Source organism: Dyella sp. CR10 (assembly GCF_055814425.1).
In genome coordinates, this window is the sequence record NZ_CP185986.1 from 2,608,002 (window position 1) to 2,664,414 (window position 56,413).

At 67.5% G+C, this 56,413-nt stretch carries 49 protein-coding genes and 1 tRNA gene (2 of these 50 only partly in view); 18 read left to right on the forward strand and 32 right to left on the reverse strand.

Annotated elements, in window-relative coordinates; all coding sequences use genetic code 11:
• The 7 genes in view from ispF to ACNR9O_RS11815 are tightly spaced (at most 19 nt apart) and all read right to left on the reverse strand, a layout consistent with a single transcriptional unit that may run on beyond the window.
• Positions 1-422 carry the 5' portion of a 2-C-methyl-D-erythritol 2,4-cyclodiphosphate synthase gene (ispF, locus tag ACNR9O_RS11785; protein ID WP_473700774.1) on the reverse strand. 52 nt of this gene lie to the left of the window's left edge, so 422 of the gene's 474 nt are visible here — the first part of the coding sequence; it begins with the start codon at positions 420-422; the stop codon falls past the left edge of the window.
• Between the two features lie 16 nt (positions 423-438).
• Positions 439-1,128 carry a 2-C-methyl-D-erythritol 4-phosphate cytidylyltransferase gene (gene ispD, locus ACNR9O_RS11790; protein ID WP_473680312.1) on the reverse strand — a complete coding sequence of 230 codons (690 nt, stop codon included), beginning with the start codon at positions 1,126-1,128 and terminating at the stop codon, positions 439-441.
• 1 nt (position 1,129) lies between these two features.
• Positions 1,130-1,465, reverse strand: a complete 336-nt coding sequence (gene ftsB / locus ACNR9O_RS11795; RefSeq protein WP_473680310.1) for a cell division protein FtsB — start codon at positions 1,463-1,465, stop codon at positions 1,130-1,132.
• Positions 1,466-1,484: 19 nt separating this feature from the next.
• A complete protein-coding gene (gene eno / locus ACNR9O_RS11800; protein WP_473680307.1) occupies positions 1,485-2,798 on the reverse strand; it encodes a phosphopyruvate hydratase in 1,314 nt (437 codons plus the stop codon).
• A 19-nt stretch (positions 2,799-2,817) separates the two neighbouring features.
• On the reverse strand, positions 2,818-3,033 hold the full coding sequence (locus tag ACNR9O_RS11805) for a hypothetical protein (RefSeq protein WP_473680305.1): 216 nt from the start codon (positions 3,031-3,033) through the stop codon (positions 2,818-2,820).
• Positions 3,034-3,046: 13 nt separating this feature from the next.
• Positions 3,047-3,880, reverse strand: coding sequence for a 3-deoxy-8-phosphooctulonate synthase (gene kdsA / locus ACNR9O_RS11810; protein WP_473680303.1), 834 nt, complete (start codon positions 3,878-3,880; stop codon positions 3,047-3,049).
• Complete coding sequence (locus tag ACNR9O_RS11815; protein WP_473680301.1) at positions 3,877-5,547, reverse strand: CTP synthase; 1,671 nt, start codon at positions 5,545-5,547, stop codon at positions 3,877-3,879. The genes kdsA and ACNR9O_RS11815 overlap by 4 nt, the downstream gene beginning before the upstream one ends.
• 133 nt (positions 5,548-5,680) lie before the next feature.
• Between ACNR9O_RS11815 and ACNR9O_RS11820 the strand changes: the two genes are divergently transcribed.
• The 3 genes from ACNR9O_RS11820 (at position 5,681) to ACNR9O_RS11830 (ending at position 10,147) form a co-directional block, all read left to right on the forward strand.
• A complete protein-coding gene (locus ACNR9O_RS11820) occupies positions 5,681-7,480 on the forward strand; it encodes an aminopeptidase P family protein (protein WP_473680299.1) in 1,800 nt (599 codons plus the stop codon).
• Between the two features lie 80 nt (positions 7,481-7,560).
• Positions 7,561-9,450 carry a DNA topoisomerase IV subunit B gene (gene parE / locus ACNR9O_RS11825; RefSeq protein WP_473680296.1) on the forward strand — a complete coding sequence of 630 codons (1,890 nt, stop codon included), beginning with the start codon at positions 7,561-7,563 and terminating at the stop codon, positions 9,448-9,450.
• 178 nt (positions 9,451-9,628) lie between these two features.
• Entirely contained in the window at positions 9,629-10,147 is a 519-nt protein-coding gene (locus tag ACNR9O_RS11830) for a 3-hydroxyanthranilate 3,4-dioxygenase (RefSeq protein ID WP_473680294.1), read from the forward strand.
• A gap of 18 nt (positions 10,148-10,165) precedes the next feature.
• Here the strand turns inward: ACNR9O_RS11830 and ACNR9O_RS11835 are convergent, their stop codons facing one another.
• Positions 10,166-10,732: an NUDIX hydrolase gene (locus ACNR9O_RS11835; protein WP_473680292.1), complete on the reverse strand. Its 567-nt coding sequence runs from the start codon at positions 10,730-10,732 to the stop codon at positions 10,166-10,168.
• 157 nt (positions 10,733-10,889) lie between these two features.
• Between ACNR9O_RS11835 and ACNR9O_RS11840 the strand changes: the two genes are divergently transcribed.
• The gene (locus ACNR9O_RS11840; RefSeq protein WP_473680290.1) at positions 10,890-12,368 is read left to right on the forward strand and encodes an amino acid permease; all 1,479 of its coding nucleotides are present in this window, start codon (positions 10,890-10,892) and stop codon (positions 12,366-12,368) included.
• Positions 12,369-12,454: 86 nt separating this feature from the next.
• Entirely contained in the window at positions 12,455-13,897 is a 1,443-nt protein-coding gene (locus ACNR9O_RS11845) for an amino acid permease (protein WP_473680288.1), read from the forward strand.
• A 464-nt stretch (positions 13,898-14,361) separates the two neighbouring features.
• Here ACNR9O_RS11845 and ACNR9O_RS11850 read toward each other — a convergent pair whose 3' ends face one another.
• The gene (locus ACNR9O_RS11850; protein WP_473680286.1) at positions 14,362-14,694 is read right to left on the reverse strand and encodes a high-potential iron-sulfur protein; all 333 of its coding nucleotides are present in this window, start codon (positions 14,692-14,694) and stop codon (positions 14,362-14,364) included.
• A gap of 181 nt (positions 14,695-14,875) precedes the next feature.
• Here ACNR9O_RS11850 and ACNR9O_RS11855 point away from each other — a divergent pair, with 181 nt between their 5' ends.
• The 4 genes from ACNR9O_RS11855 (at position 14,876) to ACNR9O_RS11870 (ending at position 17,984) form a co-directional block, all read left to right on the forward strand.
• Positions 14,876-15,523, forward strand: a complete 648-nt coding sequence (locus ACNR9O_RS11855) for a methylthioribulose 1-phosphate dehydratase (RefSeq protein WP_473680284.1) — start codon at positions 14,876-14,878, stop codon at positions 15,521-15,523.
• Positions 15,520-16,089 carry a 1,2-dihydroxy-3-keto-5-methylthiopentene dioxygenase gene (locus ACNR9O_RS11860; RefSeq protein ID WP_473680282.1) on the forward strand — a complete coding sequence of 190 codons (570 nt, stop codon included), beginning with the start codon at positions 15,520-15,522 and terminating at the stop codon, positions 16,087-16,089. The genes ACNR9O_RS11855 and ACNR9O_RS11860 overlap by 4 nt, the downstream gene beginning before the upstream one ends.
• 155 nt (positions 16,090-16,244) lie before the next feature.
• The gene (gene mtnC, locus ACNR9O_RS11865; protein ID WP_473680280.1) at positions 16,245-16,931 is read left to right on the forward strand and encodes an acireductone synthase; all 687 of its coding nucleotides are present in this window, start codon (positions 16,245-16,247) and stop codon (positions 16,929-16,931) included.
• A 21-nt stretch (positions 16,932-16,952) separates the two neighbouring features.
• On the forward strand, positions 16,953-17,984 hold the full coding sequence (locus tag ACNR9O_RS11870) for a C13 family peptidase (RefSeq protein ID WP_473680278.1): 1,032 nt from the start codon (positions 16,953-16,955) through the stop codon (positions 17,982-17,984).
• A gap of 18 nt (positions 17,985-18,002) precedes the next feature.
• Here ACNR9O_RS11870 and ACNR9O_RS11875 read toward each other — a convergent pair whose 3' ends face one another.
• From ACNR9O_RS11875 to ACNR9O_RS11920, 10 genes are all read right to left on the reverse strand, one after another.
• Positions 18,003-24,317 carry an autotransporter outer membrane beta-barrel domain-containing protein gene (locus ACNR9O_RS11875; protein WP_473680276.1) on the reverse strand — a complete coding sequence of 2,105 codons (6,315 nt, stop codon included), beginning with the start codon at positions 24,315-24,317 and terminating at the stop codon, positions 18,003-18,005.
• 242 nt (positions 24,318-24,559) lie between these two features.
• On the reverse strand, positions 24,560-25,192 hold the full coding sequence (gene hisIE, locus ACNR9O_RS11880) for a bifunctional phosphoribosyl-AMP cyclohydrolase/phosphoribosyl-ATP diphosphatase HisIE (RefSeq protein ID WP_473680274.1): 633 nt from the start codon (positions 25,190-25,192) through the stop codon (positions 24,560-24,562).
• A gap of 13 nt (positions 25,193-25,205) precedes the next feature.
• Positions 25,206-25,976 carry an imidazole glycerol phosphate synthase subunit HisF gene (gene hisF, locus ACNR9O_RS11885; RefSeq protein WP_473680271.1) on the reverse strand — a complete coding sequence of 257 codons (771 nt, stop codon included), beginning with the start codon at positions 25,974-25,976 and terminating at the stop codon, positions 25,206-25,208.
• Positions 25,970-26,698, reverse strand: a complete 729-nt coding sequence (gene hisA / locus ACNR9O_RS11890; protein WP_473680269.1) for a 1-(5-phosphoribosyl)-5-[(5-phosphoribosylamino)methylideneamino]imidazole-4-carboxamide isomerase — start codon at positions 26,696-26,698, stop codon at positions 25,970-25,972. Before hisA ends, hisF begins: the two co-directional genes overlap by 7 nt.
• Positions 26,695-27,285 (reverse strand): imidazole glycerol phosphate synthase subunit HisH, encoded by a 591-nt coding sequence (gene hisH / locus ACNR9O_RS11895; RefSeq protein ID WP_473680267.1) that lies wholly within the window; start codon positions 27,283-27,285, stop codon positions 26,695-26,697. The genes hisA and hisH overlap by 4 nt, the downstream gene beginning before the upstream one ends.
• A 1-nt stretch (position 27,286) precedes the next feature.
• The gene (gene hisB, locus ACNR9O_RS11900; RefSeq protein WP_473680265.1) at positions 27,287-28,351 is read right to left on the reverse strand and encodes a bifunctional histidinol-phosphatase/imidazoleglycerol-phosphate dehydratase HisB; all 1,065 of its coding nucleotides are present in this window, start codon (positions 28,349-28,351) and stop codon (positions 27,287-27,289) included.
• A complete protein-coding gene (hisC, locus tag ACNR9O_RS11905) occupies positions 28,348-29,409 on the reverse strand; it encodes a histidinol-phosphate transaminase (RefSeq protein WP_473680263.1) in 1,062 nt (353 codons plus the stop codon). The genes hisB and hisC overlap by 4 nt, the downstream gene beginning before the upstream one ends.
• Positions 29,406-30,713: a histidinol dehydrogenase gene (gene hisD / locus ACNR9O_RS11910; RefSeq protein ID WP_473680261.1), complete on the reverse strand. Its 1,308-nt coding sequence runs from the start codon at positions 30,711-30,713 to the stop codon at positions 29,406-29,408. The genes hisC and hisD overlap by 4 nt, the downstream gene beginning before the upstream one ends.
• Complete coding sequence (gene hisG, locus ACNR9O_RS11915) at positions 30,710-31,603, reverse strand: ATP phosphoribosyltransferase (protein WP_473680259.1); 894 nt, start codon at positions 31,601-31,603, stop codon at positions 30,710-30,712. The genes hisD and hisG overlap by 4 nt, the downstream gene beginning before the upstream one ends.
• On the reverse strand, positions 31,600-31,932 hold the full coding sequence (locus ACNR9O_RS11920; protein ID WP_473680257.1) for a YerC/YecD family TrpR-related protein: 333 nt from the start codon (positions 31,930-31,932) through the stop codon (positions 31,600-31,602). The genes hisG and ACNR9O_RS11920 overlap by 4 nt, the downstream gene beginning before the upstream one ends.
• A gap of 150 nt (positions 31,933-32,082) precedes the next feature.
• Here ACNR9O_RS11920 and ACNR9O_RS11925 point away from each other — a divergent pair, with 150 nt between their 5' ends.
• Positions 32,083-32,700: a DUF998 domain-containing protein gene (locus ACNR9O_RS11925; protein ID WP_473680255.1), complete on the forward strand. Its 618-nt coding sequence runs from the start codon at positions 32,083-32,085 to the stop codon at positions 32,698-32,700.
• Positions 32,701-32,798: 98 nt separating this feature from the next.
• On the opposite strand, the gene ACNR9O_RS11930 is transcribed toward ACNR9O_RS11925, so the two are convergent.
• From ACNR9O_RS11930 to hisS, 3 genes are read right to left on the reverse strand one after another with little or no spacing between them, the layout of a single operon-like run.
• On the reverse strand, positions 32,799-34,688 hold the full coding sequence (locus ACNR9O_RS11930; protein ID WP_473680252.1) for an HAL/PAL/TAL family ammonia-lyase: 1,890 nt from the start codon (positions 34,686-34,688) through the stop codon (positions 32,799-32,801).
• 28 nt (positions 34,689-34,716) lie between these two features.
• Complete coding sequence (locus ACNR9O_RS11935) at positions 34,717-35,052, reverse strand: hypothetical protein (protein WP_473680250.1); 336 nt, start codon at positions 35,050-35,052, stop codon at positions 34,717-34,719.
• Positions 35,049-36,422, reverse strand: coding sequence for a histidine--tRNA ligase (gene hisS, locus ACNR9O_RS11940; RefSeq protein ID WP_473680248.1), 1,374 nt, complete (start codon positions 36,420-36,422; stop codon positions 35,049-35,051). Before hisS ends, ACNR9O_RS11935 begins: the two co-directional genes overlap by 4 nt.
• A gap of 167 nt (positions 36,423-36,589) precedes the next feature.
• Between hisS and ACNR9O_RS11945 the strand changes: the two genes are divergently transcribed.
• Positions 36,590-36,666: transfer RNA gene (locus ACNR9O_RS11945), tRNA-Pro, on the forward strand.
• Between the two features lie 113 nt (positions 36,667-36,779).
• Complete coding sequence (locus tag ACNR9O_RS11950) at positions 36,780-37,565, forward strand: DUF4349 domain-containing protein (RefSeq protein ID WP_473680246.1); 786 nt, start codon at positions 36,780-36,782, stop codon at positions 37,563-37,565.
• Between the two features lie 3 nt (positions 37,566-37,568).
• Here the strand turns inward: ACNR9O_RS11950 and ACNR9O_RS11955 are convergent, their stop codons facing one another.
• From ACNR9O_RS11955 to ACNR9O_RS11990, 8 genes are all read right to left on the reverse strand, one after another.
• Complete coding sequence (locus ACNR9O_RS11955; protein WP_473680244.1) at positions 37,569-38,378, reverse strand: ferritin-like domain-containing protein; 810 nt, start codon at positions 38,376-38,378, stop codon at positions 37,569-37,571.
• Positions 38,379-38,433: 55 nt separating this feature from the next.
• On the reverse strand, positions 38,434-39,909 hold the full coding sequence (purF, locus tag ACNR9O_RS11960) for an amidophosphoribosyltransferase (protein ID WP_473680242.1): 1,476 nt from the start codon (positions 39,907-39,909) through the stop codon (positions 38,434-38,436).
• Between the two features lie 19 nt (positions 39,910-39,928).
• Complete coding sequence (locus ACNR9O_RS11965; protein ID WP_473680240.1) at positions 39,929-40,609, reverse strand: CvpA family protein; 681 nt, start codon at positions 40,607-40,609, stop codon at positions 39,929-39,931.
• Positions 40,610-40,626: 17 nt separating this feature from the next.
• Positions 40,627-41,688, reverse strand: coding sequence for an SPOR domain-containing protein (locus ACNR9O_RS11970; protein ID WP_473680238.1), 1,062 nt, complete (start codon positions 41,686-41,688; stop codon positions 40,627-40,629).
• 134 nt (positions 41,689-41,822) lie between these two features.
• A complete protein-coding gene (folC, locus tag ACNR9O_RS11975) occupies positions 41,823-43,094 on the reverse strand; it encodes a bifunctional tetrahydrofolate synthase/dihydrofolate synthase (RefSeq protein WP_473680236.1) in 1,272 nt (423 codons plus the stop codon).
• A gap of 19 nt (positions 43,095-43,113) precedes the next feature.
• Positions 43,114-43,710 carry a GNAT family N-acetyltransferase gene (locus ACNR9O_RS11980; RefSeq protein ID WP_473680234.1) on the reverse strand — a complete coding sequence of 199 codons (597 nt, stop codon included), beginning with the start codon at positions 43,708-43,710 and terminating at the stop codon, positions 43,114-43,116.
• Between the two features lie 2 nt (positions 43,711-43,712).
• Positions 43,713-44,117, reverse strand: a complete 405-nt coding sequence (locus tag ACNR9O_RS11985; RefSeq protein WP_473680232.1) for a ketosteroid isomerase-related protein — start codon at positions 44,115-44,117, stop codon at positions 43,713-43,715.
• 71 nt (positions 44,118-44,188) lie between these two features.
• Positions 44,189-46,150: an acetyl-CoA hydrolase/transferase C-terminal domain-containing protein gene (locus tag ACNR9O_RS11990; RefSeq protein ID WP_473680230.1), complete on the reverse strand. Its 1,962-nt coding sequence runs from the start codon at positions 46,148-46,150 to the stop codon at positions 44,189-44,191.
• A 102-nt stretch (positions 46,151-46,252) separates the two neighbouring features.
• Here ACNR9O_RS11990 and ACNR9O_RS11995 point away from each other — a divergent pair, with 102 nt between their 5' ends.
• From ACNR9O_RS11995 to ACNR9O_RS12010, 4 genes are all read left to right on the forward strand, one after another.
• Complete coding sequence (locus ACNR9O_RS11995) at positions 46,253-47,707, forward strand: phospholipase D-like domain-containing protein (protein WP_473700775.1); 1,455 nt, start codon at positions 46,253-46,255, stop codon at positions 47,705-47,707.
• Positions 47,708-47,804: 97 nt separating this feature from the next.
• Positions 47,805-49,154, forward strand: coding sequence for an exodeoxyribonuclease VII large subunit (gene xseA / locus ACNR9O_RS12000; protein ID WP_473680227.1), 1,350 nt, complete (start codon positions 47,805-47,807; stop codon positions 49,152-49,154).
• A 174-nt stretch (positions 49,155-49,328) separates the two neighbouring features.
• Positions 49,329-50,972: an acetolactate synthase large subunit gene (locus ACNR9O_RS12005; RefSeq protein ID WP_473680225.1), complete on the forward strand. Its 1,644-nt coding sequence runs from the start codon at positions 49,329-49,331 to the stop codon at positions 50,970-50,972.
• A 14-nt stretch (positions 50,973-50,986) separates the two neighbouring features.
• Positions 50,987-52,417 carry an aldehyde dehydrogenase family protein gene (locus ACNR9O_RS12010; RefSeq protein WP_473680223.1) on the forward strand — a complete coding sequence of 477 codons (1,431 nt, stop codon included), beginning with the start codon at positions 50,987-50,989 and terminating at the stop codon, positions 52,415-52,417.
• Between the two features lie 92 nt (positions 52,418-52,509).
• Here ACNR9O_RS12010 and ACNR9O_RS12015 read toward each other — a convergent pair whose 3' ends face one another.
• The gene (locus ACNR9O_RS12015; RefSeq protein WP_473680221.1) at positions 52,510-53,442 is read right to left on the reverse strand and encodes an AraC family transcriptional regulator; all 933 of its coding nucleotides are present in this window, start codon (positions 53,440-53,442) and stop codon (positions 52,510-52,512) included.
• Between the two features lie 183 nt (positions 53,443-53,625).
• On the opposite strand from ACNR9O_RS12015, the gene ACNR9O_RS12020 reads away from it, so the two are divergent.
• Positions 53,626-54,687 (forward strand): NAD(P)-dependent alcohol dehydrogenase, encoded by a 1,062-nt coding sequence (locus tag ACNR9O_RS12020; protein ID WP_473680219.1) that lies wholly within the window; start codon positions 53,626-53,628, stop codon positions 54,685-54,687.
• Positions 54,688-54,743: 56 nt separating this feature from the next.
• Here the strand turns inward: ACNR9O_RS12020 and ACNR9O_RS12025 are convergent, their stop codons facing one another.
• The gene (locus ACNR9O_RS12025) at positions 54,744-56,165 is read right to left on the reverse strand and encodes a sugar porter family MFS transporter (protein WP_473680217.1); all 1,422 of its coding nucleotides are present in this window, start codon (positions 56,163-56,165) and stop codon (positions 54,744-54,746) included.
• 190 nt (positions 56,166-56,355) lie between these two features.
• Between ACNR9O_RS12025 and ACNR9O_RS12030 the strand changes: the two genes are divergently transcribed.
• A protein-coding gene (locus ACNR9O_RS12030) for a YdcF family protein (RefSeq protein ID WP_473680215.1) crosses the window boundary here: on the forward strand, positions 56,356-56,413 show its 5' portion. It continues 695 nt past the right edge of the window; 58 of the gene's 753 nt are visible here — the first part of the coding sequence; its start codon is at positions 56,356-56,358; its stop codon lies off the right edge, out of view.

The window sequence follows — 56,413 nt, forward strand, 5'->3', positions numbered from 1 at the left end:
CCTGTGAAGCCCAGCTTCTCGGTGGTAGTCGCCTTCACGCTGACACGATCGATATCGCAACGCAGTTCCTCCGCGAGCACTTCGCGCATCGCCAACGCATGCGGCCCGACCTTGGGTGCTTCGCAGATCACCGTCACATCCGCATTGCCAAGCGCGTAGCCGCGTTCGCGCATCAACGCCTGCGCATGGCGCAAGAAAAGGCGACTGTCGGCGTTGCGCCACTGTTCCTGCGAAGGCGGGAAATGCCGGCCGATATCGCCCAGCGCCAACGCGCCGAAAATGGCATCGCACAGGGCGTGAATCACCACATCGCCGTCCGAATGCGCCTGCACGCCACGATTGTGCGGTACGCGCACGCCACCGAGCATGACGTGATCGCCTTCTCCGAAGATATGGACATCGAAACCCTGGCCGATCCGCATCATGCGCTGCCTTTCCTCACGCCGTCTTGCCCAGCAGGAATTCGGCCAGCGCGAAGTCGGCGGCCGTCGTCACCTTGATATTGTCCTCGGCGCCTTCGACGAGCAATGGGCGGAATCCGACATGCTCCATGGCCATGGCTTCGTCGCTCGGCTTAAGGCCGCTTTGCGACGCCGCGCGCAAGGCTGTGGCCAGGTCATCGCGCCGGAACATCTGCGGCGTGAAGGCGCGCCAACGCTCCTCGCGCGGCTCGGTGACCCGGCTGCGCCCTTGCGCATCCGCACGCTTGAGCGTGTCGCGCAATGGCGCCCCCAGCAAACCGCCGTCGACAGCGCCGGCTTGCACGATCAGACGTTCGATGTCCGCCGCACGCACGCACGGCCGTGCCGCATCATGGACCAGAACGAATTCGCCCGCGTCCACCGACGCGGGCAATGCCTCGAGACCTGCCAGCACGGAATCGCAGCGCTCGGCGCCGCCGATAGCGGTGAGCAGCGGTTTGCCCGCGATACTCCGCCAACCGGGCCACCGCTCGTCGCCCGCCCCCAGCACGACCATCAGTCCGGCAATGCGCGGATGCATCGCCAGCCGCTCGAGCGTGTGCTCGATCAAAGGCCGACCGGCCAGTGGCAGGTATTGCTTGGGGATGTCCCCGCCCACCCGCGCGCCACGCCCGGCGGCCGGCACCACGCACCACAGTGTCGCCATGTCAGTGTCCGCTGCTGGCGGCGGGCGCCGGCGGCGCCGCCGGCGCGGAGGAAGCGGCGCCGGGCTGCTCGACCACCTGGTAGAAGGTCTCGCCGGGCTTGATCAGCCCCAGCTCGCCACGTGCACGCGCCTCGACCGCCTGTTCGCCGTGCTTGAGGTCGTCGACGTCCGCGCCCAGCGCCTGATTGCGTTGAAGCAGGCGCTGATTGTCGTCGGTCTGTTTCTTGACCGCAGCGCGCAGGGTTTCGACCTCGTGCACGCCACCGCTGCCGGTCCACAGTTTGACCTGCAGACCGATCAGCGCAAGCAGAAGGATGAGGGCGATCCAGCGCAGCATGGAACGTTCGCGCGACCGCTCAGCCCGGGAGGCTGCTCAGGCTCGGAAAGGCCTGGCGGCCGGCGTAGCGGGCGGCGGCGCCGAGCTGCTCCTCGATGCGCAGCAGCTGGTTGTACTTCGCCACGCGGTCGGTGCGGCACAGCGAGCCGGTCTTGATCTGCGTCGCGGTGGTCGCCACGGCGATATCGGCGATGGTGGTGTCTTCCGTTTCGCCCGAACGGTGCGACACGATCGCGGCGTACTTGGCCGCATCGGCCATCGCGATCGCCTCCAGCGTCTCCGACAGCGTGCCGATCTGGTTCACCTTGATCAGGATCGCGTTGGCGATCTTCTTGTCGATGCCCTCGCGGAAGATCGCCGGATTGGTCACGAACAGGTCGTCGCCGACCAGCTGGACCTTGTCGCCGATGGTGTCTGTGAGCAGCTTCCAGCCGTCCCAGTCGCCTTCGGCCATGCCGTCCTCGATGGTGACAATCGGGTACTGCTTCGCCCAGCTGGCCAGCAGGTCGACGAACTGCGCGGGCGTATAGACCTTGCCCTCGCCTTCCAGGTCGTATTTGCCATCCTTGAAGAACTCGGAGCTGGCCACGTCCAGGCCCAGCAGGATGTCGCTGCCGATCTTGTAGCCGGACTTGTTCACCGCTTCGAGGATGGTATCCAGTGCCTCGATGTTCGAACGCAGATTCGGCGCGAAGCCGCCCTCGTCACCCACCGCGGTGTTCAGGCCCTTGCCCTTCAGCACGCCCTTGAGCGCATGGAAGATCTCGGTGCCGGCGCGCAGCGCCTCGGCGAAGCTCGGCAGGCCCACCGGCAGCACCATGAATTCCTGCACGTCGACGTTGTTATCGGCATGAGCGCCGCCGTTGATGATGTTCATCATCGGCACCGGCAGCGCGCCCGGCTTGCCGGTGGTGCCGTTGATCGTGGCCAGGTACTGCCACAGCGGCTGGCGGTTCTGCGCTGCCACCGCATGGGCCGCGGCCATTGAAACGCCGAGGATGGCGTTGGCGCCCAGCTTGCCCTTGTTCGGGGTGCCGTCCAGAGCGATCAGCTTGGCATCGAGACCCTTCTGGTCCGCCGCATCGAAACTCTTGAGCGCACCGGCGATCGCGCCATTGACGTTGGCCACCGCGTTCTTCACGCCCTTGCCCAGATAGCGCGACTTGTCGCCGTCGCGCAGCTCCACCGCTTCGCGAGTACCGGTGGATGCGCCGCTGGGTACGGCCGCGCGGCCGAAACCGCCGCCAGCCAGGGTCACTTCCGCCTCGAGCGTGGGGTTGCCGCGGGAATCGAGGATCTCGCGGGCGTGGATACGGGTGATCTGCGTCGTCATTAAGTAATGCCCTTATGGGTCAGTGCTTGAAGATCCAAAACATCAAGGCCGCAATGCCCGCCAGCAGCACCGCGACAACCATGCGGTAGAACTTCTGGAAGCGCTTGGTCACGCTCAGTGCCTGATCCTGCCTGGCAATGGCCGCCGTGCTGTTCTTGCGGTACAGCTCCAGGTACTCGCGCTGGATGTCACGAATTTCCGTCAGCAGTTGCACCAGCGGTTCATCCGTGGACATGCGCGCTTCCAGGTCAGACGGTACTTTCGAGGAACCCGTGCCGCTTGGTGACCTGATCCAGCTCCATCAGGGTCTCCAGCAGCGCTTCCATCTTGCCGAGCGGCCAGGCGTTGGGGCCATCACTAAGCGCCTTGGCGGGATCCGGATGGGTCTCGGCGAACAGGCCCGCCACGCCCACCGCGATGGCAGCGCGCGCCAGCACCGGCACGAACTCGCGCTGGCCGCCGGAACTGGTGCCCTGCCCGCCCGGCAGCTGCACCGAATGCGTCGCATCGAACACCACCGGGCAGCCGGTATCGCGCATCACCGCGAGCGAGCGCATGTCCGACACCAGGTTGTTGTAGCCGAAGCTGGCCCCGCGTTCGCACACGAGAATGTCGTCGTTGCCCACGGCCTTGGCCTTGTCGACCACGTTCTTCATGTCCCACGGGGCCAGGAACTGGCCCTTCTTGATGTTCACCGGCTTGCCCACGCGGGCCACGGCCTGGATGAAATCGGTCTGACGGCACAGGAACGCCGGCGTCTGCAGCACGTCGACCACGGACGCCACTTCGGCGAACGGGGTGTATTCGTGCACGTCGGTGAGCACCGGCACGCCGACCTGGCGCTTCACCTCGCCAAGGATGCGCAGGCCTTCTTCCATGCCCAGGCCGCGGAAGCTGCTGCCCGAGGAACGGTTGGCCTTGTCGAAGCTGGACTTGAAGATGAAATTGACACCGAGCCTGCCGGTGATTTCCTTCAGCTTGCCGGCGGTGTCCACCTGCAACTGCTCGGACTCCACGACGCAGGGACCGGCGATCAGGAACAGCGGCTGGTCCTGGCCGACCTCGAATCCGCAAAGCTTCATGCCACGTGCTCCTTGGCCAGACGCTCGCCCTCGCGCACCGCCTTGTATTCGCGTGCGGCGTGTACGAAACCGATGAACAGCGGATGGCCGTCGCGCGGCGTGGAGGTGAATTCCGGATGCGCCTGGCAGCCGAGGAACCACGGATGCTTCTGCGCCGGCAGCTCGACGATCTCCACCAGCAGATCGTCCATCGACTTGCCCGAGATCACCAGGCCCAGGTCCTCGAAGGACTGGCGGTAGCGGTTGTTGAACTCGTAGCGGTGGCGATGGCGCTCGCGCACCACGTCCTGGCCATACAGTTCGCGCGCCAGCGTACCAGCCTTCAGGCGGCACTCCTGCGCGCCCAGGCGCATGGTGCCGCCAAGGTCCGAACGCTCGTTGCGCGTCTCGACCTCACCGGCGGCGGTGGTCCACTCGGTGATCAGCGCGATCACCGGATCGGGCGTGTTGCGGTCGTTCTCGCTGGAGTCGGCGTCGCTCAGGCCGGCTACGTGGCGGGCAAAGTCCACCACCGCGGCGTGCATGCCATAGCAGATGCCGAAGTACGGCACGCCGTGCTCGCGCGCGTACTTGGCGGCGAGCACCTTGCCTTCGAAGCCACGCTTGCCGAAACCACCCGGCACCAGGATGGCGTCAACGCCGCCCAGCACCTTCGCCGCCCCTTCCGCCTCGACCTGCTCGGAGTCGATCCACTGCAGGTTGACCCGCGTCTGCTGCTTGATGCCGCCGTGGCGCAGCGCTTCGCCCAGCGACTTGTAGGCATCCTTGTGCTCGACGTACTTGCCGACGATGGCGACGCTGATCTCATCCTTCGGATGTTCGACCGCATCCACCGTGCGTTGCCACGCGGACAGGTCGGCCGGACCGGCCTCGAGGCCGAGCCGCTTGACCACGATGTCGTCCAGCCCCTGCTTATGCAGCCATAGCGGCTGCTTGTAGATGATGTCCACGTCCGCCGCGCTGATCACGGCGTTCTCGGGCACGTTGGTGAACAGCGCGATCTTGCGGCGCTCGCCGTCGGGCAGCGGCTGCTCGCAACGGCACAGCAGCACGTCCGGCTGGATGCCGATCGAACGCAGTTCCTTCACCGAATGCTGGGTCGGCTTGGTTTTGATCTCGCCGGCAGCCTTGATGTACGGCACCAGGGTCAGGTGCATGAACAGGCACTTTTCCGGGCCGTGCTCGATGCGCAGCTGGCGGATCGCCTCCAGGAACGGCAGAGACTCGATGTCGCCCACGGTACCGCCGATCTCCACCAGCGCCACGTCGAAGCCGCGAGTGGCCTCGTGGATGCAGTGCTTGATCTCGTCGGTGATGTGGGGGATCACCTGCACGGTGGCGCCCAGGTAGTCGCCTCGGCGCTCCTTGCGGATCACCGACTCGTAGATCTTGCCGGTGGTGATGGAGTTCTTGCCGGTGAGGCGGGTGTGCACGAAGCGCTCGTAGTGGCCCAGGTCCAGGTCGGTCTCGGCGCCGTCGTCGGTGACGTACACCTCGCCATGCTGGAAGGGGCTCATCGTGCCCGGATCCACGTTGATGTACGGATCGAGCTTCATCATGGTGACCGAGAGGCCACGCGCTTCCAGAATGGAAGCCAGCGACGCCGCGGCGATGCCCTTGCCAAGCGAGGACACCACACCGCCGGTGACGAAAATCAGGGGGGTCATGGGATGCAGCCGTGCTGGAAATCGGCATTTTAGCGGAGGTCGCTGCGGGCCGCGAGCGGTCCGGCGAAAATTCCCGTACCGATTCATCGAGTCACGCCCGAACTGGCAAAGGCCCGACTGCTAGCATGAACGGATGAGCCAACCCGTTCCCTCCCGCCTCGCCCTCCTGCGCCAGGCCATGCGCCAGCATGGCGTGGATGCCTGCCTGGTACCCAGCGCCGATCCGCACCTCTCCGAGTACCTGCCCGAACACTGGCAGGCGCGCGTCTGGCTGTCCGGCTTCACCGGTTCAGCCGGCACGCTGGTCGTCACCCGGAACGAGGCGGGATTGTGGACCGACTCCCGCTACTTCACCCAGGCCGAGCAGCAACTGGCCGGCAGCGGTATCGCCCTGATGCGCCAGCGCGTGGCGCATGCGGCCGAACATCTCGAATGGCTGCTGCAGCAATTGGGCGAAGGCCAGACCCTGGCCGTCGCCGGCGACAGCGTGCCGCTGGCCACCCGGGAACAGATCGCCCGGCGCCTCGAGGCCAACGGCGCGCGCTTGCGTACCGACCTGGATCTGCCTGGCATCGTCTGGGCGGACCGCCCGCCCCTGCCATCCGCCCCCGTCGTGGAACACGCGATCCGCTACGCCAGCGTGCCGCGTGCCGACAAGCTGGCCCGGCTGCGCACTGCGATGCGCAAGCATGGCGCCAGCCATCATCTGCTTTCCAGCCTGGACGATATCGCCTGGCTGACCAACCTGCGCGGCGCGGATGTGGAGTGCAACCCGGTGTTCCTGGCGCACCTGCTGGCCGCCGCGGACGGTCCGGCCACCCTGTTCATCGACCGCGGCAAGCTCACCGACACGCTGGTCGCCGCGCTCGCCGCCGACGGGGTGCGTCTCGCCGACTACGCCACGGTCACCGACGCCCTGGGGGAACTGGGCAAAGGCGACCGCCTCCTCCTGGACGGCCAACGCGTCGTAGCGGCGATCGCCGACGCGACTCCCGCCGCCACCGGCCTGATCCAGGCGCCCAACCCTTCGACCGCGCTCAAGGCCCGCAAGACCCCGGCCGAGCTGGATCACGTGCGCGAGGTGATGCGCCGCGATGGCGCTGCCCTGGTGCGCGCCTTCCGCCGCCTGGAGGAGCGCCTGGCCGCAGGCATGAGCCAGACCGAGCTGGACGTGGACTCGCTGCTGCGCGAGGAACGCTCCGCGCAGCCTGACTTCGTCGGCGAAAGCTTCGCCACGATCGCCGGCTATCAGGCCAACGCGGCCCTGCCGCATTACCGCGCCACCGCCGAAAGCCACAGCACGCTCAAGCCACAGGGCCTGCTGCTGGTCGATTCCGGCGGCCAGTACCGGGGCGGCACGACCGACATCACGCGCGTGCTCGCGCTGGGCGAGACCACCGCCGAACAACGACGCGACGCGACCTTGGTGATGAAGGGCCTGATCGCCCTGTCCCGCGCCCGCTTTCCCAAGGGCGCCAGCGGCCCCCAGCTCGATGCGCTGGCCCGCGCTCCGCTCTGGGCCAGCGGCATGGACTACGGCCATGGCACCGGCCACGGCGTGGGCTACTTCCTCAATGTGCATGAGGGTCCGCAGGGCATTCGCCCGCCGGTCTCGGGCGCCACGCTTGTCGCACTGGAACCGGGCATGATCAGTTCGATCGAACCCGGCCTGTACAAGCCGGGCCGCCACGGCATCCGTCACGAGAACCTGGCCGTGGTGGTCGAGGCGGACCAGACCGAGTTCGGCGAATTCCACGCCTTCGAAACGCTGACCCTGTGCCCGTTCGACCGCCGCGCACTGGAGCCGGGCCTGCTCAATCCCGAGGAACGCGCCTGGCTCGACGACTACCACGCTCGCGTGCGCGCCGCGCTCAGCCCACTGCTGGAAGGCGCCGACCTGGTCTGGCTGGAGCGGCATTGCGCGCCCCTGTGAGACGACCGCTCCCGCCGGCTTGACCTGCCCCGCCGGCCACCCCATCCTCCCGCGCTTGATTCCTCCGAACATCCCCGAGCATGAGCAGTCGCTACAACGCCGCCGACATTGAAGTCCTCTCCGGTCTTGACCCCGTCAAGCGCCGGCCGGGCATGTACACCGACACCAGCCGCCCCAACCACCTGGCGCAGGAAGTCATCGACAACTCGGTGGACGAGGCCCTCGCCGGCCACGCCAGCGCGATCGAAGTGATCGTGCATACCGACGGCTCGGTCCAGGTCAGCGACGACGGCCGCGGCATGCCGGTGGACATCCACCCGGAAGAAGGCATCCCCGGCGTGGAGCTGATCCTCACGCGCCTGCACGCGGGCGGCAAGTTCTCCGGCAAGAACTACAACTTCTCCGGCGGCCTGCACGGCGTGGGCGTGTCGGTGGTCAATGCGCTGTCGAGCCGGGTGGAAGTGACCATCCGCCGCGACGGCAGCGAATACCGCATGGCCTTCGAGCATGGCGACCGCGCCAGCGAGCTGGAAGTGATCGGCAGTGTGCCGAAGAAAAAGACCGGCACCACCGTGCGCTTCTGGCCCGATCCGAAGTACTTCGATTCGCCGAAGATCTCGCTTTCCAAACTGAAGCACCTGCTGCGCGCCAAGGCCGTGCTGTGCGCGGGCCTCAACGTCAAGCTCACCGACGAAGCCACCGGCGAAGTGAGCGAATGGCACTACGAGGACGGCCTGCGCGACTACCTGCGCGGCGAACTCGACGGCGCCGAGGCGTTGCCGGCCGAGCTGTTCGTGCACCACGTGCAGCGCGATACCGAAGGGTTGGACGTGGCACTGGCCTGGCTGCCCGAGGGCGAGCTGGTACAGGAGAGCTACGTCAACCTGATTCCCACCGCGCAGGGCGGCACGCACGTGAACGGCCTGCGCAGCGGCCTGACCAATGCGGTGCGCGAATTCTGCGATATCCGCAACCTGCTGCCGCGCGGCGTGAAGCTCGCGCCGGAAGACGTGTGGGAGCGCCTCGCCTTCGTACTGTCGGCCAAGCTGCAGGACCCGCAGTTCGCCGGCCAGACCAAGGAGCGCCTGTCTTCGCGCAACGCCGCGGCACTGGTCGAAGGCGTGGTGCACGATGCTTTCAGCCTGTGGCTCAACCAGAACGTCGAGCTGGGCGAACGCATCGCCACACTGGCCATCGAGCGCGCCAGCGCGCGCCTGAAGGCGTCCAAGCAGGTCGTGCGCAAGAAAATCACCCAGGGTCCGGCACTGCCCGGCAAGCTGGCCGACTGCACCGCCACGGACCTCAGCCGTACGGAACTCTTTCTGGTGGAAGGTGACTCGGCCGGCGGCAGCGCCAAGCAGGCGCGCGACAAGGAGTTCCAGGCCATCCTTCCGTTGCGCGGCAAGATCCTCAACACCTGGGAAGTCGAATCCGGCTCGGTGCTGGGTTCTGAAGAAGTGCACAACCTTGCCGTCGCGATCGGCTGCGATCCGGGCAAGGACGACCTGAGCGGCCTGCGCTATGGCAAGGTCATCATCCTCGCCGACGCCGACTCCGACGGACTGCACATCGCCACCCTGCTGAGCGCGCTGTTCCTGCGCCATTTCCCTACGCTGGTGCGCGACGGCCACGTGTTCGTGGCGATGCCGCCGCTGTTCCGCGTGGACGTGGGCAAGCAGGTGTTCTACTGCCTGGACGAAAACGAGAAGACCGCCCTCCTTCAACGCATCGAGCGCGAAAAGATGAAGGGCCAGGTCAGCACCACTCGCTTCAAGGGTCTGGGCGAAATGAATCCGGCGCAGCTGCGCGAGTCCACCATCCATCCGGACACGCGCCGCCTGGTGCAGCTCACCGTGGACGACGGCGAAGGCACCACCAAACTGATGGATATGCTGCTGGCCAAAAAGCGCGCCAGCGACCGCAAGGCGTGGCTCGAGGAAAAGGGCGATCTCGCCACGCTCGAAGTCTAGCCTCGCGATGAGGAGACGCTCTGATCTATCCCGCGCATCCGATCTTACGGATGCTGCGGCGGCATTCGGCGCCAAATGATCCGCCGCAGCCCCATCGACCGCGCGAGCGAGCCCCTAGGCAGAGCGCAAGAACAGGTTCTAAGGTAAGCGGCATCGCCCTCCCGGAACCGCCCGCATCATGTTGACGCCGCCGCTCGACCTCAAGCGCTGGATCGACGACCACCGCCACCTGCTCAAGCCGCCGGTGGGCAACAAATGCATCGTCGATGGCGACTTCATCGTGATGATCGTCGGCGGCCCCAACGCGCGCACCGACTATCACTACGACGAAGGCCCGGAGTTCTTCTATCAGCTCGAGGGCGAAATGGTGCTCAAGGTGCAGGACGACGGGGTGGCTCGCGACATCCCGATCCGCGCCGGGGAGATGTTCTACCTGCCGCCCCGCGTGCCGCATTCGCCGCAGCGCATGCCCGATTCCATCGGCCTGGTGATCGAGCGCCGGCGCCTGGCGCAGGAAAAGGACGGCTTGCTGTGGTTCTGCCAACACTGCAATCACAAGCTGTACGAGGAATATTTCACGCTCGAAAGCATCGAGCATGACTTCCCGCCCGTGTTCGAACGCTTCTATCGTTCGAGCCAAGCGCGTACCTGCGAAAAGTGCGGCACCGTTCACCCTGCGCCGGCCAAATACGCCTGACCGGTAGCGAATACCAGCCTATGCGCCGTGGCGCAGCCATTTCTCCGCCATGCGCCGCAGCGATTCGTCCGCCGCGGGATCGGCGGCAAGCTCCGCCACCGGCCTCCAGGCCAGGTCCAGGGATTCTTCGCTGACCACGAAATTTTCGCTGCCGCCGGCGCGCACCACATAGCGCACGTCGTAATGCCAATGACCGGGCTCGGACCCGCGCGCCGGGATCCAATGGCAGTCGATGTCGAACGGCCTCGCATCCACCACCTCCAGCTGCGACAGGCCCGACTCCTCCTCGGCTTCGCGCAGCGCGACGCGGGCGAGATCGGCATCGCCATCGGCATGTCCGCCCAACTGCAGCCAACGCCCCAGCTTGCGATGGTGGGTCAGCAGCACCCGCGCGCCATCGGCGCTGACCAGCCAGGCCCCGCCGGTGAAATGTCCTTCGGCGTGACTGCGCTCGAAAACGGTGGGAGCGGAACGCAGGAAGGCAGCGAACTGCGCAGCGATCTCCTGTTCTTGCGGGTGCCGCGACGCGTAGTCATCGAACAGGGCGAAAAGGGGCTTGGCATCGGCGTGCATGACTTGTGACATAGGAGCTGGACGAAGCCACCATCATAGCTGCGGCGCGACTTGTACCCCTCCCATCCCTCCGCTAAGGTTCTGTGCTTCCGTGCCCAGCGCACCGCCGATGGCGGCGCCACAAGCCTTTACCAGAACGAAAAGCGGACATTCCCGGAGGGGGGAACACATGCTGAAAAATCTTTTTGCGACGACGCAGATTTCGCCTGCGTCCGCCGACCTCCCCGATGGCGGAGCCCACGGCGAGGTCACGCTCAAACGCGCGCTGACGGCGCGGCACCTGGTCATGCTGGGCATCGGCGCCATCATCGGTGCGGGCATTTTCGTGATCACCGGCCAGGCCGCCGCCGAACATGCCGGCCCGGCCATCGTCCTGAGCTTCGTCTTCGCCGGCATCGCCTGCGCGCTGGCCGCGCTGTGTTATGCGGAATTCTCGGCCATGCTGCCCGTCTCCGGCAGCGCCTACTCCTACTCCTACGCCACCCTGGGCGAATACGTCGCCTGGTTCGTCGGCTGGAGCCTGGTACTGGAATATCTGTTCACCGTGGCCACGGTGGCGGCGGGCTGGTCCGGCTACTTCAACAAGTTGCTGGCGCTCATCAGTGGCTGGATCGGCCATGACGTCACGCTGCCGCAGACGCTTGCCGCGGCGCCGTTCACTGTCGTCGACGGCCATATCCAGGCCACCGGCATGCTGATCAACCTGCCCGCGGTGGCGATCATCGCGGCCATCGCCGGCCTGTGCTACGTCGGCATCACCCAGTCGGCCTTCGTCAACTCGATCATCGTGGCGATCAAGGTGACGGTGATCCTGCTGTTCATCGCCTTCGCCACGAAGTACGTGAATCCGGACAACTGGCACCCCTTCATCCCGGCGTCGGAAGGCCCCTCCAAGTACGGCTGGGCCGGCGTGGGCCGTGCCGCCGCCATCGTGTTCTTCTCCTACATCGGCTTCGATGCGGTCTCCACCGCCGCGGCGGAAGCGAAGAACCCGCAGCGCGACATGCCGATCGGCATCATCGGCTCCCTGATCCTCTGCACCATCCTGTACATCATCGTCTCGGGCATCCTCACCGGCATCGCCGATTTCCGCCTGCTGGGCACGCCGGAGCCGGTCTCCACCGCGCTGGACAACTATCCGACCCTCCACTGGCTGCAGATCATCGTGGTGATCGGCGCGGTCACGGGCCTTAGCTCGGTGATCCTGGTGATGCTGATGGGCCAGCCGCGCATCTTCTACTCGATGGCGCGCGACGGCCTGATCCCGCCGCTGTTCGGCCGCATCCACCCGAAGTACCGCACGCCGCACGTCGGCACCGTGGTGGTGGGCGTGCTCGCCGCCGCGCTGGGCGGCCTGTTCAACATCGGCGTGCTCGGCGAGATGGTCGCGATGGGCACCCTGCTGGCCTTCGCCACCGTGTGCGTCGGCGTGCTGGTGCTGCGGTATACCCGCCCCGACCTGCCCCGCGCCTTCCGCGTGCCGGTGCCGTGGATCGTCTGCCCGCTCGGCGCGCTCGCCTGCATGGCGCTGTTCCTGCAATCGTTCCTCGAGCACTGGCGCTGGATGCTTACCTGGATCGCCATCGGCCAGGTGATCTACTTCCTCTACGGCTACTCGCACAGCAAGCTGCGCAAGCCCGCCGCCTGACATACCGATCGAGGGCCGGCTCGCGCCGGCCCTTCCTTTTTATGCAGCCGCCGTCATCGCGGCCCGCCGCTTCACCAGGTTCACGCATGCTCAAGCAGCTCTTCGCCCGCAAGACCGATTTCTCCGATGCCGACGACTGCCACGGTGGTCCGTCCCTGCGCCGTACGCTGGGCAAGTGGGGCATCACCGCCCTGGGCATCGGCGCGGTGATCGGCACGGGCATCTTCGTCGTCACCGGCCAGGCGGCGGCAGAGCACGCGGGCCCGGCGGTGCTGATCTCCTTCATGCTGGCGGCGATCTGCAGCGGCTTCACCGCGCTGTGCTACGCGGAGTTCGCCACCCTCATCCCGATCTCCGGCAGCTCCTATTCCTACGCCTACGCCACCCTGGGCGAACTGGTGGCCTGGTTCATCGGCTGGAACATGGTGCTGGAATACGGCATTTCCGCCTCCGCGGTGGCCGCCAGCTGGACCGGCTATTTCACCAGCCTGCTCGATCACGTCGGCATCCACCTGCCGGTGGCGCTGACCGAGGCGCCGCTCGCGTTCAAGGATGGCCACCTGGTCTCTACCGGGCACCTGATGAATCTGCCGGCAGTAGCGATCGTGCTTGCGCTCACCTGGCTGTGCTACGTCGGCATCCGCGAGTCCTCGGGCCTGAACGTGCTGATGGTGATGCTCAAGGTCGGCCTGATCGTGGTGGTGGTCGTGGCCGGCTATCGCTACATCGATCCGGCCAACTGGCACCCCTTCATTCCCGCCGAGCAGGCACCTGGCAAGTACGGCTGGTCCGGCATCATGCGCGGCGCGGCGATGGTGTTCTTCGCCTACATCGGCTTCGAGGCGACGTCGACCGCGGCACAGGAATGCAAGAATCCGCAGAAGGACCTGCCGTTCGGCACTCTGGTCTCGCTGGTGATCTGCACCGTACTGTACCTGGCGATGGCGGCTGTGCTGACCGGTCTGATCCCCTATACCGAGCTGGGTACCAGCGAGCCGGTGGTGACCGCGATCCGCAACCATCCGGAACTGGGCTGGCTGCGCCTGGTGGTGGAAATCGGCGCGCTGATCGGCCTGTCCTCGGTGATCCTGGTGATGATCATCGCCCAGCCGCGCATCTTCATGATCATGTCGCGCGACGGCCTGCTGCCTCCGGTGTTCAACCGCATCCATCCCAAGCACCGCACGCCGCATCTCAATACGCTGCTCACCGGCGCCGGCATCGCCGTGCTGGCTGCGGTGTTTCCGCTGGACCTGCTGGCCGACCTCACCTCGATGGGCACACTGATAGCGTTCGTCGCGGTGTGCGCCGGCGTGCTGATCCTGCGCTACACCGCGCCGGACCTGCCGCGCCTGTTCCGCGTGCCCGCCGCCTGGTTCGTCTGCACCGCCGGCGTGTTCAGCTGCGTGGCCCTGCTGTCCTTCATGGCCTGGTTCAACTGGCTGCTGATGATCGTGTGGACGGTGATCGGCCTGGCCATTTACTTCGGCTACGGCGTGCGGCATAGCCGCCTTCGCCGCCGCGCCTGAGGCGATCTTCGCCGAACGCCCGTCAATGACGGGCTACAGGGGCAAACATCAGCCTATGGTAGCCAACTGAACAGAACTGCTTCGAAATGCGCAATCGGCCCCGATTTTTGATGCACAGTCACGAATAGTTCCGTAAGTATTTGTTTTTTCTGATTTTAACGAGACTTTTTCGGGAAATTTTTTTCCCCCGGATGCCCCAAACCGCCCTTTGGGGAGTAACATCTGCCGTCCGTGGGTTGATCACTTGGCAGTGGGCCCCGGATTGCCGCCCGGCGCGTCAGGCGGGTCAGCTCCTCGGCCTGACGCGTCTGGGCTGCATCTTCTCTCCGGCATCGTTCGATCGCCGACGACTTCTTCTTTGACGACTCATCGCTCGCGCACGCCGCGGCGCGATGCTGTGCATGACGACCATGAAAAAGGCCGGCGCTGGCGCCGGCCTTGCGAACACGCATCGAAAACGAACGTCAGGCTTTCTTCGGCGAATGCGATACGCACCAGCCCTTCGCGTTCACCGACTTGCCGGGGAACAGCTGACACGGACCGTAGCCGGAAGCGCCACCAGAGTAGAACTGACAGTTGGCGCAGGTATCGCCCGCCTTGCGAGCGGCGTTCTTGGTCGTGCTGGCGTCCTCGACATAACCCAGCGCCTTGGCGGTGGGATCCGACTCGGCCACATGCGGCAGATCGGCGGCACGCGCCAGGCGCGGCAGGCCTCCGATCACCGCGGCGGCGGTAGCGGTGCCAGCGGCGATCTTGAGGAAACGACGGCGCGATTCGAGATCTTTTTCTTGGGACATTGGCAAAACCTCCGTCATGGGGACTATCCGCCAGCATGGCGGAACCGCGGCGATGTTACGCCGACCGCGAAACCCACCATGAGAATGGCTCGCATTCGGAACCTGGCCGGTCAGCCCGGCTTCCAAAAGGCGAGCTGAACCGCCGTGCTATAGTCCCCTGCCATTTGGACGTCCATATCGCATGAGCCAGGTCCTTCCCGCGACGATTCCCCCCGCGCTGTTCGCCGAACGCGCCGATGCCATCGCCGATGCCGCGCGCGAGCTCGCGCTCGCCGGCTGGACGCCCGCCACCAGCAGCAATTTCTCCATGCGCGTGGATGCCGATCACGCGGCCATCACCATCTCCGGTCGCGACAAGGGCAAGCTCGGACGCGACGACATCATGCTGATCGACATGCAGGGCAAGGCGGTAGGTACCGAGGCGCGCCCGAGCGCGGAGACCGAGCTGCACACGCAGATCTATAGGCGCTTTCCCGACATGACTGCGGTACTGCATACGCATTCGCGCACGCAGAGCGTCGCCTCGCGCCTGTTCTCCAAGGACGGCGTGGTGCGCCTGAAGGGCTGGGAACTGCAGAAGGCCATCGCCGGCCAGACTACGCACGATGCCGAGCTGCTCATTCCCGTCTTCCCCAACACCCAGCACATGCCCGAGCTGGTCGCCAAGGTGGATGCCTGGCTCGATGCCGGCAAGCCGCTGCACGCCTACTTGATCGACGGGCATGGCATCTACACCTGGGGACGTGGCATGGCCGAAACCCGCCGCCACCTCGAAGCCCTGGAATTCCTCCTGGGCTGCGAATTGGATCTGAGGAGACTGTCCGCATGAGCCGCCTGCGCATTTTCGACGACCAGCGCCCCGACACGCCGCTTTCCGTCCACCACGAGCACGCTGCGATCGCGCACGAGCTGAAGCGAGTGGGCGTACGTTTCGAGCAATGGGAAGCCGGCCAGCCGATCGCTCCTGGCGCCAGCCAGGAAGAAGTCATCGCTGCCTACCGTGCCGACATCGACCGTCTGATGCGCGAAGAGGGCTACCAGGCCGTCGATGTGATCAGTCTCAAGCCCGATCACCCGGATCGGGCCGCGCTGCGCCAGAAATTCCTCAGCGAGCACACGCACAGCGAGGACGAGGTGCGCTTCTTCGTCGCCGGCGCGGGACAGTTCACCCTTCACATCGACGGCAAGGTCTATGACGTGCTGTGCGAGCAGGGCGATCTGATCGGCGTGCCGGACGGCACCCGCCACTGGTTCGACATGAGCGAGGCGCCCTACTTCGTGGCCATCCGACTGTTCACCAACAAGGAAGGCTGGGTCGCCAATTTCACCGGCGAAGACATCGCCGTGCGCTTCCCGCGCATGCTTCCGCACGGCTCGGCCCACACCGCGGCCTGATCCCCGTCGCCGCCGGCCCAGGGCCGGCGGCATCTGCGCGGTATGAAGCCGTGCCAGCTCGCCCTCGGGCTTCCGCCGCCTCCTGCCCCACCTGCCCGTAGGCGCGCAGGTGCCGCACGGCTAAGCTTGGCTTCCCCTGCATCACGGCTACCCGCATGACCGCCATCCGCGCCATCGTCACCGATATCGAGGGCACCACCAGCTCGATCAGCTTCGTCAAGGACGTGCTGTTTCCCTACGCACGCAAGCGCCTGCCGGCCTACGTGGAAACTCACGTCGATCGCCCGGAAGTGCAGCACTGGCTGCACGAAGCGGCCAAAGAAGCCGGCCTGGTCGAGGCCAGCCGCCAGGAGATCATCGAACTGCTACTGCGCTGGATCGACGAAGACCGCAAATCCACGCCGCTCAAGGCGCTGCAGGGCATGATCTGGCAGGAAGGCTATGCGGCAGGCGAATACACCGCCCACGTCTACCCGGAAGTGGCCGCGCGCCTGAAGGCTTGGCGCGGCGAAGGGCTGCACCTGTACGTGTACTCCTCCGGTTCCGTGCCGGCGCAGAAACTGTTCTTCCGCTACAGCGACGCCGGCGACCTGACGCCGCTGTTCGCCGGCTACTTCGATACCGAAACCGGCCCCAAGCGCGAGCGCGCCTCCTACGAAAAGATCGCCGAAGCGATCGGCGAGCTGCCGCAGCACCTGCTGTTCCTGTCCGATATTCCGGAAGAACTGGACGCCGCCAAGGCCGCGGGTTTCCAGACCGCCTGGCTGCTGCGCGCGCCGCTGGAGATGCCGGCCCAACCGCGCCATCCGGCCTATCCGGATTTCGACGCCATCGTTCCCTGAAGAGCCACCCCGGCCACCGCCATGCGCATCGCCCTCACCGCTCTGCTCGCCTTCGCTGCGGGCGTGCTGCTGACCCTGCTGCTTCATCGGACGGCAGGCCCCATCGGCGTCGCTGCCCACGCCGCGCCACCGGTGGCCACCTCCGTGCCTGCACCAGCCGCCTCAGCGGGCGAGCTGGCCGAAGAAGACGCGCCGGCCGATGACCCATCCGACCGCTGGCCCCAGCAAGGTCCCACGCCGGAGCAGGTCGCCTATGCGCAGCCGCGCCTGCTTCGCGACGCCATCGCCAAACTGGGCCCCCGCGTGGCGGGACGGCCCAATCTCTATCTCGTCGCCTTCGCCGGCGATGGAGCGGAAGACGTGTTCCGCAACGAGGCCGAGTATGCCGGCAAGCTGTTCGCCGACCGTTTCGGCGCCACGGTGCACCCCTTGGTGCTGGCCAATCATCCCGCCACGCTCCAGACCCGCCCGCTGGCGACCTGGAGCAACCTGGAGAGCGCCCTGGATGCCCTCTCGGGCGTGATGAAGAAGGACGAGGACATCCTCGTGCTCTATCTCACCTCACATGGCGATCCGGCGCACAACCTGCTGGTCGATCTCGATCCGCTGCCGCTGGACCAGATCGGTGCGCCCGATCTGGCCGACATCCTCGACAAGCATGCTTTCAAATGGAAAGTGGTGGTGGTGAACGCCTGCTATTCGGGCGGCTTCCTGCCGCCGCTGAAGGGCCCCGGCACCCTGGTGCTCACCGCGGCGCGTACCGACCGTAGTTCGTTCGGCTGCGGCAGCGACTCCGACATCACCTATTTCGGTCGCGCCTGGCTGGTCGATGCGCTGAACCGCACGCCGGATTTCATCGATGCCTTCAAACAAGCCCGCGGCGAGATCGCGCAGTGGGAACAGCGCGACCAGCTCACCCCGTCCGAACCGCAGATCGACGCCGGCACCGGCATCGCCGATCAGCTCGCGCGCTGGCGCGCGCACGTGACGCCGGGCCCCGTTGTCGCCTTCCGGCCACCGGTCCCGGCTGCCGAGCCGGCCAGCCACCGCTGACCGACTCGCCCTGGCACCTCAGAAGTTCCAGCGCGCGCCCAGGTTGATGCCCCAGCCGCGCACACCGGCGCTGCCGATCTCCTTCTGGTAATCGGCCTCGCCGTAGAACGACCACTGCCGGCCCAGCGAATACGTACCGCCCACACCCAGCTCCACCGCCTGGCCGTACGCGCCGCCAAGGAAGGTCTGGCCCAGCGCAGGCGTGGCGTCGGCAGCCACCGTCACCCGCGCCCGCCCGCCCCAGCCCTTGATGTAGTTCAGACGCAGATACGGCGTGGCGAAACGGTCGCCACCGCGGTCCCAGGTGCGAGTAAGGCGCACGCCGAGGCGGCCCACGGTCTGGTCGTAGTCGTTGTAGCTCACGCGAGTACCGTCGCGGTCCACCAGCGTGTCCACGCGCTGATGCAGGCGCGCCAGCTGCAGCTGCGGCTCGATCATGTAGCCGCTGTCCAGGCGCCACGGATAGCCGGTTTCCACCGACGCGGTCCAGCCGGTCGCGCGCAGCCGGCCGATGTCCTGCATGCGCGCGACGTCCACGTCGCCCTGGTGCCGCTCGCCGGAAACCACGCCATCCACATAGAAGCCGTTGACGTGCTGCCAGGTGAGGAAAGCGGCGATGCTGTTGCTGTAGAACTTGGTGCGGCTGTAGCCGTCCGCCGCCTTCGGCTCCAGGCGCGTGCGCCCGTGCGTGTACGCCACGCCGGCGCGCATGGCCGATTTCTCGCTGTCGATATTCAGGATGTTCGCGCCGATCTGCAGCGCGCTCACATGCTGGTCGTAGTCGTAGCCGAAGCGGTTGAAGCTCACATCGGTGTGATAGGTGTAATCGCCGCCGATGTAGCGCGCGAACGCTTCGCCGCCAAGCCCGTCGTCCGGCACCGACTCGTGCCGGATCTCGCCCAGCCGCTTGTGCAGGTTATCGAGCATGCGAAAGCCGTACGCAGCCAGCGCGCCCGGCGCGGAGATGTAGGCCGGCACCTGCGGCGTCACCGCCGGCCGGCCCGGCGCGCACCGATCGATGCCGTTCACGACGCAGCCGTCGTCCGGCATCTGGGTGGGCGCCGGCGGCACCGCCTCCGACACCACAGGCGGCTGCGGCGCGGGTGGTTCGCCCGGTGGCGGCACGGGTTCGGGATGGGCCGTGTTCACCGGCGTGCAATCGCTCTGGCACACATAAATGTTCGCCAGCCGGTAATCCCAGAACTGATTGCCGCTGCCCGCCACCACGCGCTGCGATGCCGCGCTGGAGCCAGGCTGGAACGCATACAGGCCGTACTGCCACGGTCCGGCGGAGAGATAGCCGCCCGCCAATCGGAAAGCATCCGCGGTGGAACTGCCGGCCACCTGCACGATCGAGATGCCCTCGTTCGCATCCACCGCGCTGTTGTGGTTGAAATCCGTCAGCGCGCCGGTGCTGGCGGCGGACGGCGTCACGTGCAGGATGGTCGGGCCGCCCGGCAGCGAGACATTGCCCTGCACCAGCAGGCGATCGGTGAACTGTCCGCTCAGGGCGCCGCCGAAGTTGAGCGTACTGATCATGTCGACGCGTCCGGCCTGCGACAGGTAATCGCCATCGATGGCCAGGCTGTTGCCGGGCGAACCCGTGCCATTGGTCAGATCGACGAGCCCGGCGTTGGTGACCTGCACGCTGCCGGGCGAACCGCCGGCGATGACCGGATGCACGTTGTCGCCCGCGTAGAGCGTGGAACCGGCATCGATGTTCACTGCGCTATGCGACAGCTTCAGGTTATCGGTGAGCGTGAACCGCGTGCCGGTGAAATTGATCGTGCTCCATCCCGTGCCCAGGTTCACCCCTTTGCCGAGATCGTCCGCGGCGAAAGAGCCGCCCCGCGACTGGACGCTGTCCAGCGTCAGCGTATTGCCGGCGCCGGTGCCCGCGGCCAGGTGATAAGTGCTGGACAGGTCCACGCCTTTCACCAGCGCCTGATTGCTGGCTCCGTTTCCCATGCTCAAGCTGCCGTTGAGCGTGCCGGCGGTCCAGCTGAACTGGTCGCTGCCGTCGCCGGTAGCGATGTCGCCTTGCACGGAACCACCCGCCAGCGCGACGACATCGTTGCCGGCGCTGCCGCGCAAGGCGGGCCCCGTCGCGCTGCCGGCCTGGATCGTGCCGGTATTGCTGAAGCGCGTGCCGCTGCCGTTGGACAGATCCACCACCGGCGCCGCGGTGCTGGCGGAAATCAGCTTGCCGGTGTTGGTCGTGCTCGATGTCGTTCCTGCCACCAGCGCGGAGCCGCCGGAAGCACCGGTCACGTTTACGGTAGCCGCCGTGGTCACCGCGCCGGCGGTCAGTGCCTGGATGCCCGTGGCGCCCGCGCCATTCGCGTTGATCGCATAGTTCTGACTGAGATCCAGCGCGCCGCTGGCGACGGAACCGTCCGCGTTGCGGAACGCGAAACCGGTGCCTGCGCCGGCGACATTCACAGTGACGGTCGATGCCGGATCCAGCGCCGTGGCCGTGCGGATGCCCGCACCGTTGCCGGCGTTGATGGTCACACCCTTGAGCGACACCGCACCGATCTCCGCCGCATTCTCGATGCCGTTGCCGCTGCCATCGGCGGTCAACGTGGCGTTGGCGACGGTCAGCGACGACGCCCCCGTGTCCAGCAGGACGGCATGCGCGCTGCCATGCGCGATCACGCTGCCGCCCTGCCCGTCAATGCTGGTCTGCGCGCCATTGAGCAGGCGGATGCCAGCCACGCCATTATCCACCGTGACCGCACCCAGCCCCGCGATCAGCGACTGCGCGCCTTCGGCGCGAATGCCGGTGCCATCGGCGACATGGATGCTGCCGGTGTTGGTGAGCGTGCCGTACCCTTGCAGCCACACACCGGTGCTGCCCGCACCGGTCAGATCGACCGTGCCGGCATTCGACACTGCGCCCTGGTTCTTCGCGACGAAACCCACCGCGTTGGCACCAGCGCCGCTGACCGCGCCACTGCTGGTCAGCGTGGTGGCCACCGGCGCGCCGACGGCATTGCCCGAGATATCGGTCTTCTGCCCGTCGACGATGCCGCCGATGCTGCCGGTACCGCTGAGGTTGACGCTCGAACCGGCGCTCAGCGTGCCGGTCGCGCCGCCATCAAGTTCGAGGCCCGACGCACCGGCGCCGCTCACATTGAAGAGGGCCGTCCCGGTGGTCACCGTGGTGCCCGCGCCCGAACCGGTAATGCCGCGCGCTCCGGCGCCAGACGACGTCAGCGCCGGCGAACCGCTGAGGCTCAAGGCCGCGCCGTCGTCGATCCGGTAGATGGTTGCGTTCGCCGTGCCGGCGTCGATGGCGCTGGCCGAGCTGTTGATCTTCGCGCCGGCACCGAGCGCATGGAATGCGATCTGGTCCGTACTGGAGAACACCGGCAGCGCGCTCGCCGATACATTCACCGTGCCGGCATTCACCGCTTCGGCGCCGACGGCGCCCACGCCGTTCATCTGCACCTTGGCACCGTCCTGCAGGTTCACCACGGCCTTGGCGCCGGTAGCGATCACCCCACGCGTGCGATCGGCCACGCTGCCGCCGTTGACCGCGATCGTTCCGATGGTGTTCGCGGTCGTCGCGGCGTTGCCGCTGCTGCCGTCGACCACGATACCGGTGCCACCGTCCTGCACCGCGATATTGCCGCTGTTGGTGGCCGTAGCGCCCGACTCCACCCGGATGCCGGTGGCATGCGCGCCGGTGAAGGTGATGTTGCCCGTATTGGTGAGCTTGGCGCTGTTGCGTGCGATGTAGCCGGTCAGGGAGGCCTGGCTTTCGGTCAGTGTCGCGGCGGTGGTGAGCGACGTGCTTCCGACGGGCGAGCCCGTGGCCGCACCGGTCAGGCTGTGCTTCTGGCCGTCGGCGATACCCGCCACCGAACCCGTGCCCGACAAATGCATGCTCGTAGCCGCATCGATATTGCCCACCGCACCGCCTTCGATGACCACCCCTGTCGCGCCCGCACCGGTGACCTGGATCTGCGCGTCCTTCGTATTCACCACCGATGGCGCGCCCGAGCCGAGCACGGTCTGCGCGTTGGCGCCGGACGCGGTGAGGCTCAACCCCGTGCCATCGAAAGTGGCGCCGTTCTCGACGCGGAACAGCGTGGAGCCGTCGGTGGTCACGTTGAGCGAAGTGCTGGCGACATTGATCTTCGCGTTCGTGCCGTAGGCGAAGAACGCGATCTGCTTGGTGCCGCTGGCAAAGGTCGGTTCGGCGCCGGCCAGCACGTCGACCGTGGCGCGCCCGCGCGCATGGATGCCGATGGCGCCATCGCCCAGCAGATTCACCGGACCGCTGACATTGGCCGTCGCCGTGCCCGATGCCTGCCCTTCCACCCACACGCCGAAGTTGCGCGTGCCGCTGCCCGGATCGGCGCCGCCGGCCACATTGATGGTGCCGCTGGAGCTGGCTGTCGATGCGCTGGCGTTGGTGCTGAGCACCTTGATGCCCACGCCGTTCACGCCATTGAGATTGATGGTGCTGGTATTGCTGATACCGCCGCCGGCACCGGCGTTGGTAACCAGGATGCCGTCGTTCTCGCGCGGCACCGTAGTGGCCTTGCCGTTGATGTTGATGGTGCCGCTGTTGGTCACCGTGGCGTTGGGCGCGTTGGCGACCACGATGCCGGCCGCGTTCTGGGTGCGGCTGCCGATGGTGATGTTGCCCTGGTTGTTCGCCGTGGCGTTGCCGTTGACCGTGATGCCTGCGGTGAGCGTACCCTGGTTCACCGCTACGTCGGCCGGCGCGGTGCCCGCGCTGGTCTGCGGCCCGCGGCCGATGTAGATCGTGCCGGTGCTCGTATTTGTGAATTGCCCGGTGCCGTCGGCCAGCAGCACGCCGGTCATGGAACCGTTGGATTTGTTGCCGGTCACGCCGACATTGATGATGCCGGTGTTGTTGGCATTGCTGTTGCCGTTGAGCCGAATGCCGGCCGAAGCCCCAGCGCCATTGGTCGCGCCCGTAGCAAGGTTGATGATGCCGTTGTTGGTGAACGCGCTGGCGGCGGCCAGGTCCACCACGTTGGAACCGTAAGCGCCATCGACTGTGCTGCCGTTGGGGTTGAGAAAGAAATTGCCGTTGATCACGCCGTTGTTCGTACCCGAGCTGCTGCCGGTGATGAACATCGCCGTGCCGTCGCCGCTGGTGTGGGTCGTCGCCAGGGTGCCGTTGTTGGTCAGCGTGCCGCCGCTTTCGGCACGCATCGCGCCGCCGTTCGCGTTGGACACCTCCAGCTTGCCGCCGGCATCGACGGTCGCCGTGCCATTGTTGCCGATCGCATGCATCACCACGCGCAGGCCGATCGGCTGATAGATATCGTCCGCTGTATTCGTCACCGCCATGCTGTAGCTGATGGTCTGCGTCGACGAGGTATAGGCCTTGGCGAACTCGTTGCTGTACTGCGTCGGATCCAGGTTGCCAGCGCGGATCTGCCCGATCAGCCAGTCGTTATAGGTGCGCAGGTCGCTGTCGTTGTTGACCGTCTGCGCATTCGTCTTGCCGTCCAGCGTGGTCACGCTGAACGAGCCGCCGTACTGCGAGACGTAGGTGACGGAATACGTCTGCGGCTGAGAGGGGCTGGCAACGTCCCCGACGAACGAAATACGGTTGGCGGACTGCCAATGCAGCGCGCTGGCGGCGCTGGCGCTGCCGTCGGCATAGAACAGCGAAGACTGCTTCAACGCCATGGTCCAGCCGTTGGTACTGGCCGTGGAAGCCGCACCGGCGGTGCCGATATTGACGTTGATCGTGCCGCCGGTGGAGTTCACGGTGCCGACGCGGGCATCGATGTATTGAGCACTGCCCACTTCGACGTCGTTCGGTACCGTCGTGCTGGCGTCCACCGGAGACAGCGGCGTCAGATTGCCGGTCGCGTAAGTCGATACCACGCGGGTGCCACCGGTAATCGGGTCCGGCACGGTGACGCCGAAGTTCTGCGTGCCCGGATTGAGCCGGGCTGCGCCGATCCACTGTGCGCCGCCGACGATCAGGCCGCCCGTATTCAGGCTGCCCAGCGTGACGCTGCGCGCGCCGCTGTCGCCGGCGAGAAACTGCTGCGGACCGGTAAAGGTCAAGGTGGCACCGGCCGCAGCGGCACCACCGGTGCCCACATATTGCTGTCCGACCTTGTTGTCGTTGACGGTGGGATCGTAGACCCCGAGCGTCACCGATTGCGCCAGGCTCGTGCCGGCCAGTGCGAAAGAAATGACCGGAACGGCCAGTTGCGCGAGAGGACTGCGCCGCGGGCTCCGCCCCTGGCGTCCACGCCGCACCGCCAGTTCGGAAGCCACTACCCATACGCCGCGCGCGACACTCCACACCACCCGGTAGATCGTGTTCATGCAGCCCTCTTTCGATGTCCCGGCGGCGAACTGCCGCCGAGGGCCCGTCGCGGGCCCCAGCCCCAATCATCGAAACGCTTCCGCACGAACCCTGCAGGCTCGCCCCCTGTTGCCGGACAGTCGTTCCTTCCCAAACGACACGCATACGACAACTTCGACCTAAGATTTTTCTTTCCAAGGTGTCGCGGGGCTTTGTAGCTGTCTCAACACCATTGCGCAAGTCCATCCATGGCTGCCCGGCCTCAGGAAGCCGGGTGATGACGAGCCTCCAGTACCTGGCATACCTCGCGCATGCCGAGGCCGCGCGCGCGCAGGGCCACCATCAGATGGAAGACCAGATCGGCCGCTTCGCCGAGCAGCGCGTCGTCGTCCTGGGCCACGACGGCAAGCGCGGTTTCCACGCCTTCTTCGCCGACTTTCTGCGCGATACGACGCACGCCGCCTTCGAACAGGCGCGTCGTGTAACTGCCTTGCGGACGCTCGGCATCGCGTTGCGCGACCAGCCGATCCAGCGCGGCGAGGAAGCCCAGCGGCGGAGCCACGTCGGCACGCTCGCCGAAACAGCTGGACGTGCCGAGATGGCAGGTCGGCCCTTGCGGCTGTGCCTGCACCAGCAAGGTATCGGCATCGCAATCGATGCGCACCGACTTGAGTGCCAGCACGTGTCCGGAGCTTTCGCCCTTCGTCCACAGTCGCTGCTTGCTGCGGCTGAAGAACGTCACCTTGCCTTCACGCACGGAACGTTCGAGCGCCTCGGCATTCATGTAGCCGAGCATCAGCACTTCGCCCGTGAGCCAGTGCTGCACGACGGCGGGCAACAGGCCATCGCCCTTATCCCAGTCCAGCCGCGAGAAGTCGGTGTGCATGTCGGTCATGTTCGGCTCTGCCTCACAGGCGTATTGCGATGCCTTCGTCGCGCAGGTATCGCTTGAGTTCGGGGATGGCGATCGCGCCACTGTGGAATACGCTCGCCGCCAGCGCGCCGTCGACATCGGCCGTGGCGAACGCATCGCGGAAATGCTCCGGCGCGCCGGCGCCGCCGGAAGCGACCAGCGGCACGCGGCAGATGGCCCGCGCGGCGCTCAGCTGCTCGAGGTCGTAGCCTTGCCGCACGCCATCGCTACCCATGCAATTGAGCACGATCTCGCCGGCGCCGCGGCGCTGCGCTTCCTCGATCCAGTCCAGCGTGCGCCGCGCCAGCGCCTGGGTCTTCGACGGGTCGCCGGTGTACTGGCGAACGCGCCATTCGCCATCCGCGTCGCGCAGGCTGTCCACGCCCACCACGACGCACTGCACGCCGAACGCATCGGCGAGTTCGCCGATCAGTTCCGGACGCTCCAGCGCGGGCGAGTTGACCGAGATCTTGTCCGCGCCTGCATACAGCACCTCGCGCGCCTCCGCCACGCTGCGGATGCCGCCGGCCACGCAGAAGGGAATATCGATCACGCGCGCCACGCGCTCCACCCAGCCGCGATCCACGCTGCGGCCCTCCGGGCTGGCGGTGATGTCGTAGAACACCAGTTCGTCGGCGCCTTCGTCGCGATAGCGCATCGCCAGTTCGACGATCTCGCCCATCACCACGTGGTCGCGAAAGCGCACACCCTTGACCACCTTGCCCTCGCGCACGTCCAGGCAGGGAATGATGCGGCGGCTCAGCATGCCAGCGCCTCCTCGATGGTGAAGCGTCCTTCCAGCAGTGCGCGGCCCAGGATCACGCCCTGCGCGCCGGCCGCGCGCGCGGCGATGATGTCGCCGATCGAGCGGACCCCGCCGGAGGCCTGCACGGCCAGGGTCGGCACGCGCTCGGCCAGATAGCGGTAAAGATCCAGATTGAAACCGGCCAGCATGCCGTCGCGGTCGATGTCCGTGCACAGCAGATGCCGCGCGCCGCGCGCCGCATACCACGGCGCCAGTTCGTCCAGCGAGCCTGCTTCCAGCTCGGTCCATCCCGCGCTCGGCAGCGCCCAGCGACCGTCTATCTTGCGCGTGTCCAACGCCACGGTGATGCGCGTCGCACCGTACTGGCCCAGCCAGGTGCCGACCAGCGCGGGCTCGCGGATCGCCACGCTGCCGACCACCGCGCGGCTGACGCCCGCGTCGAACAGCCGGCGCAGATCGTCCTCGCCGCGGATGCCGCCGCCGGCCTGGACGTGCATGCCGTCGCGCGCGATCGCTTCGATCACGCGCAGATTGTCCAGGCGGCCGGAACGCGCGCCATCCAGATCCACCACGTGCAGCCAGTCGGCGCCTGCGGCGGCATAGCGGCGCGCCAGCTCGCGCGGCTCGAAGTCGTAGGTGGTCTGCTGGTCATAGTCGCCCTGGCGCAGGCGCACCACGCGGCCTTCGCGCAGATCGATGGCAGGAATGACGGTAAAGCTCATAGGTCGAGAAAGTTCTTCAGGAGCTTCGCGCCGACGCCGGCCGAACGCTCGGGATGGAATTGCATGCCATGGAAATTGCCGCGCGCTACCACCGCGGAGAACGCGCCGCCGAAATCGGCCGCAGCCAAGGTGTAGTCGCCCACCGGTACCGCATAGCTATGCACGAAGTACGCCCAGTCATCGCCCTTCAAGCCGGCGATCAGCGGGTGCTCGCGCACGACCTCAAGGCGATTCCAGCCCATGTGCGGCACGCGCAGCGCAGGCGTATCGGCGAAGCGGCGCACGCTGGCGGGAATCACGCCAAGGCATGCGGTGTCGCCCTCTTCCGAGCGCTCGCACAGCAGTTGCATGCCCAGGCACACGCCGAGCACCGGCTGCGTCAGCGAACGCATCAGATCCACCAGACCCAGCTCGCGCAGGCGCGCCATGCCGGGACCGGCCGCGCCCACGCCGGGCAGGATCACTTTGTCGGCGGCCCGGATCGCCGCCGCGTCGGCAGTCAGCTCGGCATCCGCGCCGAGCCGCTGCAGCGCGTAGCGCACGGAGCCGATATTGGTGCCGCCCGCGTCGACCAGGACCACCGCCATGTCACAACGCTCCCTTGGTGCTGGGCAGCTCGCTGCCTTCGCGGCGCACGGCCTGGCGCAAGGCGCGCGCCACGGCCTTGAAGCAGGCCTCCACCATGTGATGCGCGTTGTCGCCGCGCACGCTCAGATGCAGGTTCGCGCCGAGCGTCTCGCACAGCGAACGGAAGAAGTGCGGCACCAGTTCGGTGGGCACCTCGCCGACCCGCTCGCGCGGAAATACGCCTTCGAAGACGAAATACGGGCGCCCGGAAAGGTCCAGTACCGCACTGGCGAACGCTTCGTCCATCGGCAGGGCGAAACCGTAGCGGCCGATGCCACGCTTGTCGCCCAGTGCCTGTCGCAACGCCTGCCCCAGGGCCAGCGCGCTATCCTCGATGGTGTGGTGTTCGTCGATGTGGGTGTCGCCGTCGCATGTCAGCTCCAGCGCAAAACCGCCGTGCTTGCCGATCTGCTCCAGCATGTGATCGAAGAAGCCCAGCCCGGTGTGCGCCTTCGGCTCCGCGACGCGGTCCAGATCGACGCGCACGGTGATGCGCGTTTCCTTGGTGTTGCGCGTCACGGTCGCCACGCGCGGCTGGTCGAGCAGCTCGTGCGCGATGGCCTCCCAGTCCTGCCCCTTCGGGCCGACCAGGAAACCGCGCACGCCCATGTTGGCGGCGAACTGCAGGTCGGTCTGGCGGTCGCCCACCATCGCCGAAGCGGCGCGGCTCCAGCTATCGTCCGCCAGGTAGTGACGCAGCATGCCCACGCCGGGCTTGCGCGTATCCAGGCCGTCGTGCGGAAAGCTGCGGTCGACCAGCACCTCGCGGAAGCGGATGCCCTGCGACGCCATGATGCGCATCAGCAGTTCGTGCGGGCCGGTGAAATGCACCTCGGGGAAGCTGTCGGTGCCCAGGCCGTCCTGGTTGGTGACCATCACCAGCTCGTAGCCGGCGGCCACGCAACGCTGCAACGCAGCGATCACGCCTGGCAACAGCGCGAGCTTCTCGTAGCTGTCGATCTGCTCGTCCGCGGGCTCTTCGATCAGGCAGCCGTCGCGGTCGACGAAAAGAATCTTGCGGCTCACGCGAGAGCTCCACTGAGTACGTCCAGCACGCGGTCGTTCTCATCCGGCGTGCCGATGGTGATGCGCAGGGCATCCTCCAGGTTGGGATAGCGCCGTACGTCGCGCACCACGATGCCGGCGCCGAACAGGCGCCGATAGGCGGCGCCCGCATCGTCGAAACGTACGGCGAGGAAATTGGCCTGCGACGGCAGCACGGCGCGCACGCCGGGCAGCGCGGCCAGCGCTGCCGCCACCCGCGCGCGCTCGGCACGCACGGTGCGGATATGCGCCGCCGCATCGGCCTGGCCCTGGGCGGACAAACCGTCCAGCGCCGCCGTCACGCAGGGTAGCGGCAAGGGATACGGGGCAATGATCCTGCGCAGCAAAGCGATCACCTCGGCGTTCGCCAGCAAGCTGCCGACGCGTGCGCCGGCCAGCGCCCAGGCCTTGGACAAGGTGCGCAGCACGGCCAGGTTGTCGTAGCGATCGATCAGGTCCGCGACGCTGCCGCCGGCGGCGAACTCCACGTAAGCCTCGTCCACGACCAGCAACGCCCGGCCCGTCAGCGCCTGCGCCAGACGCTCGATGTCGGCGCGCGGCACCGGCTGGCCGGTGGGATTGTTCGGCGAGCATACGAAGACCAGTTTCACCGCCGGCGTCAGCGCCGCGAGCAAGGCATCGGCATCCAGGGTGAAATCGGCCGCCAGCGGCACCTCCACGATGCCGGCATCCTGGACTCGCGCGCACACCGCGTACATGCCGAAGGTCGGCGGCTGAATCGCGATGGCATCGCGCCCGGCGCGGCAGAAGGCGCGCACCAGCAGGTCGATCGCCTCGTCGCTGCCGCGGCCGACCAGCAGCTGATCTTCACGTACGCCGTAAAGCCTGGCCAGCGCGCCGACCAAGGCCGGGGGCTGCGGTTCGGGATAGCGATTGCAGCCGCGGCCGGCCTCGCCCGGCGGTGCCCACGCCGATTCGTTGGCATTGAGCAGGATGGCGCCGCCGCTGGCCTCCATGCGCGCCGAGGAATACGGCTGCATGGCGCGGATCTCCGGACGCGCCAGATCGAGCACGCTCATGGCCTGGCCTCCAGCGCGGCCAGACGCAGCGTCACCGCGCGGCGGTGCGCCTCCAGTTGCTCCGCCGCCGCCAGCGTCGCCGTGCACGGACCGATGGCGCGCAGGCCATCGGCGCTCAGCTCCTGCACGGTGATCTGCTTCTGGAAGCTCGCCACCGACACGCCGCTGTAGCTGCGCGCGTAACCGTAGGTCGGCAGCACGTGATTGCTGCCGCTGCAGTAGTCGCCCACCGATTCGGGCGTCCAGGCACCCAGGAAAATCGAGCCGGCACTGTCGATGCCATCGAGCAGCGCCCGCGGATTCTCCACCTGCAGAATCAAGTGTTCCGGCGCATAGCGATTGCTGACCGCCACGGCCTGCGCCAGCGAATCGACCAGGATCAGCCGGCTCTGCGCCAGCGCCTGTTCCGCGATCGACGCGCGCGGCAGCGCCGCGCATTGCCGCTCCACTTCCACCGCGACCCGATCCAGCAGCGCATCCGACGGGCTGAGCAGGATGACTTGCGAATCCGGGCCATGCTCGGCCTGCGACAGCAGGTCGGCGGCGACGAACTCCGGATCGGCGCGGCCATCGGCGATCACCAGCACTTCCGAAGGGCCCGCCGGCATATCGATCGCGGCACCGTCCGGGGCGCCGGACACCTGCAGCTTCGCCTCGGTCACCCAGGCATTGCCGGGGCCGAACAGCTTGTCGCAACGCGGCACCGTTTCGGTTCCATAAGCCATGGCCGCGATCGCCTGCGCGCCACCGAGCTTGAACACGCGGTGCACGCCGGTCACGCGCGCCGCATACAGCACCGCCTCGTCGCAACGCCCGTCCGCGCGCGCCGGCGAGCACAGAATCACCTCGCGGCAGCCGGCGATGTGTGCCGGCACGCCGAGCATCAGCGCAGTGGACGGCAGCGGCGCGCTGCCCGCCGGCACGTAGAGACCGACCTTGGCGATCGGCCGCAGCATGCGCTCCACCCGCACGCCCGGCGCGGTGTCCACGGCGACGGCGCGCGGCGCGGATTCGGCGTGGAAAGCGGCGATGCGCGCCGCCGCCTCTTCGATCGCAGCCTTGAGCTCCGGCGCCAGCGATGCTTCGGCTGCGTCGAACTCGGCGGCCGTGACTTCGATCGCGTCGATCGCGCAACGGTCGTACTTGGCGCTCAGCTCGCGTAGCGCCGCATCGCCCTCGACACGAACCTTGGCGATGATCGCCTCCACACCTCGACGCAGTTCCTCCGCACGCGCTTGCGCGGGGCGAGCGAGGGCCTGCGCCTGTGCAGCGGTGTCGAGCGCGTTCCAGTCCAGACGTTTCATGCCAGCATCTTCTCCACCGGCAGCACGAACATCTCGCGCGCACCGGCCTTCTTGATTTCTTCCAGCTGCCGCCAGCTCACCTCGCCGGCACACAGCGCCTGCAGCATCAGCTGGTCGGGCTGCCCCGCCACCGGCAGCAGCGTCGGCTGCGGGCCGCCCGGCAACAGGCGCGTCACCGCTTCCAGCTGCTGGCGCGAGGTCTGCAGCAGCAGCAGGCGCGACTCGCGCACTTGCATCACGCCGTCCAGGCGCTTGAGCAGCAGGTCGATCATGTCGCCGCGCTCATCCGTGGGCAGCGTCTTGGGGCCGGCCAGCACCGCTTCGCTTTCCAGCAGCACATCGGCCTCGCGCAACTGGTTGGCTACCAGCGTGCCGCCGCTCTGCACCAGGTCGCAGATCAAGTCCGCCGTGCCAAGGCGCGGCGCGATTTCCACCGAGCCGGCCAGGGTCACCACGCCCGCCTCCACGCCGTGTCTGTGCAGCCAATCGCGCAGCAGGCCCGGGTACGAGGTCGCGATGCGCAGGCCTGCCAGTTGCGCCGGCTGCTCGTATGGCATGTCCTGCGGCACGGCAATGGACAGGCGGCAGCGGCCGAAACCCAGCGGTCGCCACTCGGCCAGCGGTTCGGCCTCGCGCCCTCCGGTGAGGCTGTACTCGCTCAGCACGTTGCGGCCGACGATGCCCAGGTCGCATACGCCTTGGGCGATCAGGCCGGGAATGTCGTCGTCGCGCACCAGCAGCAGATCCACCGGCTCGCCTTCGCCGAAGCAGAAGAGCTTGTCGCGGCTTTGCCGGAACGTAAGCCCGCAGCGATTGAGCAGGTCCAGCGCCGGCTCGGTGAGCCGTCCGGATTTCTGCATCGCGATGCGCAGGCGGTCGCGGTTTTTCATGATTTGCCCTTCTTCGCCGCCCGGCGGCGCGACGCGCGGGCCGCGGCGGCGAGGTAGCCGCCGTTGCCCTGGTTGAGGAAGCGCGCCACGCGCCCGATGGTGGTGATGCTCACCGCGGTGCGTTCGTGGATCTCGCGGTACGGCACTTCGTCGAGCAGATAAGGCACCACCCGCCAGCGATCGACCAGCACCTCAAGCTCGGCCGGAGTGCACAGGTCACGCAGGAAGGCATTCATTTCTTCGGTGTTCTTCAGCGAAAGCAAAGCCTCGCAGAGACTGAGCTCGGCGGACTCGGCAGGCTGTTCGGGATCCAGCGATCGACGCTTCATAATGTACTAACGCGTTAATACAGTGGAGCGGACTATACGCGCGCCTTGGCGGGCGGGCAAGCCCGCGCGGACTGGGACGTTGTCGAAAACCCAGAGGCCGCGACCTGCGGGGAATCCGTACAATCCTGCGACTTACCGGAGCACCGACCCATGAGCGCCCGCGACACTTGGCCGATCGCCCCTGCTTCACGACTGCTCTCGCTCGCCGTGGTGGCCTTCGCCGCGGCAGCCGGTGCGCTCCAGTTCCTGCGCACCGACCTGGACCCTCTAGCCGCCCCGCTGAGCTTCTACCTGACCGGCCCCGGCGGCCTTTACCTGCGCCTGGCCTACTACCTGATCTCCGCGGCTCTGCTGGCCTTCGCCCTGGGCGGCTACCGTGCCACCTGGCCGTCGCTGCGCAGCCGCCTGGCTTCGGCATTGTTCGCCGGCGCGGGACTGGCCTTGCCCATGGTTGCCATCACCGAACTGTTCATCGGCACCGCCCGCGAGAACCAGGCGCACCTGATCCACGGCCTCGCCGCCCAAGCCACTTTCCTGTGGCTGAGTTTCGGCATGTTGCTGCTTGGCGCCCGCTGGCGCAGCGATCCGCGATTGAGCGCCGGCAGCATGCCGGGCTGGATCATGGGGTGGCTCGCTACCGCCGCGCTCTGGCTCCAGGTTTTCCTGCGCGACCTGCCTCAAGGGCTGATGCAAAAGCTGGCAATCGCTCTGATCCTGGCGTGGCTGACGTGGGCCGCGCGGCATATGCGGCGCGCCGTTTCAGGGTAATCCGCGGAAGCGACGAAGCATCTCGCTCCGCCCGCCCCTTTACCCCGCCCTCTCCCCGGGGAGAGAGGGCGGCATGCAATGCAGCCGCAAGCGGAAAATCAGCCAACCGACCGGCGCTGCACCAACTCGCACACCGTACGCACATCACCATCCATCGCGCGATCGCGCGACATGAAACCGATGTGACCACGCAGCACGTCATGCGCCTTGCGCACGGCGGCGCCCGCATGGAAATCACCCACGCCAGCCAACGCCGACGTCAGCTGCCGTACCTCATCCGCGAACTGCGCGTAATGCGGATGATCCTCGCGCGGCGCATTGGAGATCTTCGCCGCCAGCGCCCGCCAGTCGCCGCGCGAAGCAAGGCGGCGCGCCGCATTGAGCATGGTCTGGCGGAAATCCAGCGCCTGTGCGGCGGTGTAAAGCTCCAGCGCGATCACATGGCTCAGGTCATCCAACATCTCCAGCACATGGCGCGCCTCATTGGCACCCATCGAGACGTGGTCCTCGGCATTGGCGCTGGTCGGCACCGAATACACGCTGGCCGGGTGCGCCCGCGTCGCCAGGTCGTTGACCAGCGCGGCGGCCGTGTACTGCACGATCATGAAGCCAGAATCGGTACCGTCCTCGTTGCCGGTGAGGAACGCCGGCAGGCCATCGTTGGTGGCCGGATCGACCAGCTTGTTGAGGCGACGCTCCGAGATCGAGGCCAGCACGGGAATCGCCGCCTTGACGTAGCTCATCGCCAGCGCCAGCGGCATGCCGTGGAAGTGGCCGGCGGAGATCACCTGCTCCTCGATGAACTGCGCACCCTCAGCGTCGGGGAAGATCAGCGGATTGTCGGTGACCGCATTGAGTTCGATATCGATCACGCGGCAGGCCTGCGCCCAGGCATCGCGCACGGCGCCGTGCACCTGCGGCATGCAGCGCAGGCAGTAGGCATCCTGCGGCTGGTGCTTCTTGCCACCCTTGAACGGCAGGAAGCGGCTATAGAAGGCTTCGCGCCCATGGCGCTGGTTGGCGGGCACCCAGTCCCAGCCGATATCGAAGCTGAGCGCCTGATCTTCCGGCGCCGTCCACGCATCGGACGCCCACTGCTTGAAGCGGGGTACGAGGTGATACGGGATGTCGACCAGCGTGCTTTCCGTCAGCAGGTCGCGCACGCGCTCGGCCGTCTCGACCTGGCCGGGATGCGGACGCAGCGCATGCACCTCGGGCCGCAACGCACCGCTGCGGCCAGCGAAGGCATCGAGCGTCATGGCGGCGGCCAGATCCGCGGTGTCCAGCAAGTATTCCAGCGTATCGAGCGCCAGCGCCGCCGTGGCGAGCATCTGCGCGGTACCGTTGTTGAGCGCCAGGCCTTCCTTGAAGGACAGGCGGATCGGCGCCAGGCCCGCGCGCTCCAGCGCCTCGGCACCGGCAAGACGCTCGCCCTGGTAGAACGCCTCGCCGCCGCCCAGCAGCACGATGGCCAGGTGCGACAGCGGCGCAAGATCGCCACTGGCGCCAACCGAACCCTTTTCCGGCACGACCGGCACCACGCCGCTGTTGAGCAGCGCGGCGAGTGCGCGCAAGGTATCCACGCGGATGCCCGAATGGCCGCGCATCAAGGTGTTGATGCGGATCACCAGCATGGCGCGCACCACGTCTTCGGCGAACGGCTTGCCCACGCACACGGCATGGGTGGTGATGAGGTTGTGCTGCAGCTCTTCCAGCAAGGTGCCTTCCGGCTTGTCCGGGTGGCCTCCCGCCAGTTCGTCGCGCAAGCGATGCGCGCCCAGCAGCTTGTCGGCGTTGCTGCCGAAGCCGGTGGTGACGCCGTAGGTCGGCTCGCCACAGCTCACCTTGTCGGCAAGGAAATCCGCCGCGCGCTGCACGCGCGCCAGCTGGCCCTCATCCAGCACTACCGGCACGCCCCGCCGGGCGGCGGCGACCAGTTGCGCGCGGGTAAGGCTGCTGCCATCGAGTCGGATCTGCTCAACGCTCATACATAAGCTCCGCGCCCGGGGGCGCCGGTCAGAGTGGGGAAAGGGAATCGTGGGAGGCGGCGCCGCGGCAGCGAGCCACGGCGCGCATGACGGTCGTCGGGCATTCGCCGGTAACCGCCGAGCCGCGCATGTCGCCCATATGCAGCTCGGGCTCGTCCAGGTCGTAGCCCTTCGTGCAGCGCGCGGCGGCGACCCGTTCGAGTTCGGGGCGCAGGCGCCGCGCGATGTCGGCATCCGAGGGAAACCCGCAATCGGTGCGGGTGATTTCGTAGACGCCCGGCTGCAGGCGCCGCACATCGGTCTGCGCGATGCAGCCGGAAAGCGCGCACGCTGCCGTCAGCAACAGCGCCCGCGCTCGCATCACGGCGCGATCTCGGCCTGGGCCAGCTCCACGCGCAGCGTCTTGATCAGTTCGGCGCGCGGTACTTCGAACTGGTCCTCGCGACGCATGTCCTTGACCGTGACCACGCCCTTGGCCAGCTCGTCGCCACCCAGCACCAGCACGAAGCGAATGCCGGCGCGATCGGCGTACTTGAACTGCTTGCCCAGTTTGCCGCCTTCCAGCACCACTTCGGTGGCGATGCCGGCACCACGCAGTTCGTTGGCCAGCGCCAGATAGGCCGGCATCTGCGCCTCGTCCATCTGCGTCACCAGCACGTCGACCGTACTGCGCGCGGTATTGATCAGGCCGGCGTCGCGCAGCTGCCAGTACAAGCGCGTCAGACCGATCGAAATGCCCACGCCCGGCAGACGCGACTTGGTGTACTGCCCGGCGAGATTCTCGTAGCGGCCGCCGGAGCAGATCGAGCCGATCTGCGGGTAGTCGTTGAGCGTGGTCTCGTAGACCGTGCCGGTGTAGTAGTCCAGGCCGCGCGCGATAGAAAGATTCAGCGCGAAATGCGAGTCCGGCACGCCGAAATCGCGGATCAGGCCGAGCACCTCCTTCAGTTCGGCGCGGCCCTGCTCCATCGACTCCGGGCCTGGGCCGAGCGCATCGAGCTTGGCGAACGCATCCTCGAGCGAGGTGGAGCGCACCTGCACGAAGGCAAGGATCTTCTCTGCCACGTCGGCGGCCAGGCCGAACGCCTCACCAGTGAGCGTGTCGCGCACATAGTCGGCGCCGCGCTTGTCCAGCTTGTCCACTTCGCGCAGCACCAGCGTCTGCTGCTCGGCATCGGCCACGCCCAGGCTCTCGAAGAAGCCGCGCATCAGTTTGCGGTTATTGAGCTGGATGGTGAACGCGCCGATGTTCAGCTCGCGGAACACGCTATAGATCACCGCCGGCAATTCGGCGTCGTAACGCACCGACAGGCCGTCCTTGCCGATCACATCGATGTCGCACTGGTAGAACTCGCGGAAGCGACCGCGCTGAGCGCGTTCGCCGCGATACACGCGCTGCATCTGGTAGCGGCGGAACGGGAAGCTCAGATCGTGCTCGTGCTCGGCCACATAGCGCGCCAGCGGCACGGTGAGATCGAAACGCAGCGCCAGCTCCGGCTTCTCGCCCTGCTCCATCGCGCCGGTGGACTGCACGAAGTAAACCTGGCGCTCGGTCTCGCCGCCGGTCTTGGTCAGCAGCACGTCCGAATACTCCATCACCGGGGTTTCCACCGGCAGGAAGCCGAACCGCTCGTAATTGCGGCGGATCGTGTCGAGCATCCGCTGGAAAGCGATCTGGTCGAGCGGCAGCAGCTCGAGTACGCCGGGCATGGTGCGGGCCTGGGTAAGCGCCATGAAATCCTCTGCTTCGAAGGTAGAAACGGCCGCGCGGACAACGCGTGGCGGCAGCCGCATAGGTTAGCAGAAGGGCCACCCGGCCCTCCCCGGCCACGACGGCTCGCGGCGGACCACACGGACCTGTTGCGAAGTCCTCAAAGGGTCATTAAGATACGCGGCTCCCACGGGGTGTAGCTCAGCCTGGTAGAGCGCTACGTTCGGGACGTAGAAGTCGCATGTTCGAATCATGTCACCCCGACCAAATTCGATGAAAAAGCCGGCCCAGCGCCGGCTTTTTCATGTCCGCGCGACAGACGCGCATGCCGTCCCACATACTCCGCGCCACCTTCTCTTCGCTGACGCAAGGAGTGCGCCGTGTCCCGTCTCGCTTCGATCCGGACGATCGTTCCGACCCTGCTGCTGGTGCCGGTGCTCGCCGCCTGCTCGCACAAGCAGGAAGTCACCCCGCAGGCCGGCATCAGCGGCGAAAAGAACAAGGCAGGCACCCTGCTGGCGTACGAACACCGCCTCACCCTGCGCCTGCCTTCGGAAGCGATCGCCCCACGCCTGGACGAGACGCGCACCGCCTGCGAGTCGGCACGCCTGGGCGAATGCCATGTGCTGCGCATCGAGCAGTCGAGCTGGAACACCTCGATCACCGTACGCATCGTGCCGGCGGGCGTGGAGCCGCTGGTAGCGCTCGCGGCCAAGGGCGGCGAAGTCGGTGAACGGGAGACGTCGGCCGAAGACCTTGCGCCCGCGGTGGCCGACAACCAACGCCAGCAGGAGCGCCTGAAGATGCAGCAGAAACGCCTGGACGAACTGGCCACGCGCAAGGACCTGACCGTGGCCGACCTGATTGCCCTGGGCAAGGAACAGGCGGCCGCGGAAAGCGAGTTGCAGGCACTGGAGCGCGAATCGGCCGGACAGCAGCACCGCATCGCCACCAATCTGTTGACCTTGAAGCTTCGCCCAGCCGATGCCGATACGCGCGGCGCGCGCCTGCGCCAGTCGTTCAGTGGCGTGTTCGACCAATTCGTGGACGGCCTGGCCAACGCGATCGAGGCGATAAGCTACGGCCTGCCGTTCGTGCTGCTCGGCTTCCCGCTACTGCTGCTCTGGCTGTGGCTATGGCGCCGTTTCGCGCGGCGCCGCGGGTGAGCGCTAGTCGAGCAGCGCGAGTTCGGCCAGCCGGTCCATTTCCTCGGCGTCGAAGCCCGCCTCCAGCCGCGCCGATCGGTTGAACGGACCGCGCGGCGTGCGCCCCATGTAGTCGCGCAGCAAGCCGATGAATGTTTCGCGCGGCTCGAGCCCGTCGCGCTCGCAGCAATGGCGGAACCAGCGCGTGCCGGCGGCGACGTGCGCCACTTCTTCGCGCAGGATCACTTCCAGGATCGCGATGGTGCGTTCGTCGCCTACCGTGCGCAGGCGCTCGATGATGCCAGGCGTGACATCCAGCCCGCGCGCTTCGAGCACGCGCGGCACCAGTGCCATGCGCGCCGTGTCGTGGTGCGCCGTCTTCTCGGCCATTTCCCACAAACCGTTGTGCGCGTCGAAATCGCCGTAGGCGTGGCCCAGCTCCGCCAGGCGCCCGCTGAGCATGGCGAAATGGCGAGCCTCGTCGTGAGCGCAGCTGGCCCAGTCGCGGTAATAGGCGTCCGGCTTGCCGCGAAAGCGATAGACCGCGTCCCAGGCCAGGTTGATCGCGTTGAACTCGATATGGGCGACGGCGTGCACCAGGGCAGCGCGTCCGTCCGGCGTGCCGAGACCACGGTTGGGCACCTTGCTCGCATGCACAAGCCGCGGTCGCTCGGGGCGGCCGGGTGCACCGATCGGCACGGGCGCCGGCGAGGCTGGATCGGGGATCAGTTCGCCAGCGAGCAGTTGCTCCCAGGCTTCATGCGTCAGGCGCAGCTTTTCCGCCGGATCGGTGGCGTCGAGGCAGCGCCTCGCGGCTTGGTACAGGTCGTTCATAGCGAAGAGCATGGAGGTTGGGGCGAGCCGCAGGCGAACCCCAACCTGCCAACGGTCACGCGCTGCGCCGCGCGGCCTTGGCGTCGTCGGAGCGCAGCATTTCGATCTGCTCCAGGTACTGCTTGTCCAGGCCGGTGATGTACTCGCCGTTGAAGCACGAAGCGTCGAACTGGGTCAACGATTCATTGCCATCCTGCACCGCCCAGAACAAGTCCTTCAGATCCTGGTAGATCAGCCAGTCGGCGCCGAGCATTTTCTCCACTTCCTTCTCGGTGTGGCCGGCGGCTACCAACTCCGACGCGGCCGGCATGTCGATGCCGTACACGTTGGGATAGCGTACCGGCGGCGCGGCGGAGGCGAAGAACACGTTCCTGGCGCCGGCGTCGCGCGCCATCTGGATGATCTGGCGCGAGGTGGTGCCGCGCACGATGGAGTCGTCCACCAGCAGCACATTCTTCTTGCGGAACTCCAGCTCGACCGGGTTGAGCTTGCGGCGCACCGATTTCACTCGCTCGCCCTGCCCCGGCATGATGAAGGTGCGGCCGATGTAGCGGTTCTTGACGAAGCCCTCGCGGAACGGCACGCCCAGCGCCTCGGCCAGCGCGCTCGCGGCGGTGCGGGCGGTATCCGGAATGGGGATCACCGCCTCGATGCCGTGGTCAGGGCGCTCGCGCAGGATCTTCTCGGCCAGCTTCTGGCCCATGCGCAGACGCGCCTTGTAGACCGAGACGTTCTCGATCATCGAATCCGGACGCGCCAGGTAGACGTACTCGAAGATGCACGGCGCATGCGTCGCGCTCTCCGCGCAGCGGCGGCTGAACAGCTGGCCGTCCTCGCTGATGAACACCGCCTCGCCCGGTTCCACGTCGCGCAGGCGCTTGAAGCCCAGGATGTCCAGCGCCACCGACTCGGAGGCCACCGCGTACTCGCGCCCTTCCGCGGTGACGCGCTCGCCCAGCACCAGCGGACGGATGCCGTGAGGGTCGCGAAACGCCAGCAGGCCGTAGCCGAGGATCAGCGCGAGGCAGGCATAACCGCCACGGGCGCGGGCATGCACGCCGGCCACGGCCTTGAAGATGTGGTCGGGCGTGAGTGCCATCCGGTCCTGGATCTGCAGCTCGTGCGCCAGCACGTTGAGCAGCACTTCGGAATCCGAATCGGTGTTGATGTGGCGGCGGTCGTCTTCGAACATCTCGCGCCGCAGCGTCTCGGTGTTCACCAGATTGCCGTTGTGCGCGAAGGCGATGCCGTAGGGCGAGTTCACATAGAACGGCTGCGCCTCGGCCGAGCCTTCGGAACCGGCGGTCGGATAACGGCAATGCCCCAGGCCGATGCGCCCGCGCAGCCCGCTCATCGAGCTCTGGCTGAACACGTCGCGGACCAGTCCGTTGCCCTTGTGCAGCCGCAGCCGCGCGCCCTCCACGGTGGCGATGCCGGCCGCGTCCTGGCCGCGGTGCTGCAGCACCGTCAGGCCGTCATAGAGGGCCGATGCCACTTCGGTGGTACCGACGATGCCGATGATTCCGCACATGGTTGTTGCCTGTAGAGCTTTAGGGATTCGTTGTCTGGCGCGGCACGGCGTCCACCGACGCCGGGTCGCGTGCGCTGCGTGCGGCCGCCGGCACGGGCGCGAGGCCCTGCAGCGCCGCCGGCAGCGCCGGAAGCTGGTTCGGCAAGGCCGGCAGATGATCCGGCAAAGCCGGCAACTGATTCGGCAGAGCCGGAAGCTGGTCCATCACGGCGGAAGGCTGAAGGTAGCGCTTCGCGCTGCCCGGCACCTGCTCGCCCAGCCATGCAGCCACTCCCTTGAACTGCGGCAATAACATCGATTGCTGCCACCACGGATCGTGGACGAGCGCGGTCAGGCTGACCAGGAACACGCCCACCGTCACCACCAGCACGCCGCGCGCCAGGCCGAACAGCATGCCCAGCAACCGGTCCGTGCCGCTCAGGCCGGTGCCCTGCACCAGCTTGCCGACCAGGAACCGCAGCGCCACGCCGGCGATCAGCACGGCCGCGAAGCACGTGCCGTAGCCGGCCGCCAGGCGCGCCGAAGGCAGTTCGATCTTGTGCGCATACAGCGCCGACATCTGCGGTCCGAAAAGCCAGGTCAGCCATGCCGCGCCAACCCAGATCGCCAGCCCGAGCACCTCGGAGATGAGGCCGCGCCACAGGCCGATCAAGACCGACACGCCGAGCACCGTCAGGATGATGTAGTCGGCCCAGTTCACGGCGGCGGTCTGTGCGTTCAGGGGGCGCTGACGACGTTGCCGGCAAGGCCGAGCTTGGCCTTGATCTGGTCACGCACGCTTACCGCGTCGTCGCGCTGGGTCTGCGGACCGGCGCGCACGCGCCACAGCTGCTTGCCGCCGGCGTTGACCGTATCGACGTAGCCGTCGAAGCCGTTGGCGCGCAGCTTGTCGCGCAATGCATTGGCGTCAGCCTGGCTGCCCATCGCCGCAACCTGCACCGCCCAGCCGCCGGCGCGGGCGGCCGGCTTGGCCGCCGCGGGTGCAGGCGCAGCGGCCGGCGCGTCGTCCTGGGTCGGCGTGCTGGCGCTGCCTTCCAGGCGGGCCGGCGCGCCCGGGATGGTCTGGGTGATCTTCAGGCGTGCCGCCTCGGCGGCGGCGCGCGTCTCGAACGGGCCAGCGGTGACCAGGGTCAGCGACTTGCCGGCCTGGTTGATCGGCCGGCCGGCGGCCGGATAGCCCAGCGCGCGCACGCGCTGCACCAGGTTCTGCGCGCTGGTGGTCGAGGCATAAGCGCTGAGATTGAGGGTGAAGCGGCCATGGGCGGCGGTCGCCGCGGGCGGCTCGGGCGCCGGCGCCGGCGTGGTCGCGACAGGCGTGCTGGCTGCGGGCTTGGTCTGGGCGGGAATCACCGGCTGCGGCGCGGCTGGCTTGGCGGCCTGAGCCGATGTCTGCGCCGGAATCACCGGCTGGCCCGGGGTGCCAGGGCGATTGACGGTGGTCGGTTCGGGCTTCTGCGCGGCGGCCGGGTCGGTTTCCACGTCACGCGGACGATTGGAACCGATGTTCACCGTGGCCAGCTGGTCGGAACCGGCCGGCGTGGCGGCCTGCCCCGCGGCGGAAGACGCCGGCTGCGGCGCGGCGGCGGCCGTGGAGGCCGGCGCTGCGCCTGGGGTGAGGCTCATCGTGCGGGTCTGCAGATCGCGGTCAGGTGCCGGCGGAATCGCCAGGCTCACCGTTTCATCGCCACCCGTGCCCGGCGGAGTACTGGAGAAGAACATCGGCACGAACAGGACCGCCAGCGCGATCAGGACGGCGGCACCCAGCAGGCGTGTTTTCAAGACAGGCTCCAAGGCGACAAAAGCGCAAACACGAAACGGCGGGATTATACCTGTCCCCGGGGTCGCCCATGCGAACGCGCCGGTGACGGTTCAGTGGACGGCCGCGATCCCTGCTTCGTTCCGTCGAGCGGACATCAGTTCGCAAGGACCGCCGAGGCGATGAAAAACGAGCCGAACGCAAGGATGCGCTCGCCCTCGAGCGCTTGCGCGCGCGCGGCCGCCAAGGCGGCGCGCACGTCGTCGTGCAGATCGAACGCGGCTTCCGGCAGGGTCTCCTGCAGCACCCGGCCCAGTGCCTCGGCCGAAAGCCCACGCGGCGTATCGCGATCCAGCCCGGCCAGATGCCAATGGGCGATGCGCGCCCCCAGCGCCGCGATCACGCCCGCCACATCCTTGTCGGAGAGTGCACCGTACACCGCATGCACGCGCCCCGCCGGATTGGCGTCCAGCCACTCGGCAAGTGCGCGTGCCGCCTGCGGGTTATGGCCGACATCCACGATCAGCGCCGGATCGCCTCCCAGCGCCTGCAATCGCGCCGCGACGCGGGCACCGCGCACACCGGCCGCGGCGGCACTGCCCAATGCCTGCGCTGCTATCGGCGCCGCCTCGCCGCGCAAGACATGCAACGCCGCGATCGCCGTGGCGGCATTGGCGTACTGCACCGGCGCTGCCAGCGCGGGATCGGGCAGTGCGAATGCGGTGCCGTCGCGGTGCGTCCAGGTCCATCCCTGCGCTTCGCGTTTTACCCGGAAGTCCTCGCCCAACCGTTCCACCCGCGCACCGATGCCGGCAAGCGCATCGAGCAGGCCGGCCGGCGGCGCCGTATCGCCGACGATGGCTGGCCTTCCGGCGCGGGCGATGCCCGCCTTCTCGCGCCCGATGCTGTCGCGGTCGGCACCGAGCCAGTCCATGTGGTCCAGATCGACCGTGGTGATCACCGCCACATCGGCGTCGATGATGTTCACCGCATCGAGCCGCCCGCCGAGCCCGACTTCCAGCACGGCCACATCCAGCCCCGCGCGCGCGAACAGGTCCAGCCCGGCTAGCGTGCCGAACTCGAAATAGGTCAGCGGGATGTCGCCGCGCGCCGCTTCGATGCGCTCGAAGCTTTCCACCAGAGCCTGGTCGTCCGCGTCGCGGCCATCGATGCGGATGCGCTCGTTGTAGCGCAGCAGGTGCGGCGAGGTGTAGCAGCCCACGCGTCGACCGGCCGCGCGCAGCATCGCTTCGAGCATCGCCACGGTGGAGCCTTTGCCGTTGGTGCCGCCTACGGTGATGGTCCAGCGCGCCGGCGCGGGCGCGCCCATGCGCTGCCATACCGTGCGCACGCGCTCCAGCCCCAGCTCGATGCTGCGCGCGTTGACGTTCTCCTGATAGCTCAGCCATTCGGCCAGCGTGCGTGACATGCGCAAATTCCCGAAAAAGTCAGGCGTCCAGCGGACGCAGCCAGAAGCGCAGGCGATGGGCGCGCGGCTCGATATCGCCGGGCTCTTTCCAAGCCAGCGTGCAGAACATGTCGTCCTGCCGCTGGTAACCGCGCTTGCGCCAGAACGCCTCGTTGGAACGGTGCCCGGCGGGGCGGCGCGGGTCGTCGTCGGCGCGCTCCACCGCGCAGAACGCCGTCCAGCGGAAACCGCCCAGACGTCGCGCATGCGCCTCGCGCTCGTCGAAAAAGCGATGGCCCAGCCCGCTCCCGCGATAGTCGCGCAGCAGTACCGATTCGCCGAAGTAGAACACCTCGTCCAGCGGCAGGCCGCGCGCCAGGAACGGCTGGTGGAAAGCCTCACCATCATCGGCCAGCGGCAGGCCGGTGGACGCCCCCACCACTTTGCCGCCATCCAGCGCCAGCACGAACACGCTGCGCGGCGAGCGCGCATAGGCGGTGAGATAGCGCTCCTCGTACTGGGCATCGCCCTCGTACAGATAGGGATACTCGCGGAACACCGCGATGCGCAGTCGCGCCAAGTCGCCTAGGTAAGGGCTCACTGCCTCGCCGGCGCAGACAATGGTGTCGACAGCCATGCTCAACCGCCGACCTGGGCGATCCAGTCGTTGAGGTTGTAGTAGTTGGTGACGCGCGCGATCCGGCCGTCGCGGATCTCGAAGAACGCGCCACCGGGCAGTACGTAGCGCTGGCCCTGGGCGGGCGGCAGACCTTCGTCGTCGGCCAGATACTGACCGTGCACCACGTATTCGGCAGCAGCGCGGGCGCCGTCGGCACCGACCATCACGGCAATGTCTTCGAGCCGTTCGCGGTAGCTGCGCTCCATCCGGCCGAGGAACGCCTTGAACGCCTCGCGCCCGGTCTCGCGGCCGCCCTGGTTGATGTCGTGGGCGACGTCCTCCGCGAGGCAGTCGAGCATGGCGTGCCAATTCGCTTCGTTGAAAGCGGCGTAATAACGGCGGATCAGGGATTCGGTAGACGACATGGCAACCGGGATGGGCGATTCGAGAGCGCAGAGATTAATGCCCGCCACCCGCGCTGTCTCGCATTCGCACGCTATGCAGAAGGCGCGGCGCGCCCCGTGCGGCGCAACGCCGCCAGCACCATCCGCCGCAGCATGCGCTCCTTCAGGCTGCCCTGACCGATCAGCGCCATCCGCTGCAAGGCCTCGTCCTCGCCGGCCACCACCGCGCCGGGGCGCAGCATCGCGCGCAACAGGCCAAACCTTCCGCGCCAGGATCCGCCGGCCGATTTCAACCAGCCCAGCGCCGGCAGCAGGCGCTGCTCCACCTCGGTGAAGTCGCTGCCGAACGGGAAACGCGGGAACAGCCCCTTGCTCTCCAGCGGCGCCAGCGCTTCGCGCAGGAACTCCGGCCGGTTGCGCCGCCACTTTTCGGGAATCTGGAAATCGGGCGAGAGCTTGCCGGCCGCCTTGGCCTCCGCGCACAACGCGTCGAGGAAACGCGCATCGCTGATCGCCAGCATCGCCTCCACGCATTCGCTGTCGGTCTTGCCGCGCAGATCCGCTACGCCGTACTCGGTGACGAACAGGTCGCGCAGGTGGCGTGGGATAGTGGTATGGCCGTAGTTGAAGCGGATATTGGTCTCTACCGTGCCGCGCACCTTGCGGGTGGCGCGCAGCAGCAGCGCCGAGCGGCCGTCCGGCAGTTCGTGCGCCATCGCCACGAAGTTGTACTGCCCGCCGACGCCGCTCACCACGCGGCCATCCTCCAGCGCATCGGATACCGCCGCGCCAAGCACCGTGGCCATCATGCAGGTATTGAAGAAGCGCGCGCCGCGGCGCTGCAGCGACGCCAGCGCCTGGTGGTCGCCATACAGCTGGTTGACGTTGGAGACACGGCACATGTCGATCGCGTCGGGATCGGCCGCCTCGGTCTCGCGCAGCCAGCGGTACAGCTCGCGCGTACCCAGAAAAAACGCGCCGCGCAGGTAATGCCCGCCCGGCGTGCCGGCGGCGAGGCGTCCGGCGGCGGCGGCGCGCTCCAGCGCCAGGTTGTCCCAGCTGCGGCGCTTGAGGATGCCGGCGCGCTGCAGGTGCATGAAGCCGTCCATCACCATCTCGCTCGCGCCGTACAGGCCGTGCTCGAACGGCGCCAGGCCGCCGAACCTGGCGGCCAGCGCATGCGTGGCGCCGCGCGGATCGAGCCCGACCAGCGCGCGCCGCCAGTGCACGTTGTCGCGCTGGCGCAACAGCAAGGCATGCACCAGCGCATCGGACAGCGCGCCGATGCCGATCTGCAGGCAGCCGCCATCCTTGACCAGCGCGCTGGCGTGCAACCCGAGCGCGTACTCGGCCGCATCCACCGGCTGGCGCGGCAGCGCGAACAGCGGCGCGATGTCGTCGGGGCGCAACTCCAGGTCGAAGAAACTCTCCGCGACTTCGGCATGCCCGCTCAGGTACGGCAGGTCCGGATGCACTACCGCCACGCATAGCGGGCGCGGCTTGCCGGCCGCCTCGGCCAGCGCGATGAAATCGATGGTCAGGTCGGGGTTGCACGACAGGCTGTAGCGCACGCCCTCGGGCGTCTCCCGTCGCGCTACCAGCTGCACCAGCAGGTTGATGTCCTGCACCACCAGGTCGCGCGCGACGTGCGTGTAGTTCTGGCTGATGTAGTTGCGCTGCGCGCTGCCCGATTGCAGCAGCGCGCCGGACTGCATGTAGAACTCGTGCACGGCCACATTTGGCGGCATGGCATTGCGCGCCTGATCCACGGCATACAGCGGGTCTTCGGCGTCGACGCCGAAATGGCGCTCGACGAAGGGCTTGACGAAACGCTCTTCCAATCCGGGCGCCGGATGCGGCCGGGTCAGCGACAACGCCGTATATAAGGTCATCGAGCGGGACGGGTCGTCCCGGGTCAGCCGGTACAGCGCGTTGAGCAGCCCATGCGGCTTGCCCAGGCCGAGCGGTGCCGCCATGCGCAGGTCAGGCCCCAGCCGTTCGGCGATCAGCCGGGCACAGGCTTCCGTGTCGGTGTGACGTTGCTCTGGCGTCATGGGCGCGGAGCATGACAGAAACGCCGGAAGCGTTGCATGACCCCGCTTCATGCGCCCTTCACCACGCCGCGGTCGCCACGGAGCATGCCCTACACTGGCCGCATGAACTGGACCCCGTTCCCTTCGTCACCCGGCCGCCGCTTCGCCGAACAGGCACTCAGCCGTGCCGCCGGCGCGCCGCTGCTGGCCGGCAATCGCGTCGACCTGCTGATCGATGCGGCCGCCCATTTCGAGGCCTGGCTGGCGGCGATCCGCGGCGCGAAGCAGCGCGTGCTGCTGGAGAACTACATCATCCGCGACGACGAGGTGGGCCGCGCCTTCCGCGATGCGCTGGTGGAGCGAGCCAGGAACGGTGTGACCGTCGCTCTGGTGTACGACTGGATGGGCTGCATGGGCCAGTCGCGCGCGAGTTTCTGGGCGCCGCTGCGCGCCGCCGGCGGCCAGGTGCGCGCCTTCAATCCGCCGCAGCTGGGCCAGCCCTTCGGCTGGGTCAGCCGCGACCATCGCAAGCTGCTCGTGGTCGACGGCGAGATCGGTTTTCTCTCTGGCGTGTGCATCAGCCAGAAATGGCTGGGCGACCCGGCCAAAGGCATCGCGCCATGGCGCGACACCGGCGTCGCGCTGCGCGGCCCGGCGGTGGCGGAGCTGGAACTGGCCTTCGCGCAAAGCTGGTCGAGCATCGGCGAGCCGCTGCCGGACTTCCCGCATGTTCCGGCGCAACCGGCCGGCGAAGTGGCGCTGCGCGTGATCGCCACCCAGCCGTCCACCGCCGGCATGTATCGCCTGGACCAGATGATCGCGGCGATGGCGCGCAAGACGCTGTGGCTCACCGATGCGTACTTCGTCGGCGTGGCGCCCTACGTGCAGGCGCTCGCTTCCGCCGCGAAGGACGGCGTGGACGTGCGCCTGCTGGTACCCGGCAGCAGCGACATCCCGGTCGTCGCGGGCATGTCGCGCGCAGGCTACCGGCCGCTGCTCAAGGCCGGCATCCGCGTTTTCGAATGGAACGGCTCCATGCTGCACGCCAAGACCGCCGTCGCCGACGGCCAATGGGCGCGCGTGGGTTCGTCCAACCTCAACATCGCCAGCTGGCTGGGTAACCGCGAAATCGATGTCGCCGTGGAGGACCCCGGCTTCGCCCACCAGCTGGCCGCGCAATACGAGCAGGACCTGGCCAACGCCACCGAGATCGTGCTGACGCCACGCCCGAACCGCCCCCATCGCGATCGCGTCAGCGCGTCCGCCCGCCCCGCCCGCACCAGCCGCATGGGCGGCAGCTCCAGCCGCGCCGCCGCCGGCGCCCTGCGCATCGCCAACACGATGGGCGCGGCCTTCGCCGACCGCCGCGTGCTGGGCGATACCGAGACCGGGCCCCTGCTTACCGGCACGCTCGCATTGCTCGCGCTGGCCGCCACCGCCATCCTGTGGCCGGCGGTGGTGGGCTGGCCGATCGCCGTGCTGGCCCTGTGGTTCGCACTGAACTTCGGCATCCGTGCCTGGCGCGCGCGCCGCAAACACCAGCGACGCATCCGTGCGGCGGACGAACCGGAGGCGTGAGGCGGAAAACACACACGCTTCGCTGCTGATATCCCGCCTGAACTCCCGGCGCCAACTAGATGACGCCTAAGCGGTTCATGCTAGTCTCCCACCCTCCATGCACGCCCCCGACGCTCCCACGCCGCCGCCGCGGCACATCCTGACGCCGAGCTCGCTCAACCGGCTGGTCCGCGACCTGCTGGAGGACGCGCTGCCGCTGATATGGATCGAGGGCGAGCTGTCGAACGTGGCGCGCCCCGCGTCGGGGCATCTGTACTTCACGCTCAAAGACGCCAGCGCGCAGGTGCGTTGCGCGATGTTCCGCCCCAAGACCGGCTCGCTGCGTTTCCGGCCCGCCGATGGCATGCATGTGCTGGTGCGCGCTCGCGTCGGGCTGTACGAACCGCGCGGCGAATTCCAGCTGGTCGCCGAACATATGGAGCCGGCTGGCGAAGGCGCGCTGCAGCGCGAGTTCGAACAGCTCAAGGCGCGGCTGGATGCCGAAGGCCTGTTCGACCCGTCGCGCAAGCGTCCCCTGCCCGCCTTCGCCCGCCGCATCGGCGTGATCACCTCGGCCACCGGCGCCGCCGTGCGCGACGTGCTGAGCGTGATGGCGCGACGCTGGCCGTTGGCGGATGTCGACGTCCTGCCCGTACCGGTGCAAGGCCGCGAAGCGCCGCCCGCAATCGTCTCCATGCTGCGCCGTGCCTCGGCCAGCGGCCGCTATGACGTGCTGCTGCTCACCCGCGGCGGCGGCTCGCTGGAGGACCTGTGGGCGTTCAACGACGAACAGGTCGCGCGCGCGATCCACGCCAGCGCGGTACCGGTGGTGTCGGCGGTCGGCCACGAGGTGGACTTCAGCATCGCCGACTTCGTCGCCGACCTGCGCGCGCCCACGCCCTCCGCCGCCGCGGAACTGCTGGTCCCCGACGCCGCGTCGATCGGCCGCCACCTGCACCAGCTGCGCCAGCGCCTGGCCACCTTGCAGCAGCGTCGGATGCAGGCACTGATCCAGCGCACCGATCATCTCCTCGCGCGCTTGCAGGCCCAGCGCCCGCAGACCCGCCTGCTGCGCGACCGCGAACGCCTGGCCCACCTGCGCCATCGCCTCGCCGTGGCGATGCGCGAGGCCATGCGCGGCCGCGCTACCGGCCTGGAACGCGCACACGCCCGCCTGCTCGCCCGCCATCCCCGCCAGCGCCTGCCGCTGTACGCGCAACAGCTCGCGCAGCAGGAACGCCGCCTGCGCCAGGCCATCGCGCAGATCCTCGAACGCCGCCGCGCTTCGCTCGGCCAGACCGCGCGCGCGCTGCACGCCGTGAGTCCGCTGGCGACGCTCGATCGCGGCTACGCGATTCTGTTCGACGAACAGGGACGCGTGATCCGTTCGGCTGCGGCGGTGAAGACCGGCGAACGTGTGCGGGCGAAAGTGGCCGATGGCGAGCTGACGCTGCGCAACGAGCCGTAAGCTCTTCTGCTTCGCACCCGCCAGCGTCATCGGCTCGGGCCATCGCCGGAAGCCACGTGGGCAAGCCGAATAACAGCCCATTGCAATCCATATAACCAGGCGCGCGACATCTCACACCTTCTGAACGCCAACGGGCGCATCCTGCCCCGCCATCTGCCCGATGGAGCGAAGTGCATGAAGGCTGCGGCGTTGTTCGTGAAGGCACTGGAAGCGGAGGGCGTGCGCAGCATCTACGGCGTCCCCGGCGAAGAGAACCTGGATCTGGTCGAAGCACTGCGCGACTCGTCGATCAAGCTGATCGTCACCCGCCACGAGCAAGCCGCCGGTTTCATGGCCGCCACCTGGGGCCGCCTCACCGGCGAAACCGGCGTGGCGCTATCCACCCTGGGGCCAGGCGCCACCAACCTGGTCACCGCGGCGGCCTATGCCCAGCTCGGCGCCATGCCGATGCTGATGATCACCGGCCAGAAGCCCATCCGCACGCACAAGCAGGGCTTGTTCCAGCTGGTCGACGTGGTCGACATGATGCAGCCGCTGACCAAGTACACGCGACAGATCGTTTCCGCGCCGACCATCCCGGCCCGCGTACGCGAAGCGTTCCGCCGTGCCGAAGAGGAACGCCCCGGCGCGGTGCACCTGGAACTGCCGGAAGACATCGCCCGCGACGAGGTCGACGAGGTGATTCTGCTGCCCACCGAGTACGCGCGGCGCCCTGCCCCTGACGACGCCGCGCTGATCCAGGCCGGCGAAGCGATCAGCGCGGCCACCCGCCCCATTCTGATGATCGGCGCCGCCGCCAACCGCCAGCGCACGGCGGTGGCTTTGCGCGCCTTCATCGACAAGCTCGGCATGCCGTTCTTCACCACTCAGATGGGCAAGGGCGTGGTCGACGAGGATCACCCGCTGTGGCTTGGCAACGCCGCGCTGTCCGACGGCGACTTCGTGCACCGCGCGATCGATGCCGCCGACGTGATCGTCAACGTCGGCCACGACGTGGTGGAGAAGCCGCCGTTCTTCATGCACAAGGGGCGGCGCACGGTCATCCACATCAACTTCTCGTCGGCCGAAGTGGATACGGTCTACTTTCCGCAGATCGAAGTGGTGGGCGACATCGCGCACACCATCGAACGCCTCACCGATGCGATGACCGCGCAAGCGCATTGGGACTTCGGTTACTTCGACCTGGTGCGCGAGGCCTTCCACGGCCAGCTCGCCGAACACGCGGACGATCCGCGCTTCCCCATCCATCCGGTGCGCCTGGTAGCCGATACGCGCCGCTTCATGCCGGACGACGGCGTGCTGTGCCTGGACAACGGCATGTACAAGATCTGGTACGCACGCTATTACCGCGCGCGCCAGCCCAACACCGTACTGCTGGACAACGCCCTGGCCACCATGGGCGCCGGCCTGCCCTCGGCGATGGCGGCCAAGCTGGTCTATCCGGAACGCAAGGTACTGGCCATCTGCGGCGATGGCGGCTTCATGATGAATGCGCAGGAGCTGGAAACCGCCGTGCGCCTGAAGCTGGATCTGGTCATCCTGCTGCTGCGCGACGACGCCTACGGCATGATCCGCTGGAAACAGGCCGAGATGGGTTATGCGGACTACGGCATGGAATTCGGCAACCCGGACTTCGTCAAGTTCGCCGAGGCACATGGCGCGCGCGGCCACCGGCCGGCGAGCGCCGATGAATTCCTGCCCACGCTCAAGCGCGCTTTCGACCAGGGCGGCGTGCACCTGATCGACCTGGCCATCGACTACAGCGATAACCACCGCATCCTCAACGAAGAGATCCGCCACCTCAGCGCGGCGGTATGACCCGGAGCGACTTCATGCTTGCCAAGAGCTATCCCTATTACCTCGCCAACAAGGCGCGCACGTCCAAGGAGCAGATGGACGTGCTGGACAAGTACAGCGGCAAGGTGGCGACGCGCGTGGCGGTGCCCGACGCCAAGGCGGTGGAACAGGCCATCGCCGCCGCGGTGGAAGCGGCCACGCCGATGCGCGAGTTCAAGCCGTGGGCACGCCAGGACGTACTGCAGCACTGCGTGAAGCGCTTCAAGGAGCGGCGCGACGAACTGGCCTATGCACTCTGTGTGGAGGCCGGCAAGCCGATCAAGGATTCGGCCGGCGAAGTCACGCGCCTGATCGAGACCTTCGGCATCGCCGCTGAAGAGGCAGTACGTACCAACGGCGAAACCCTCAACCTGGAGATCGCCAAGCGCCTCGACGGCTATCACGGCTACACCAGGCGCGTGCCGCTGGGACCGGTGTCCTTCATCACGCCGTTCAACTTCCCGCTCAACCTGGTGGCGCACAAGGTGGCGCCGGCCATCGCGGCCGGCTGTCCGTTCGTGCTCAAGCCGGCCGAACGCACGCCGATCGGCGCACTGATCATCGGCGAGGTGCTGGCCGAGACCGATCTGCCCAAGGGCGCCTTCTCCATCCTCAACCTGGACGGCAAGCACGCCTCCCCGCTGGTGGAAGATCCACGCTTCAAGCTGCTGTCCTTCACCGGCAGCCAGATCGGCTGGGATCTGAAAGCGCGTGCCGGCCACAAGAAGGTGACGCTGGAACTGGGCGGCAACGCGGCCTGCATCATCGATGCCGACCAGAAGCCGAACCTGGACCGCGTGATCGAGCGGCTGGTGTTCGGCGCGTTCTACCAGTCGGGCCAAAGCTGCATCAGCGTGCAGCGCATCTACGTGCACGAAAGCCTGTACGACGAATTGAAGAAGCGCCTCATCGCCGCGGTGAAGGCCTTGAAGGCGGGCGACCCGAAGAAGAAGGACACCTTCCTCGGTCCGATGATCGACGAGGCTGCGGCCGAGCGCCTGCACGGCTGGATCGAAGAAGCACGCAAGGCCGGTGGCAAGGTGCTGTGCGGCGGCAAGCGCAAGGGTCCGATGCTGGAGGCGACGCTGATGGAAGACGTGCCCCGCGACGCCAAGGTCAATCGCCAGGAAGTCTTCGGCCCGTTCGCCCTGCTCGCGCCGTTCAAGCGCATCGACGATGCCATCGCCATGACCAACGATTCCGACTACGGCCTGCAGGCGGGCATCTTCACCGACAGCCTCGCCCACGCCATGCGTGCATGGAACGAACTGGAACAAGGCGGCGTGATCGTCAACGACGTGCCGAGCTTCCGCGTGGACAGCATGCCGTACGGCGGCGTGAAGCTCTCCGGCGCGGGGCGCGAAGGCGTGCGCTATGCGATCGAGGACATGACCGAGCTGCGCTTGATGGTGATGCGGGAGGGTTAAAGACCCTGAGTCCTTCTCCTTCGGGGAGCACGCGGGGAGAGCACATGGATGTGCTCTGCCTTGAGGAGCGAGGAAGAGAGGGAGCAACGACGTCAGGCCACGCTCGCTTCGACTCTCAACCTGCCCACATCCCGCAACGGCGGCGCCCCGAAGCGCCGGCTGTATTCGCGGCTGAACTGCGATGGACTCTCGTAGCCCACGCGATGCGCGGCCGTCGCCACGTCGCAGCGCTCGGACAGCAGCAGGCGGCGCGCCTCCTGCAGGCGCAACTGCTTCTGGTACTGCAACGGGCTCATCGCGGTCACCGCGCGGAAGTGATGGTGCAACGACGACGCCGACATGTTCACCATCGAGGCGAGGTCGTCGATGCGCAGCGGGCGGTGGTAATGCTCGCGCAGCCAGTGGATCGCGCGCGCGATGTGGTGGCCCTGGCTGCCGGCCGAGGCCATCTGCGCCAGACGCGCGCCCTGAGCGCCGGTGAGCAGGCGATACAGCAGTTCCCGCTCGATCAGCGGCCCGAGGATCGCCAGGTCGCGCGGTCGCTCCAGCAGGCGCACCAGGCGCAGCAGCGGATCGAGCAGGTCCGCGTCCAGCGCGCTCAGCGCCATGCCGCGCGGCGCCACGGCATCGGCACGCGGTACGTCCACCTCCGGCAGCAGTTCGCGGATGCGCTGGAGGTCGAAGCCGAGAGTCAGGCACAGGCAGGGTTCTTCCGGCGCGGCGCGCAGCACCTGGGCGGTTACCGGCATGTCCACCGAGGTGAGCAGGTACGCACCCGGCTCGTAGACCAGGGTGTCCGGCCCGACCAGGATCTGCTTCGCGCCCTGCAGCGCCACGCCCAGGCCGGGCTCGTACAGCGTGCAGGTCGGCACGCTGGACGAGTTCGCGCGGAACAGAGTCAGCGGCCCCCAGGCGGTCACAAAGTTGCCTTCGGTGGCGGCGTATCGTTCAACCAGCGCGGTCAATTCCTGGCGGGCCTGCGCCAGCCTGCCACTCCCCTCAGGGGACAAGGTCTTGGATTCCATGGACTTGTACCATTGATCGTCCTGGCAAGCTTGCCCGTTCCTGTGCCGCCTGGCGAGCATCGCAAGCTGGGCTTTGCAGGATCGGGCAACGATTTCGCAGGATCCGGCTAACCCCGCACCGAGCCGGCGGCCCATACTTTTCAGGTCGTTCCCCGTCCTCATTGATCTTAAGGAGCATCGTCCATGGCCCTGTCCATCCAAGGCTACGCCGCGCAGTCCGCCACCACTCCGATCGCCCCGCACACGTTCGAGCGGCGCGACCCGCGGCCGGACGACGTGGTGATCGACATCCTGTATTGCGGTGTCTGCCACTCCGATATCCATCAGGCGCGCAACGAGTGGCGCAACAGCATCTATCCGATGGTGCCCGGCCACGAAATCATCGGCCGCGTGAGCTCGGTCGGCGCCGAAGTCAGCCAGTTCAAGGTGGGCGACGTGGTCGGCGTCGGCTGCATGGTCGACTCGTGCCAGCACTGCGGCGCCTGCCACGCCGGCCTCGAGCAGTACTGCGTCGAGGGCGCGACCTGGACCTACAACGGCATCGACCGTCGCGACGGCATGCCGACCTTCGGCGGCTATTCCGAGCGCATCGTGGTCTCCGACAAGTTCGTCGTCCGCGTGCCGGAGAAGCTCGATCCGAAGGCTGCCGCGCCGCTGCTGTGCGCGGGCATCACCACGTATTCGCCGCTGCGCCACTGGAAGATCGGCAAGGGCAGCAAGGTGGCCGTGGTGGGCCTGGGCGGCCTGGGCCACATGGGCCTGAAGTTCGCCAAGGCGATGGGGGCCGACGTCACTCTGTTCACCCGCACGCCGGACAAGGAAGCCGAAGCGCGCCGCCTGGGCGCCGACCACGTGGTGCTGTCCACCGACGCGGCGCAGATGAAGGCGGTGGCCCGCTCGTTCGACTTCATCCTCGACACGGTGCCCAGCCCGCACGATCTCAATCCGTACCTGGCGACGCTCGCGCTCAACGGCACGCTGTGCCTGGTCGGCCTGCTCGAACCGATTGAACCGCCGGTACAGGCCGGTGCCGTGGTCATGGGCCGCCGCGCAATCTCGGGCTCGGCCATCGGTGGCATCGCCGAGACGCAGGAAATGCTGGATTACTGCGCGGAACATGGCATCGTTTCGGATATCGAGATGATCGATATCCAGAACATCAACCAGGCCTACGATCGCATGCTGCGCAGCGATGTGCGCTATCGCTTCGTGATCGACATCGCGTCGCTCAAGAAGTCGGCCTGAGTCTCGCTTTACCTCGCCCTCTCCCCTGTGGGGAGAGGGTCGGGGGTGAAGGGCCGTCAGCCCTTCATCTCTTCCAGCTCCATCCCCTTCGTCTCCCGCACCGCCTTCGCCACGAACACCAGCGATATCAGCGCGAACAGCGCGTACAGGCCATAGGCGAAGCTCAGGCCAGCCTCGGCCAGCGCGGGGAAGCTGCTGGTGATGATGAAGTTCGCCACCCACTGCGCGGCCGCGGCCACCGCCAGCGCCACCGCGCGGATACGGTTGGGGAACATCTCGCCGAGCAACACCCACACCATCGGGCCCCAGCTCAGGCCGAAGAACACCACGTAGGCGTTGGCCGCGACCAGCGCCACCATGCCCCACGGCGCGGGCAGGCTCAGCGCCGTGCCACTGCCGGTGGCCAGCGAGAAGCACCAGGCCATCAGGCCCAGCGTGACGGTCATGCCGGCCGAGCCGATCAGGAGCAGCGGCTTGCGGCCGATGCGGTCGACCAGCGCGATCGCCACCAGCGTCACCAGCACGTTCACCACCGAGGTGACCACGCTGATCGAGAACGCATCGGATTCGCTGAAACCCACCGAATGCCACAGCGTCGACGAGTAATAGAAGATCACGTTGATGCCCACGAACTGCTGGAACACCGACAGCAGGATGCCGATCCACACCACCGGCAGCAGGCCCGCCACCGTGCCGCGCAGATCGCGCAACGTCGGCTGGTATTCCGACCGCAGGCTCTGCTCGATGTCGACCAGCTTCTGGTCGAGCGCATGTTCTTCGCGCAGGTCCAGCACCTGGCGCAGCACGTCCTTGGCTTCCGCCAGCCGCCCCTTGGCCACCAGGTGGCGCGGCGACTCGGGCACGCCCAGTACCAGCGAGCCGTACACCAGCGCCGGCACCACCGCCACCAGGAACATCCAGCGCCATGCCTCCAGGCCCAGCCACAGCGTCTTCGATGCGCCGCCGGCGGTGCCGGCCAGCCAGGCGTCGCTGAGCAGCGCAGCGAAAATGCCAAGCACGATCGCCAGCTGTTGCAGCGAGCCGAGCCGTCCGCGCACCTGCGCCGGCGATACCTCGGCGATATAGGTCGGCGCGATCACCGATGCCACGCCCACGCCGATACCGCCGACCAGGCGCCACAGCACCAGGTCCCACACGCCGAACACCAGTCCCGAACCCAGCGCGCTCACCGCCAGGAATGCGGCGGCCACCTGCATGGTGCGCACGCGCCCGAAACGGTCGGCGAGCATGCCGGCATACCACGCGCCCAGTGCCGAACCGAGCAGCGCGCAGGACACCGCGAAACCGATGCGCCCCGCACCCAGCCCGAAACTGCCGCGCACCGCGTCCACCGCGCCATTGATCACGGCGGTGTCGAAACCGAACAGGAATCCACCCAGCGCCGCCGCCGCGGCAATCAGTACCACCCGTGCGGTCGCACGCTGCTGCGTGCCTTCCACGCTATCCAGAGCATTCATTCGTACGCCTCTCCCCAAGGCATGAAAATCCGGCCGATTCTGCGGCGCGCCAGCCGGCGCCGCGGATGAATACGTATGCAGCATTTGCTGCCGCGCAACACATTTTTCGCACCAATCGCGCCGCCATGCGCTCCGCGACGATGTGCGCCGGGTAAGCTGCACGCTTCGCCATCGACAGGATACGGGCCCGATGACCTTACTCGTGTTCATGCTGCTGTGTCTGCTCGCCCTCGCCCTGCGCCGCTGGC

What these genes read in the sequence shown, in the direction of transcription:
- ACNR9O_RS11875 (WP_473680276.1), bottom strand. Translation starts at nt 24,317, where the DNA reads ATGAACACGATCTACCGGGTGGTGTGGAGTGTCGCGCGCGGCGTATGG.
- ACNR9O_RS11955 (WP_473680244.1), bottom strand. Translation starts at nt 38,378, where the DNA reads ATGAACGACCTGTACCAAGCCGCGAGGCGCTGCCTCGACGCCACCGAT.
- kdsA (WP_473680303.1), bottom strand. Translation starts at nt 3,880, where the DNA reads ATGAAGCTTTGCGGATTCGAGGTCGGCCAGGACCAGCCGCTGTTCCTG.
- folC (WP_473680236.1), bottom strand. Translation starts at nt 43,094, where the DNA reads ATGTCACGCACGCTGGCCGAATGGCTGAGCTATCAGGAGAACGTCAAC.
- ACNR9O_RS11925 (WP_473680255.1), top strand. Translation starts at nt 32,083, where the DNA reads ATGAGCGCCCGCGACACTTGGCCGATCGCCCCTGCTTCACGACTGCTC.
- ACNR9O_RS11990 (WP_473680230.1), bottom strand. Translation starts at nt 46,150, where the DNA reads ATGACGCCAGAGCAACGTCACACCGACACGGAAGCCTGTGCCCGGCTG.
- mtnC (WP_473680280.1), top strand. Translation starts at nt 16,245, where the DNA reads ATGACCGCCATCCGCGCCATCGTCACCGATATCGAGGGCACCACCAGC.
- ACNR9O_RS11985 (WP_473680232.1), bottom strand. Translation starts at nt 44,117, where the DNA reads ATGTCGTCTACCGAATCCCTGATCCGCCGTTATTACGCCGCTTTCAAC.
- hisF (WP_473680271.1), bottom strand. Translation starts at nt 25,976, where the DNA reads ATGCTGAGCCGCCGCATCATTCCCTGCCTGGACGTGCGCGAGGGCAAG.
- hisH (WP_473680267.1), bottom strand. Translation starts at nt 27,285, where the DNA reads ATGGCGGTGGTCCTGGTCGACGCGGGCGGCACCAATATCGGCTCCGTG.
- ACNR9O_RS11830 (WP_473680294.1), top strand. Translation starts at nt 9,629, where the DNA reads ATGTTGACGCCGCCGCTCGACCTCAAGCGCTGGATCGACGACCACCGC.
- ACNR9O_RS11870 (WP_473680278.1), top strand. Translation starts at nt 16,953, where the DNA reads ATGCGCATCGCCCTCACCGCTCTGCTCGCCTTCGCTGCGGGCGTGCTG.
- ACNR9O_RS11815 (WP_473680301.1), bottom strand. Translation starts at nt 5,547, where the DNA reads ATGACCCCCCTGATTTTCGTCACCGGCGGTGTGGTGTCCTCGCTTGGC.
- ACNR9O_RS11840 (WP_473680290.1), top strand. Translation starts at nt 10,890, where the DNA reads ATGCTGAAAAATCTTTTTGCGACGACGCAGATTTCGCCTGCGTCCGCC.
- ACNR9O_RS12020 (WP_473680219.1), top strand. Translation starts at nt 53,626, where the DNA reads ATGGCCCTGTCCATCCAAGGCTACGCCGCGCAGTCCGCCACCACTCCG.
- ACNR9O_RS11845 (WP_473680288.1), top strand. Translation starts at nt 12,455, where the DNA reads ATGCTCAAGCAGCTCTTCGCCCGCAAGACCGATTTCTCCGATGCCGAC.
- ACNR9O_RS11835 (WP_473680292.1), bottom strand. Translation starts at nt 10,732, where the DNA reads ATGTCACAAGTCATGCACGCCGATGCCAAGCCCCTTTTCGCCCTGTTC.
- ACNR9O_RS12010 (WP_473680223.1), top strand. Translation starts at nt 50,987, where the DNA reads ATGCTTGCCAAGAGCTATCCCTATTACCTCGCCAACAAGGCGCGCACG.
- ACNR9O_RS11930 (WP_473680252.1), bottom strand. Translation starts at nt 34,688, where the DNA reads ATGAGCGTTGAGCAGATCCGACTCGATGGCAGCAGCCTTACCCGCGCG.
- hisC (WP_473680263.1), bottom strand. Translation starts at nt 29,409, where the DNA reads ATGAGCGTGCTCGATCTGGCGCGTCCGGAGATCCGCGCCATGCAGCCG.
- ACNR9O_RS11855 (WP_473680284.1), top strand. Translation starts at nt 14,876, where the DNA reads ATGAGCCAGGTCCTTCCCGCGACGATTCCCCCCGCGCTGTTCGCCGAA.
- ACNR9O_RS12005 (WP_473680225.1), top strand. Translation starts at nt 49,329, where the DNA reads ATGAAGGCTGCGGCGTTGTTCGTGAAGGCACTGGAAGCGGAGGGCGTG.
- ACNR9O_RS11995 (WP_473700775.1), top strand. Translation starts at nt 46,253, where the DNA reads ATGAACTGGACCCCGTTCCCTTCGTCACCCGGCCGCCGCTTCGCCGAA.
- ACNR9O_RS12015 (WP_473680221.1), bottom strand. Translation starts at nt 53,442, where the DNA reads ATGGAATCCAAGACCTTGTCCCCTGAGGGGAGTGGCAGGCTGGCGCAG.
- ACNR9O_RS11980 (WP_473680234.1), bottom strand. Translation starts at nt 43,710, where the DNA reads ATGGCTGTCGACACCATTGTCTGCGCCGGCGAGGCAGTGAGCCCTTAC.
- eno (WP_473680307.1), bottom strand. Translation starts at nt 2,798, where the DNA reads ATGACGACGCAGATCACCCGTATCCACGCCCGCGAGATCCTCGATTCC.
- ACNR9O_RS11805 (WP_473680305.1), bottom strand. Translation starts at nt 3,033, where the DNA reads ATGTCCACGGATGAACCGCTGGTGCAACTGCTGACGGAAATTCGTGAC.
- hisS (WP_473680248.1), bottom strand. Translation starts at nt 36,422, where the DNA reads ATGGCGCTTACCCAGGCCCGCACCATGCCCGGCGTACTCGAGCTGCTG.
- ispD (WP_473680312.1), bottom strand. Translation starts at nt 1,128, where the DNA reads ATGGCGACACTGTGGTGCGTGGTGCCGGCCGCCGGGCGTGGCGCGCGG.
- hisIE (WP_473680274.1), bottom strand. Translation starts at nt 25,192, where the DNA reads ATGACCGACATGCACACCGACTTCTCGCGGCTGGACTGGGATAAGGGC.
- hisA (WP_473680269.1), bottom strand. Translation starts at nt 26,698, where the DNA reads ATGAGCTTTACCGTCATTCCTGCCATCGATCTGCGCGAAGGCCGCGTG.
- ACNR9O_RS11920 (WP_473680257.1), bottom strand. Translation starts at nt 31,932, where the DNA reads ATGAAGCGTCGATCGCTGGATCCCGAACAGCCTGCCGAGTCCGCCGAG.
- hisD (WP_473680261.1), bottom strand. Translation starts at nt 30,713, where the DNA reads ATGAAACGTCTGGACTGGAACGCGCTCGACACCGCTGCACAGGCGCAG.
- ACNR9O_RS11860 (WP_473680282.1), top strand. Translation starts at nt 15,520, where the DNA reads ATGAGCCGCCTGCGCATTTTCGACGACCAGCGCCCCGACACGCCGCTT.
- purF (WP_473680242.1), bottom strand. Translation starts at nt 39,909, where the DNA reads ATGTGCGGAATCATCGGCATCGTCGGTACCACCGAAGTGGCATCGGCC.
- ACNR9O_RS12025 (WP_473680217.1), bottom strand. Translation starts at nt 56,165, where the DNA reads ATGAATGCTCTGGATAGCGTGGAAGGCACGCAGCAGCGTGCGACCGCA.
- xseA (WP_473680227.1), top strand. Translation starts at nt 47,805, where the DNA reads ATGCACGCCCCCGACGCTCCCACGCCGCCGCCGCGGCACATCCTGACG.
- hisG (WP_473680259.1), bottom strand. Translation starts at nt 31,603, where the DNA reads ATGAAAAACCGCGACCGCCTGCGCATCGCGATGCAGAAATCCGGACGG.
- ACNR9O_RS11850 (WP_473680286.1), bottom strand. Translation starts at nt 14,694, where the DNA reads ATGTCCCAAGAAAAAGATCTCGAATCGCGCCGTCGTTTCCTCAAGATC.
- parE (WP_473680296.1), top strand. Translation starts at nt 7,561, where the DNA reads ATGAGCAGTCGCTACAACGCCGCCGACATTGAAGTCCTCTCCGGTCTT.
- ftsB (WP_473680310.1), bottom strand. Translation starts at nt 1,465, where the DNA reads ATGCTGCGCTGGATCGCCCTCATCCTTCTGCTTGCGCTGATCGGTCTG.
- ACNR9O_RS11820 (WP_473680299.1), top strand. Translation starts at nt 5,681, where the DNA reads ATGAGCCAACCCGTTCCCTCCCGCCTCGCCCTCCTGCGCCAGGCCATG.